The 55623-nt window shown below is 73.4% G+C and carries 54 protein-coding genes and 1 riboswitch (1 of these 55 only partly in view); of the genes, 24 read left to right on the top strand and 30 right to left on the bottom strand.

The window, feature by feature from the left end:
• The 6 genes from scpA to AB0J72_RS14255 all read right to left on the bottom strand — a co-directional run.
• Window positions 1–2023 carry the 5' portion of a methylmalonyl-CoA mutase gene (gene scpA / locus AB0J72_RS14280; protein ID WP_363398630.1) on the bottom strand. The gene continues 98 nt to the left of window position 1, outside the view, so only the first 2023 of its 2121 coding nucleotides appear in the window; the start codon lies at window positions 2021–2023; its stop codon lies beyond the left edge, outside the window.
• The gene (locus AB0J72_RS14275; RefSeq protein WP_363398628.1) at window positions 2020–3771 is read right to left on the bottom strand and encodes a methylmalonyl-CoA mutase subunit beta; all 1752 of its coding nucleotides are present in this window, start codon (window positions 3769–3771) and stop codon (window positions 2020–2022) included. Before AB0J72_RS14275 ends, scpA begins: the two co-directional genes overlap by 4 nt.
• 186 nt (window positions 3772–3957) lie before the next feature.
• On the bottom strand, window positions 3958–5244 hold the full coding sequence (locus AB0J72_RS14270) for an ArsB/NhaD family transporter (protein WP_363398626.1): 1287 nt from the start codon (window positions 5242–5244) through the stop codon (window positions 3958–3960).
• Between the two features lie 139 nt (window positions 5245–5383).
• Window positions 5384–5728, bottom strand: a complete 345-nt coding sequence (locus tag AB0J72_RS14265; RefSeq protein WP_344502527.1) for a hypothetical protein — start codon at window positions 5726–5728, stop codon at window positions 5384–5386.
• Between the two features lie 56 nt (window positions 5729–5784).
• Window positions 5785–6759, bottom strand: coding sequence for a DUF1152 domain-containing protein (locus AB0J72_RS14260; protein ID WP_363398624.1), 975 nt, complete (start codon window positions 6757–6759; stop codon window positions 5785–5787).
• Window positions 6756–7103 carry an MmcQ/YjbR family DNA-binding protein gene (locus AB0J72_RS14255; protein WP_344502525.1) on the bottom strand — a complete coding sequence of 116 codons (348 nt, stop codon included), beginning with the start codon at window positions 7101–7103 and terminating at the stop codon, window positions 6756–6758. The genes AB0J72_RS14260 and AB0J72_RS14255 overlap by 4 nt, the downstream gene beginning before the upstream one ends.
• Before the next feature lie 279 nt (window positions 7104–7382).
• On the opposite strand from AB0J72_RS14255, the gene AB0J72_RS14250 reads away from it, so the two are divergent.
• A complete protein-coding gene (locus AB0J72_RS14250; protein WP_363398621.1) occupies window positions 7383–9935 on the top strand; it encodes an EAL domain-containing protein in 2553 nt (850 codons plus the stop codon).
• Window positions 9936–9944: 9 nt separating this feature from the next.
• Here AB0J72_RS14250 and AB0J72_RS14245 read toward each other — a convergent pair whose 3' ends face one another.
• Entirely contained in the window at window positions 9945–10445 is a 501-nt protein-coding gene (locus tag AB0J72_RS14245) for a chemotaxis protein CheX (RefSeq protein WP_363398620.1), read from the bottom strand.
• 126 nt (window positions 10446–10571) lie between these two features.
• Between AB0J72_RS14245 and AB0J72_RS14240 the strand changes: the two genes are divergently transcribed.
• From AB0J72_RS14240 to AB0J72_RS14230, 3 genes are all read left to right on the top strand, one after another.
• Window positions 10572–11411: a tetratricopeptide repeat protein gene (locus AB0J72_RS14240; protein WP_363398618.1), complete on the top strand. Its 840-nt coding sequence runs from the start codon at window positions 10572–10574 to the stop codon at window positions 11409–11411.
• Between the two features lie 82 nt (window positions 11412–11493).
• Window positions 11494–12249, top strand: a complete 756-nt coding sequence (locus AB0J72_RS14235) for a hypothetical protein (RefSeq protein WP_363398616.1) — start codon at window positions 11494–11496, stop codon at window positions 12247–12249.
• A gap of 9 nt (window positions 12250–12258) precedes the next feature.
• Window positions 12259–12855, top strand: a complete 597-nt coding sequence (locus AB0J72_RS14230; RefSeq protein ID WP_344502520.1) for an ATP-dependent Clp protease proteolytic subunit — start codon at window positions 12259–12261, stop codon at window positions 12853–12855.
• A gap of 667 nt (window positions 12856–13522) precedes the next feature.
• On the opposite strand, the gene AB0J72_RS14225 is transcribed toward AB0J72_RS14230, so the two are convergent.
• The gene (locus tag AB0J72_RS14225) at window positions 13523–14179 is read right to left on the bottom strand and encodes a response regulator transcription factor (RefSeq protein ID WP_363398614.1); all 657 of its coding nucleotides are present in this window, start codon (window positions 14177–14179) and stop codon (window positions 13523–13525) included.
• Window positions 14169–16226, bottom strand: a complete 2058-nt coding sequence (locus AB0J72_RS14220; protein WP_363398612.1) for a sensor histidine kinase — start codon at window positions 16224–16226, stop codon at window positions 14169–14171. Before AB0J72_RS14220 ends, AB0J72_RS14225 begins: the two co-directional genes overlap by 11 nt.
• A gap of 176 nt (window positions 16227–16402) precedes the next feature.
• Between AB0J72_RS14220 and AB0J72_RS14215 the strand changes: the two genes are divergently transcribed.
• Window positions 16403–17038 carry a hypothetical protein gene (locus tag AB0J72_RS14215; RefSeq protein WP_363398610.1) on the top strand — a complete coding sequence of 212 codons (636 nt, stop codon included), beginning with the start codon at window positions 16403–16405 and terminating at the stop codon, window positions 17036–17038.
• 39 nt (window positions 17039–17077) lie between these two features.
• Here the strand turns inward: AB0J72_RS14215 and AB0J72_RS14210 are convergent, their stop codons facing one another.
• The gene (locus AB0J72_RS14210) at window positions 17078–17659 is read right to left on the bottom strand and encodes a TetR family transcriptional regulator (RefSeq protein ID WP_363398608.1); all 582 of its coding nucleotides are present in this window, start codon (window positions 17657–17659) and stop codon (window positions 17078–17080) included.
• A 93-nt stretch (window positions 17660–17752) separates the two neighbouring features.
• Here AB0J72_RS14210 and AB0J72_RS14205 point away from each other — a divergent pair, with 93 nt between their 5' ends.
• Window positions 17753–18172, top strand: coding sequence for a MarR family winged helix-turn-helix transcriptional regulator (locus AB0J72_RS14205; protein WP_360561799.1), 420 nt, complete (start codon window positions 17753–17755; stop codon window positions 18170–18172).
• Between the two features lie 14 nt (window positions 18173–18186).
• On the top strand, window positions 18187–19764 hold the full coding sequence (locus AB0J72_RS14200) for an MDR family MFS transporter (protein WP_363398605.1): 1578 nt from the start codon (window positions 18187–18189) through the stop codon (window positions 19762–19764).
• Between the two features lie 61 nt (window positions 19765–19825).
• Here AB0J72_RS14200 and AB0J72_RS14195 read toward each other — a convergent pair whose 3' ends face one another.
• A complete protein-coding gene (locus tag AB0J72_RS14195) occupies window positions 19826–20566 on the bottom strand; it encodes a glyoxalase (RefSeq protein WP_363398603.1) in 741 nt (246 codons plus the stop codon).
• A 90-nt stretch (window positions 20567–20656) separates the two neighbouring features.
• On the opposite strand from AB0J72_RS14195, the gene AB0J72_RS14190 reads away from it, so the two are divergent.
• Both AB0J72_RS14190 and AB0J72_RS14185 read left to right on the top strand, forming a co-directional pair.
• Window positions 20657–20983 carry a hypothetical protein gene (locus AB0J72_RS14190; RefSeq protein WP_363398601.1) on the top strand — a complete coding sequence of 109 codons (327 nt, stop codon included), beginning with the start codon at window positions 20657–20659 and terminating at the stop codon, window positions 20981–20983.
• Window positions 20984–21105: 122 nt separating this feature from the next.
• Window positions 21106–21516 (top strand): hypothetical protein, encoded by a 411-nt coding sequence (locus AB0J72_RS14185; RefSeq protein ID WP_363398599.1) that lies wholly within the window; start codon window positions 21106–21108, stop codon window positions 21514–21516.
• Between the two features lie 100 nt (window positions 21517–21616).
• Here AB0J72_RS14185 and AB0J72_RS14180 read toward each other — a convergent pair whose 3' ends face one another.
• Window positions 21617–22402: a hypothetical protein gene (locus AB0J72_RS14180; RefSeq protein ID WP_363398597.1), complete on the bottom strand. Its 786-nt coding sequence runs from the start codon at window positions 22400–22402 to the stop codon at window positions 21617–21619.
• 88 nt (window positions 22403–22490) lie between these two features.
• On the opposite strand from AB0J72_RS14180, the gene AB0J72_RS14175 reads away from it, so the two are divergent.
• Complete coding sequence (locus AB0J72_RS14175; RefSeq protein ID WP_363398595.1) at window positions 22491–23738, top strand: MFS transporter; 1248 nt, start codon at window positions 22491–22493, stop codon at window positions 23736–23738.
• Window positions 23739–23998: 260 nt separating this feature from the next.
• On the opposite strand, the gene AB0J72_RS14170 is transcribed toward AB0J72_RS14175, so the two are convergent.
• Window positions 23999–25246 carry a hypothetical protein gene (locus AB0J72_RS14170; RefSeq protein ID WP_363398593.1) on the bottom strand — a complete coding sequence of 416 codons (1248 nt, stop codon included), beginning with the start codon at window positions 25244–25246 and terminating at the stop codon, window positions 23999–24001.
• Window positions 25243–25692, bottom strand: coding sequence for a hypothetical protein (locus AB0J72_RS14165; RefSeq protein WP_363398591.1), 450 nt, complete (start codon window positions 25690–25692; stop codon window positions 25243–25245). The genes AB0J72_RS14170 and AB0J72_RS14165 overlap by 4 nt, the downstream gene beginning before the upstream one ends.
• An 87-nt stretch (window positions 25693–25779) precedes the next feature.
• Here AB0J72_RS14165 and AB0J72_RS14160 point away from each other — a divergent pair, with 87 nt between their 5' ends.
• Window positions 25780–26526, top strand: coding sequence for a copper resistance protein CopC (locus tag AB0J72_RS14160; protein ID WP_363398589.1), 747 nt, complete (start codon window positions 25780–25782; stop codon window positions 26524–26526).
• Window positions 26527–26550: 24 nt separating this feature from the next.
• Here the strand turns inward: AB0J72_RS14160 and AB0J72_RS14155 are convergent, their stop codons facing one another.
• The 3 genes from AB0J72_RS14155 to AB0J72_RS14145 all read right to left on the bottom strand — a co-directional run bounded on the left by AB0J72_RS14155 (window position 26551) and on the right by AB0J72_RS14145 (window position 28641).
• The gene (locus AB0J72_RS14155) at window positions 26551–26931 is read right to left on the bottom strand and encodes a hypothetical protein (RefSeq protein WP_363398587.1); all 381 of its coding nucleotides are present in this window, start codon (window positions 26929–26931) and stop codon (window positions 26551–26553) included.
• Between the two features lie 13 nt (window positions 26932–26944).
• Window positions 26945–27730, bottom strand: coding sequence for a hypothetical protein (locus AB0J72_RS14150; protein ID WP_363398585.1), 786 nt, complete (start codon window positions 27728–27730; stop codon window positions 26945–26947).
• Between the two features lie 74 nt (window positions 27731–27804).
• The gene (locus AB0J72_RS14145; RefSeq protein WP_363398583.1) at window positions 27805–28641 is read right to left on the bottom strand and encodes a hypothetical protein; all 837 of its coding nucleotides are present in this window, start codon (window positions 28639–28641) and stop codon (window positions 27805–27807) included.
• Window positions 28642–28703: 62 nt separating this feature from the next.
• Window positions 28704–28897: riboswitch (cobalamin riboswitch) on the top strand.
• A 38-nt stretch (window positions 28898–28935) separates the two neighbouring features.
• Here AB0J72_RS14145 and AB0J72_RS14140 point away from each other — a divergent pair.
• Genes AB0J72_RS14140 through AB0J72_RS14115 form a run of 6 tightly spaced genes read left to right on the top strand, consistent with a single transcriptional unit; the run spans window position 28936 to window position 35908 of the window.
• A complete protein-coding gene (locus tag AB0J72_RS14140; RefSeq protein WP_363398581.1) occupies window positions 28936–31005 on the top strand; it encodes a VWA domain-containing protein in 2070 nt (689 codons plus the stop codon).
• Between the two features lie 2 nt (window positions 31006–31007).
• Window positions 31008–31610, top strand: coding sequence for a cob(I)yrinic acid a,c-diamide adenosyltransferase (gene cobO / locus AB0J72_RS14135; protein ID WP_363398579.1), 603 nt, complete (start codon window positions 31008–31010; stop codon window positions 31608–31610).
• Window positions 31604–32944, top strand: a complete 1341-nt coding sequence (locus tag AB0J72_RS14130; protein ID WP_363398577.1) for a cobyrinate a,c-diamide synthase — start codon at window positions 31604–31606, stop codon at window positions 32942–32944. The genes cobO and AB0J72_RS14130 overlap by 7 nt, the downstream gene beginning before the upstream one ends.
• Window positions 32935–34593, top strand: a complete 1659-nt coding sequence (gene cbiE / locus AB0J72_RS14125; RefSeq protein WP_363398575.1) for a precorrin-6y C5,15-methyltransferase (decarboxylating) subunit CbiE — start codon at window positions 32935–32937, stop codon at window positions 34591–34593. Before AB0J72_RS14130 ends, cbiE begins: the two co-directional genes overlap by 10 nt.
• Complete coding sequence (cobM, locus tag AB0J72_RS14120; protein WP_363398573.1) at window positions 34590–35333, top strand: precorrin-4 C(11)-methyltransferase; 744 nt, start codon at window positions 34590–34592, stop codon at window positions 35331–35333. Before cbiE ends, cobM begins: the two co-directional genes overlap by 4 nt.
• Entirely contained in the window at window positions 35330–35908 is a 579-nt protein-coding gene (locus AB0J72_RS14115; protein ID WP_363398571.1) for a transglutaminase family protein, read from the top strand. Before cobM ends, AB0J72_RS14115 begins: the two co-directional genes overlap by 4 nt.
• 34 nt (window positions 35909–35942) lie before the next feature.
• On the opposite strand, the gene AB0J72_RS14110 is transcribed toward AB0J72_RS14115, so the two are convergent.
• Entirely contained in the window at window positions 35943–36104 is a 162-nt protein-coding gene (locus AB0J72_RS14110) for a hypothetical protein (protein WP_363398569.1), read from the bottom strand.
• 108 nt (window positions 36105–36212) lie between these two features.
• Window positions 36213–37427 (bottom strand): MFS transporter, encoded by a 1215-nt coding sequence (locus tag AB0J72_RS14105; protein WP_363398567.1) that lies wholly within the window; start codon window positions 37425–37427, stop codon window positions 36213–36215.
• A gap of 54 nt (window positions 37428–37481) precedes the next feature.
• Between AB0J72_RS14105 and AB0J72_RS14100 the strand changes: the two genes are divergently transcribed.
• Window positions 37482–38234 (top strand): helix-turn-helix transcriptional regulator, encoded by a 753-nt coding sequence (locus AB0J72_RS14100; RefSeq protein WP_363398566.1) that lies wholly within the window; start codon window positions 37482–37484, stop codon window positions 38232–38234.
• Between the two features lie 40 nt (window positions 38235–38274).
• Here AB0J72_RS14100 and AB0J72_RS14095 read toward each other — a convergent pair whose 3' ends face one another.
• Window positions 38275–38739, bottom strand: coding sequence for a hypothetical protein (locus AB0J72_RS14095; protein WP_363398564.1), 465 nt, complete (start codon window positions 38737–38739; stop codon window positions 38275–38277).
• Window positions 38740–38817: 78 nt separating this feature from the next.
• Window positions 38818–39603, bottom strand: coding sequence for a hypothetical protein (locus AB0J72_RS14090; protein ID WP_363398562.1), 786 nt, complete (start codon window positions 39601–39603; stop codon window positions 38818–38820).
• A gap of 307 nt (window positions 39604–39910) precedes the next feature.
• On the opposite strand from AB0J72_RS14090, the gene AB0J72_RS14085 reads away from it, so the two are divergent.
• On the top strand, window positions 39911–41533 hold the full coding sequence (locus AB0J72_RS14085; RefSeq protein ID WP_363398960.1) for an ankyrin repeat domain-containing protein: 1623 nt from the start codon (window positions 39911–39913) through the stop codon (window positions 41531–41533).
• Between the two features lie 12 nt (window positions 41534–41545).
• Here AB0J72_RS14085 and AB0J72_RS14080 read toward each other — a convergent pair whose 3' ends face one another.
• Window positions 41546–42106, bottom strand: a complete 561-nt coding sequence (locus tag AB0J72_RS14080; protein WP_363398560.1) for a helix-turn-helix domain-containing protein — start codon at window positions 42104–42106, stop codon at window positions 41546–41548.
• A gap of 111 nt (window positions 42107–42217) precedes the next feature.
• Here AB0J72_RS14080 and AB0J72_RS14075 point away from each other — a divergent pair, with 111 nt between their 5' ends.
• A complete protein-coding gene (locus tag AB0J72_RS14075; RefSeq protein WP_363398558.1) occupies window positions 42218–43645 on the top strand; it encodes an MFS transporter in 1428 nt (475 codons plus the stop codon).
• Between the two features lie 18 nt (window positions 43646–43663).
• Here AB0J72_RS14075 and AB0J72_RS14070 read toward each other — a convergent pair whose 3' ends face one another.
• Window positions 43664–44491 carry a LamG-like jellyroll fold domain-containing protein gene (locus AB0J72_RS14070; protein ID WP_363398556.1) on the bottom strand — a complete coding sequence of 276 codons (828 nt, stop codon included), beginning with the start codon at window positions 44489–44491 and terminating at the stop codon, window positions 43664–43666.
• A gap of 158 nt (window positions 44492–44649) precedes the next feature.
• Here AB0J72_RS14070 and AB0J72_RS14065 point away from each other — a divergent pair, with 158 nt between their 5' ends.
• The 3 genes from AB0J72_RS14065 to AB0J72_RS14055 all read left to right on the top strand — a co-directional run bounded on the left by AB0J72_RS14065 (window position 44650) and on the right by AB0J72_RS14055 (window position 47828).
• Complete coding sequence (locus AB0J72_RS14065) at window positions 44650–45702, top strand: hypothetical protein (protein WP_363398554.1); 1053 nt, start codon at window positions 44650–44652, stop codon at window positions 45700–45702.
• 31 nt (window positions 45703–45733) lie between these two features.
• Complete coding sequence (locus tag AB0J72_RS14060; protein ID WP_363398552.1) at window positions 45734–46978, top strand: ROK family protein; 1245 nt, start codon at window positions 45734–45736, stop codon at window positions 46976–46978.
• Window positions 46979–47078: 100 nt separating this feature from the next.
• Window positions 47079–47828, top strand: a complete 750-nt coding sequence (locus AB0J72_RS14055; protein ID WP_363398550.1) for a hypothetical protein — start codon at window positions 47079–47081, stop codon at window positions 47826–47828.
• Here the strand turns inward: AB0J72_RS14055 and AB0J72_RS14050 are convergent.
• The gene (locus AB0J72_RS14050) at window positions 47810–48571 is read right to left on the bottom strand and encodes a DUF5753 domain-containing protein (protein ID WP_363398548.1); all 762 of its coding nucleotides are present in this window, start codon (window positions 48569–48571) and stop codon (window positions 47810–47812) included. The genes AB0J72_RS14055 and AB0J72_RS14050 overlap by 19 nt on opposite strands.
• Before the next feature lie 26 nt (window positions 48572–48597).
• On the opposite strand from AB0J72_RS14050, the gene AB0J72_RS14045 reads away from it, so the two are divergent.
• Window positions 48598–48759, top strand: a complete 162-nt coding sequence (locus AB0J72_RS14045; protein WP_363398546.1) for a hypothetical protein — start codon at window positions 48598–48600, stop codon at window positions 48757–48759.
• Between the two features lie 61 nt (window positions 48760–48820).
• Here the strand turns inward: AB0J72_RS14045 and AB0J72_RS14040 are convergent, their stop codons facing one another.
• The 6 genes from AB0J72_RS14040 to AB0J72_RS14015 form a co-directional block, all read right to left on the bottom strand.
• A complete protein-coding gene (locus AB0J72_RS14040) occupies window positions 48821–49297 on the bottom strand; it encodes a hypothetical protein (RefSeq protein WP_363398544.1) in 477 nt (158 codons plus the stop codon).
• A 9-nt stretch (window positions 49298–49306) separates the two neighbouring features.
• A complete protein-coding gene (locus AB0J72_RS14035; RefSeq protein WP_363398542.1) occupies window positions 49307–50125 on the bottom strand; it encodes a PHP domain-containing protein in 819 nt (272 codons plus the stop codon).
• 13 nt (window positions 50126–50138) lie between these two features.
• On the bottom strand, window positions 50139–50870 hold the full coding sequence (locus AB0J72_RS14030) for a cobalt-precorrin-6A reductase (protein WP_363398540.1): 732 nt from the start codon (window positions 50868–50870) through the stop codon (window positions 50139–50141).
• Window positions 50871–50883: 13 nt separating this feature from the next.
• Window positions 50884–52083, bottom strand: coding sequence for a GGDEF domain-containing protein (locus AB0J72_RS14025; protein WP_363398538.1), 1200 nt, complete (start codon window positions 52081–52083; stop codon window positions 50884–50886).
• 21 nt (window positions 52084–52104) lie between these two features.
• A complete protein-coding gene (locus AB0J72_RS14020) occupies window positions 52105–54270 on the bottom strand; it encodes a ricin-type beta-trefoil lectin domain protein (RefSeq protein ID WP_363398957.1) in 2166 nt (721 codons plus the stop codon).
• 212 nt (window positions 54271–54482) lie between these two features.
• A complete protein-coding gene (locus AB0J72_RS14015; RefSeq protein WP_363398536.1) occupies window positions 54483–55070 on the bottom strand; it encodes a hypothetical protein in 588 nt (195 codons plus the stop codon).
• Between the last annotated feature and the right edge of the window lie 553 nt (window positions 55071–55623).

Here is a 55623-nt window from a genome sequence, read left to right as displayed (position 1 = left end):
AGTCCTGCTGGGGGATGACGCCGCCGACGATGACGAGGATGTCGTCGCGGCCGAGGGCGGCGAGGGCGTCGCGCAGCGCGGGGACGAGGGTGAGGTGCCCGGCGGCGAGGGAGTTGACGCCGACGATGTGCACGTCGGCCTCGACCGCCTGGCGGGCCACCTCGTCCGGCGTCTGGAAGAGCGGGCCGACGTCGACGTCGAAGCCGAGGTCGGCGAACGCGGTCGCGACGACCTTCTGCCCGCGGTCGTGGCCGTCCTGGCCCATCTTCGCGACGAGGATGCGGGGGCGGCGCCCCTCCTCCTCGGCGAACTCGGCGGTGGCGGCGCGGACCCGGTCGATGAGCTCGTCGTTGCCGGCTTCGTCGCGGTACACCCCGGAGATGGTACGGATCTGCGCCGTGTGCCGCCCGAACACCTTCTCCAGAGCGTCGGAGATCTCCCCGACGGTGGCGTGCGCGCGGGCCGCCGCGACCGACAGCTCCAGGAGGTTGCCGTCCGACGCGGCGCCGGCCGTCAACGCGTCCAGGGCGGCCTGCGTCGCGGCGGCGTCGCGGGAAGCGCGCAGCCGCGCGAGCTTCGCCAGCTGCTGGGCGCGGACGGAGGAGTTGTCGACCTTCAGGACCTCGATCGGCTCGTCGGCGTCGGGCCGGTACTTGTTGACCCCGATCACCGGCTGCCGGCCGGAGTCGATGCGGGCCTGGGTGCGGGCCGCCGCCTCCTCGATGCGCAGCTTCGGGATGCCCTCGTCGATGGCGCGGGCCATGCCGCCGGCCGCCTCGACCTCCTGGATGTGCTGCCAGGCGCGGGCGGCGAGGTCGTGGGTGAGGCGCTCCACGTACGCGCTGCCGCCCCACGGGTCGATGACCCTGGTCGTGCCGGACTCCTGCTGCAGCAGCAGCTGCGTGTTGCGGGCGATGCGGGCGGAGAAGTCGGTCGGCAGCGCCAGGGCCTCGTCGAGGGCGTTGGTGTGCAGCGACTGGGTGTGGCCCTGGGTGGCGGCCATCGCCTCGACGCAGGTGCGGACCACGTTGTTGAACACGTCCTGCGCGGTCAGCGACCAGCCGGACGTCTGGCAGTGCGTGCGCAGGCTCAGCGACTTGGGGTTCTTCGCGCCGAACTCGCGCACGAGCTTCGCCCACAGCAGCCGGCCGGCGCGCAGCTTCGCGACCTCCATGAAGAAGTTCATGCCGATGGCCCAGAAGAACGACAGCCGCGGCGCGAACACGTCGACGTCGAGGCCGGCGTCGCGGCCGGCGCGCAGGTATTCGACGCCGTCGGCCAGGGTGTAGGCGAGCTCCAGGTCGGCGGTCGCCCCGGCCTCCTGGATGTGGTAGCCGGAGATGGAGATCGAGTTGAACTTCGGCATCTTCTCCGAGGTGTACCGGAAGATGTCGCTGATGATCCGCATCGACGGGGCGGGCGGGTAGATGTAGGTGTTGCGGACCATGAACTCTTTGAGGATGTCGTTCTGGATCGTGCCGGACAGCTGCTCCGGCGCGACGCCCTGCTCCTCGGCGGCGACGATGTAGAGGGCGAGCACGGGGAGCACCGCCCCGTTCATCGTCATCGACACGCTCATCTTGTCCAGCGGGATGCCGTCGAAGAGCTGCCGCATGTCGAGGATGGAGTCGATCGCGACGCCGGCCATGCCGACGTCGCCGGCGACCCGCGGGTGGTCGGAGTCGTAGCCGCGGTGGGTGGCGAGGTCGAAGGCGACGGACAGGCCCTTCTGCCCGCCGGCGAGGTTGCGCCGGTAGAAGGCGTTGGACTCCTCGGCGGTGGAGAACCCGGCGTACTGGCGGACCGTCCACGGCTGCGTGGTGTACATCGTCGGGTAGGGCCCGCGCAGGAACGGGGCGATCCCCGGGTACGTGTCGAGGAAGTCGAGCCCGTCGAGGTCGGGTGCGCCGTGGACGCCGGCGACGTCGATGCCCTCCGGGGTCGGCCACGCCTCGGCGGGCTCCGGCGGGGTGGCGTCGACGCGGGGGGTGCCGAGGGCGACCTCGGTGAAGTCGGGGATCACGGCGCCACCAGTCCCAGGTCCAGATGTGTGCGGCGGAGCACGGCGAGTGCGTCGCAGCCGGTGTACAGGTAGTCGTCGACGTGCTCGTAGCCGGCGGGTTTCCCCGCCAGCCAGACGGTCTTCACGCCCTCGGCCTTCAACCGGCGGGCGGTGTCCTCGGCCTCCCCGGCGTAGGAACGGTCGGAGCCGCAGATGCACGCCACGGTCGGCGAGGGTCCATTGTGGACCGTGCGGATGCCGCCGGCGGCGAACAGGTTGGCCGCGAACGACGCCCGCGCGGTGTGCGCCGCGACCGGGCCGAGCGTGACCAGGCTGACGACCTGGTCCGAGCCGTCGGCGGCGTCGCGCAGGGATTCGAACGCCTCGGCGTACCGGTGCCGCGGCAGCCCACCCGACGGTGCCTGCGGCGCGGGGGAGCGGACCGGCCGCCGCTCCTCCAGGGACGCGAACTCGCTGACGCCGGTGATCGGGTCGAGGCGGTGCGCGATCCGGTCGGCGCGGCGCTGCCAGGTCGCGGCGACCCGGTCGGCGACGAGCCCGCTGCCGAGCGCGGCGCCCATCCCGCCGGCCCGCTCGACCTCGACGAACACGTCCCAGGCGGCGTGCGCGAGCGCGTCGGTCAGCGACTCCACGAACCACGAGCCGCCGGCCGGGTCGAGGACCCGGGCCACGTGCGCCTCGTCGACCAGCAGCGTCGAGGTGTTGCGCGCGATCCGCCGGGAGAAGCCGTCGGGCAGCCCGAGCCGCGCGTCGAACGGCAGCACCGTCACCGCGTCGGCGCCGCCGACCCCGGCGGCGAAGCAGGCGACGGTGGTGCGCAGCAGGTTCACCCACGGGTCGCGGGCCGTCATCATCGCCGCGCTCGTCACCGCGTGCTGCACCTGCGCGCCGAGGTGTGGCACGTCGCAGACCGTCGCGATCCTCGACCAGATCCGCCGGGCCGCCCGCAGCTTCGCGATCGTCGCGAACTGGTCCTGGCCGGCCGCGTAGCGGAACTCCAGCTGGCGCAGCGCCATGCCGGCGCTCATCCCCGCGTCGACGAACGCCCGCAGGTACGCGACCCCGGTCGCGGCGGCGAAGCCGAGCTCCTCGGCGTCGCTGCCGCCGGCCTCGTGGTAGGGCGTCGCGTCGACCGTCGCCACCGGCACGTGCCGCGGGGCCTGCTTCGCGAGCCGGCCGAGCAGGCCGAGGTCGGCGGGCTCCCCGGTCTTCGCCTGCCACCCGAGCGGGTCGGCGCCGAGGTTGCCGCGCTTGTCGTCACCCGGCAGGCCGAGGAACACGCGCGCGGCGTCCTCCGTCGCGGCGCCGCAGTCGAGCACGACGGGGGCGAGGTCGAGGTACACGCCGTCGAGGACGTCGGGGATGCTGCCGGGCGCGATCCCGTCGAGCCAGATCGAGGTCGCCCCGTTCTCCAGGTCGGCGAGGATCGCCTCGCGGGTCGCCTTCGCGTCGGGGTCGGTGTGCCGCTGCCGCACGTCCCACGCCCGCGGCTGCGCGCTGCCGCCGCGGATGAACGGCGCCTGACCCGGCCACCCGGCCGCCGGCAACCCGGCCGCGTCGGCGGCGGTGTACAGCGGCGCCACCGCGATCCCGTCAAACGTGGCGCTGCCCAGCAGCTCCGCGACCGCCTCCGGCGGCGTGCTGTCGTCGGCGGCGCCGGTCTTGCGCAGCACTGCCAGCGCCAGCCGCTGCCACTGCTCCAGGTCACCGTCGGCGAAGTCGGCGCCGAGGCGCACAGCCTCACTCATGACCGGATGTTAAGGGCCCGCGACCGCGGCCCCGCAGCTGTTGTGAAATGGTCCACCCGTCGAATATCTCATCGTTTCGTCCCCTTCGCCGCTCCGACAAACCCCAGAGATGTGAAGCGCCGGACCTGGTAGCGCCGCGGGTGACCGCCCCGGTGGCCGGGGCGGTCACCCTGTGTGGGGCGTGGGTCAGGAGAAGTAGCGCAACCAGACGTAGCCCCAGGCGATGACGGTGGTCATCACGGTGGTGACGATGCCGTAGCGGGTGAACTGCCAGAAGCTGATCGGCTCGCCGGAGCGGGCGGCGATGCCCAGCACGACGACGTTGGCGCTGGCGGCGACGGCGGTGCCGTTGCCGCCGAAGTCGGCGCCGAGGGCGAACGCCCACCACAGCGACTGGCCGGTGGCCGGGTCGGGGGTGGTCGCCACGATGTCCTCGACGATCGGGGCCATCGTCGCCACGTACGGGATGTTGTCGAAGAACGCGCCGAGCACGGCGGATCCGAACAGCAGCCCGGTCGCGGCGAGGAACCAGTCGTCGCCGACCTGGCCGGTCGCCCAGGTGCCGATGCGGTGGATGACGCCGGTCTCGACGAGGCCGCCGACCATCACGAACAGGCCCATGAAGAACACCAGCGTCGACCACTCCACCTCCTCCAGGTAGGCGGCGGTGGGGACCCGGGATACGAGCACCATCAGCCCGGCGCCGAGCAGCGCGATGATGGCCGGCTCGACGTGGATGACGGCGTGCAGCGCGAAGCCGGTGACGACCAGCCCGAGGACCGCCAGGCACCGGATCAGCAGCCGCCGGTCGGTGATCGACGCGCGCTCGTCCATGGCCATGACCTCGGCGACACGCTCCGGGTGGTACTCGAAGCGCTTGCGGAACATGACCCACGCCAGCAGCACGAACAGCACGAACAGGACGACGACGATCGGGGCCATGTGCACGACGAAGTCGTTGAACGTCAGGCCGGCGCGGCTGCCGATGATGATGTTCGGCGGGTCGCCGATGAGTGTGGCGGCGCCGCCGATGTTGGAGGCGAGGGCCTCCGCGATCAGGTACGGCGCGGCCGGGATGCCCAGCTTGCGGCACACCAGCACGGTCACCGGCGCGACCAGCATGATCGTGGTGACGTTGTCGAGGAACGGCGACGCGACCGCGGTGATGACCATGAGCATCACGAGGAGTTTGTACGGCCGGCCGCCGGAGCGCTTCGCCGCCCAGATGGCGAGGAACTCGAAGACGCCGGTCTGCTTGATGACCCCGACGATGATCATCATGCCGAGCAGCAGGAAGATGACGTTCCAGTCGATGCCGGCGTGCTCGGAGAAGAACACGTCCTTGCCGGGCACCAGGCCCAGCAGGGCCATCATGCCGGCGGCGAACAGGGCGACGGCGACCCGGTGGACCTTTTCGGTGGCGATGAGGGCGAACGCGACCGTGAAGATGACGATCGCGGCGACGGCGCTCACCGGCGGCCCGGCGGGCCGTGCGGAGTGACGAGCTGACGCGGGCGTGCCGGTATGCGGTACATGACGGAAACCTCCTGAAGGACAACGCGACGAAACCGTCGACCCCGGCGGGGTCACGGCTGCGGAAAGGCGTGGAACCTCAGGAAGTGGGCGGGCCCCGGCAGCCCGGGGTGGCCCCGCAGCGTCCACTGTGGACGTGGGACGGGCCGGCCGCCGCGGACCAGCGGGCCGCCGGCGGCGTGACGTCGACGGTGGCGGGCAGCACCACGAGCCAGTGCGCCCCGTCGGCGCCGGTGTCGCCGGTGCGGGGGAGCTTGCGCCCCTGGGGCGCCTCCGCTCCCGGCGCCGCCGACGCGACGCTCGCCGTCCGCGCGACCTGGAACGTGTCGCCGGGCAGCGTGTGGTGGGCCTGGGTCAGGCCGAGCAGCATGGCGCAGATGCTCAGCGCGAGACTGACCGCGGTCGTGCGCAGTGCGGTCCTCACGCCTCACCTCCACCCCGCTCGCCGAATCCGCAAGGCTACCAGCTGTCCGGCACCCGTCAGTGTGGAAAAGGCCGCGCGGGCCGCGGCGTGACGCCGGCGCGGAACCGCCCGATGCGGGCCACCACCTGCTCCATGCGGACCGTGTCCTCGAGCGTGTCCAGGTACAGCACCCGGCTCGCCAGGCCGTCGACGGTGAAGCTGAAGTAGATGGTCATCAGCGGGTTCACGAACAGGGTGCTGCCGCCCGTGCGGCTGGTGAACCGCACGTCGCCGGACTCGCCCCGGCTCGCCGCCGCGATCTGCCCGTTGACGATGCTCGGCCGCAGCGGCGTCGCGGCCTGCGCGTGCGCGACGGCGTCCCGGTAGAGGGCCGCCTCCCGGCTCGCCGACGGGATCGACAGCGCGCCGAGGTAGGCGCCGTCACGGTCGAGCGCGGCGATGTTCTCCAGCACCTGGGTGTGCCGGACGCCGTGGTACGCGTCGATCCCGAACCCCACGCACGTCACCAGCTTCACCGGCACGTCGAGGCCCGCGACCGCGGCGAGGCTCGTCATGTCCTCCGCCGGGGTGCCGAGCCCGGCCTCGTCGCCGCGCATGAGGATGTCGGTGCCGCCGTCGACGAGCACGACCGCGTCGAGGTCGAGCTGCCCGGCGAGCGTCGCGTAGGCCTCCCGCAGCGGTCGCACCCCGGTGCGCGGGAACGCGTACACGATGTCCGGCTCCCGCTGCCCCCGCAGCCACCGCGCGAGCGCCCGCTCCGGGAAGTAGTCCTCGAGCCCTTCCGTCCGCGCCGTCACCAGCGCGACGCCGGGCGCGAGCCACGCGTCGAGGTCGAGCAGCTCGAGCGCCGTGAACGACAGGTTCGCCAGGTGCACGACCTTCCCCTGGGCGCGCAGCGCGAGCGCCAGCGGCAGCCCGGCGTACACGTCGAAGCCGCCGCCCGCCCCGGCGACCAGGACGCTGCGCGCCCCGGCGAGCGCCGCGAACAACGGCGGCACGGCCAGGCTCACGACAGGCTCTGGTGCGCTCACGACAGGCTCTGGTGCCAGGCGGCGTAGACGCGCTTCGGGACCACCATCCGCCACGCGTCGACGATCAGGTCACGCAGCTCCTCGCCGCCGAGCTCGGCGAGGTGGCCGCAGACCCAGTTGAACCGCAGGTCCGACAGTGGCGGCAGGAAGAACCGGCCGGGGTCGGTCGCCACGAGGGCGTCGCGCTCCTCCTTCGGGAACGCGAACCCCAGCGTCGTCTCGTCCTGCGACAGCGCCAGGTAGACGATGCTGCCCACCCGGAACTTGACCCGGTCGCGGATCAGGTGCTCCGTCGTCCGCGGCAGGCTCAGCGCCACCGCGCGTACCTCGTCGACGCTCCCCATCGGCTCATCCTGGCATGCCGGACCCACCCCGCAGGGCCCCCGCGAGGGGCGGGCAAACCCGCCCTGCTACCCATCCCGGCGCGCCGCTCACATCGGCCCCGAGCCGTATATCCATAAACCGCCGCAAAACGGGCGGAGTTTCGTTCGATCGGGTGACCTTGACGTCACCCCTGGCCGCGCCCGTCGTTGCTGGGGGCAGCTAGGACCCCCTGCCGAGCGAGCGAACGGACCGACGCGATGAAACCGGGTATCGGTGGCGCGCACAGATCACGAGGCCGGATGCTCATGGCCTCGGCACCGCTCACGTTGACCGTCGCGGCGGCCGTCCTCGTCGGCGGGCCGCCGCTCGGGCTGCCGGCCGGGGTCGCCGTCCTCGTCGCCGCCGCGGCCGCGGTTACCCTGCACGCCGCCTGGCTGCTGCGCCTCGCGGTCGGCGCCGGCCGGCAGCACCCGCACGCGGACGAGGCCGTCGCCGCCGCGCCGAAGGCGCTGCCGCGCGGCACCGTGTTCAGTCTCGTGGCGCTCGCTTCGGGGGTCTTCGGCGCCGGGGTCTCCGCCGTGGCCACGCCCGTCGCCGGGTACGTCGCGCCGGTCGCGGGGGCGGCGCTCGTGGCCGGCCTGCTGAAGCTGCCCGGGGTCACCGTCGACACGCCCGGCGCGTTCCGGCGGGCGCTCGACGGGATCTGCGTCGCACTGTGGAAGTTCCTGACCCTGCTCGTCCTCGTCCTCGAACAGCACGGCGACCCCAGCCCCACCGTCTTCACCACCTGCCTGCTCGCGATCGTCGGCATCACGGTCGCGGTCGTCAGCGGCGTATGGGCGCCGTTCCCGCGCTGGGCCGCCGTCACCGCCGCCGGGGGCGTCGCGCTCCTGGTCCTCGGCCTGGCGGTGCTGCCGCTGCGGCCCGCCGGCGGCGGCACCTGGCTGCTCGTCGCGGGCGGCCTGCTCGTCCTCGGGTCGGTGCTGGTCTGGGCCGGGGCGTGCCGGTCGGTGTACGTCGACCGCCAGCCCGGCCGGCCCGCCACCGACGGCACGCTGATCGGCGACCCGCTGCTCGTCGCGCCCGTCCTCGCCGGCGCCGCCGCGGTGCTGTACGCGCTCGTCAGCCGCGGGCAGCTCGGCACGCCCGCGATGGTCATCGGCACGCTCGCCGTGCTGGCCGTCGCGGCACGCGAGCTGCTCGAGGCGGTCGCGCTGCGCCGGTACAGCGGCCAGCTCGACGCGCAGGAGGCGACCTTCCGCACGCTGGTCGCGGGATCCTCCGACGTCATCGTGGTGCTGGACCGGGACCTGTCGGTGCGGTGGCAGTCGGCGGCCGCGGCGCGGCAGTTCGGGCTGTCGGACCAGGACGTGGTCGGCCGGCCGTTCCTGCAGCTGGTGCGCCCCGGCGACGCCGACGAGCTGGCCCTGGACCGGACGTCGCCGCAGCCGGTGCGGGCCAGGATCCAGGACGGGTTCGGGGCGTGGCGGCCGGTCGAGGTCAGCGTCACCGACGAACGCGGCAACCCCGAGGTCGACGGCGTCGTCGTGCACCTGCGGGACGTCACCGCCGAACAGGACCTGGAGCGCAGCCTGCAGCGCACGCAGCGGACCGACCCGCTGACCGGCCTGGCCAACCGCGGGACGCTGCTGGCCCACCTCGAGGACAAGACCGGCCACCTGATGATGATCGGCCTGGACGGCTTCGCGGGCGTCAACGACCTGCACGGCTCCGACGTCGGCGACGCGATGCTGGTCGAGGCCGCCGCCCGCATCCGCGCCGCGATCGGCAAGGGCGACGTCGCGGCGCGGCTCAACGGCGACGAGTTCGCGGTGTACACCGGGGTCGACAAGGTCCACGCGTTCACGCTCGCGACGCGGCTGCTCGGCGACCTCGGCGAGCCGTACCCGCTGCCCGGCGCCGACCTGCAGCTGTCCGCCGGGATCGGGCTCGCCCCGGCCGCCGGAGGCGCCGAGGAGTCGCTGCGCCGCGCCGGGCTGGCGCTGCGCCGGGCGAAACGCGGCGGGCGCGGCAAGGTCGAGTGGCACGACGCCGCCGTCGAGGACGCCTACGTGCGGCGGGCCACGCTCGAGCAGCACCTGCCACAGGCGGCCGAGCGCGGCGAGCTCGACCTCGCGTACCACCCGGTCTACGACCTCGTCGAAGGGCACCCGATCGGGGTGGAGGCGCTGCTGCGCTGGCGGCACCCCACCCTCGGCACGGTCCCGCCGAGGGAGACCCTGGAGGTGGCGCGGGAGCTCGGGATCACCGGCGAGATCCACGACTGGGTGCTCAACCAGGCGTGCCGGCAGCTGTCGTCGTGGCAGCACGAGGGGTACCAGCTGTGGATGTCGGTCAACGTGGCGATCGACGACCTCGTCGCCGAAGGGTTCGCCGGCCGGCTCAGCCTCGCCCTCGACAGCCACCAGATCGACCCGCCGGACCTGGTCGTGGAGCTGTCGGAGCGGGAGCTCGGGGTGGACCTCGACCGGGCCGTCGAGCCCCTGGCCACGGTGCGGGCCATCGGGGTGCGGACCGCGCTGGACGGCTTCGGCACCGGCGCCACGTCACTGGCGCACCTGCGGCGGCTGCCGACGGACGTGCTGAAGGTCGACGGCGCCCTCTTCGCGGCGCACCCGGCGGGCGGCGGGGCCGCGGCGCCGATCATCGACGTCGTCGTGAACCTCGCGCAGCGGCTCAACGTGACGGTCGTCGCCCACGGTCTGGAGGCGGAGCGGCACCTGCAGGTCGTGCGGACCGCGGGCTGCCGCTACGGCCAGGGCCACTACTACGGCACGCCGGCACCGGCGGAACGCATCGAGGCCGCGCTGGTGCGGCAGCGAACCTGGTGACCGCCACGGTCACGCCATGCGGCTGGTGACCGGCCGGTCCCGGTGCACGTGCAGCACGCTGAACGTGATCGGCTCGTCCGGCTTGCCCTGCCAGCCGACGGCGAGCCGGTGCGTCTCGCGGGTCGACGGGAACAGCATCTTGCCGGTCGCGACGACGGGCAGGCCCAGCTTCGCCGGCTGGGTGCCGCGGTTCTTCAGGTTGCCGCCGACCACGTTGATCAGCTCACCCATGGCGTCGGTGACGTCCTGGTCCGTGACCTCGTCGGGCTCCATGGCGAGCATCAGGCCGGTGATGTCGTTCGCCGCCGCCGCCGGTACGAGCACCCGCACGTGACCCTCCCAGGCGCCGGTGATCGAGACGGCGGCGGTGATCGGACGCATGTCCAGCACCGGCTCGTGATCGGTCGCCTGGGCGTCCGGCTGCTGCAGGTACGCGTCCCAGACCTCGTTGACGATCTCGACGAGATCCGTGTCGGCGAGGCCGGACTCGTTGAGCGAGGCGTCCACCATGCGCACTCCAGAGGTCTTGGAAGCTGTACCCGTCACCCGCATGGTGACAGCCGAAAGTGGCAGCCCGACGGAAACGGGAAATTCACTCCAGGACGGTCGCGGGCCGGCGGCTGCTAGGTTGCGCGGGTGGAGTTCGACGAGTCACACTGCATCGACCTCGCGGGCCGTATCAACCGCGGCGACCTGATGATCGGCATCCTGCCGCTCACGGCGGCCGAGGAGGTCGTCGCGGGGCTCAGCGCCGCCGGCCGGTCGGGCAGCGCCCGCGCCTGGACCGAGCTCGGCCACTGCTACCTCGGCGTGAGCGGTGCCGTGCTCGCCCCTGCCTTCCCCGCCGGCGGGACCACGCTGGACCAGGCCCGACAGTGCTTCGCCGAGGCCGCCGCGCTCGGCGACCGCGACGGGGCGCTGCTCTTCGCCCGTGCGTGCGCCGACGGCCCGGCCGACGCGCAGCGGACGGCCCGCGAGCACCTGCGCCCGCACGCCGCCACCGACCCCGCCGCCCGCTACCGGCTGGGGCTGCTGGAGCAGTGGCTCGGCGACCCGGCCGCCGCCGTGCCGCACCACGAGTGGGCCGCCGCGCAGGGCGACGCCGACGCCGCCTTCGAGCTGTACGTGCTGCACGCGACCGGCGAAGGCGTCCCCCGCGACGAGGACCTCGGCCGCCGCTGGCTGCTGCGCGCCGCCGACCTCGGCCAGCCACGGGCGCTGTACAACCTCGGCGCCGCGCACGCCACCGGCGACGGCTTCCCCGCCGACCTGACCCTCGCCGCCGCCTACTACCGCCGCGCCGCCGACGCCGGCAACCCCCGCGCCGCCGCCATGCTCGGCTACATGCACCTCACCGGCGAGGGCGTCCCCGAGGACGCCGCCACCGCCGCCCACTGGTTCGACACCGCCGAGGACCTGGGCCACCCCGTGGACGACTGGCTCGACCACCTCGGCCTCGACCGCCCCCACTCGTGACATGACCGACCCGGCTCCGGCTCCGGCTCCGGCTCCGGCTCCGGCGTCGGCTTCCGCTTCGGTTTCGGTTTCGGTTGCGGCTTTGGGTTCGGCGCGGCGGCCGGCGGACGTCGTCGCCGCGGCGGGTCACCACCTGGGTGGCCTGCTGACCGGCACCGGTTTCGCCTGGTCGGCCCGTCGCCGCAACCTCACCCGTACCGTCGGCGGCGTCACGCACGAGGTCTGGTTCCAGTCGTCGCCGGCGAACCGCGCAACCGGCACCATCACGGTGCAGACGGGCCTGATCCTGCACGACGCGGTCCTGACCACCTGGCGGCGGGCCAACCCCGGCCGCTGCTTGCTCCCGGACCAGGGCAGCTGGGCGATCGGTCACCCGCTCGGGTACGCGGCCGGTCGCGCCAACGGCTACGTGTACGGCGACTACCCCGACGGCGAGATCGACCTGACCGACCCCGCCCGCCGCCCCGCGGCACTCGCCACCTTCGCGGCCGTGGTGCGCGACGCGGTGCTGCCGTGGTTCGACGAGGCGGGCGACCCGGACCGGGCCGTGGTCACGGTGCCCGGCGACCGCACCAACTCGCCGTCGTCGCTGGTCGAGTGGCTGGCCGCCCGCGACCGGCCCGACCTCGTCGAGCCGTACCTGGAGCGCTGGCTGCGGAGAAACCCCACCTGGGGCGACCGCCTCCGCCTGGGCCACGAGCTCGCCGCCGCGGGCCGGCACCCGTTCCCCACCTACGGCGGGGATCTCGCGGTCTGCCTGGGCTGGTCGGCGAGCCCGGCTTCCGCCCGCAGCGGAATGGGGACACGGGGTGCGGCGGGTGGGGGCGAGGTCGCCTAGGGTCGGCGTATGGAGCACAGTTTGCGGTTCCGGCCCGAGTGGCGGCCCGACGAAGACCCGCAGCCGCCGCAGGCGCAGCACGCGCCGTGGCTCGACGAGCAGCTGTTCGGGCGGCGCATGGTGTTTCTGCGCGGGGTGATCGAGCCCGAGATGGCGGGCCGGGCGGCGGCGACGCTCCTCGCCCTCGACGCGATCGGCGCCGATCCGATCACGCTGCACCTGTCGGCGGAGGAGGGGCAGCTGGCAGCGGTGTTCACGCTCGTCGACGCGCTCGACGCCGTGCACGCCCCGGTCCACGCGACCGCCGTCGGCCAGGTCGGCGGCGCCGCCCTCGGGGTGTTCTGCGCCGCGGCGACCCGCACGGCGTTCGCGCACGCCAGGTTCCGCCTGTCGGAGCCGAAGGTCACCAGCCCGGGCGGCACCGCCGACCAGGTCGTCGCCGAGGCCGGGCGCTACCTGCGCGACCTGGAGGACCTGGTCCTGCGCATCGCCGCCGCGACCGGCCAGCCCCGCTCCCGCATCGAGGACGACCTGTCCACCGGCCGCGTCCTGTCCGCCGAGGACGCCGTCGAGTACGGCCTGATCTCCTCCATCACCTCCCGCTGACCCACCCGCCCACCCGAGGCGTGCTCGCCTCAGACACTCCATTGCGAAGTACTCTCGGGTGACGCCATCCCCGGCGTCTTCCGCCGCTGCTCCCGCGCGGCCGTTCCCGCGCTGCCCACGGCAGACGTTGGTCAATGCCCGGATTTGCGGCTTTGGCGCATCGACGCTGCGCGATCCACCCTCGTTTTAGAGATCGAAATGTAGGTGGATTGCGCAACGTCGATCCCGCCGACGGCATTGATCAACATCTGTGTGTGAAGGCTGCTCCTCGCTGCGCGGGGCGCGGGCTGGGGTTTCGGGTGTGGAGACGGGCCGTCGCTGGAACGGGGCGTTCGCTCGGTCGATGGTTGCGTGCTGCCCGCGCGGCTGGTCCCGCGTCACAAGTCCGGGTGGCTGGTCCCGCGCGGCTGGTCCCGCGTCGCAAGTCCGCGCGGCTGGTCCGTGTGCGAAGCGCGTGCGGCTGGTCCCGCGTCGCAAGTCCGCGCGGCTGGTCCCGCGCGGCTGGTCCCGCGTCGCAAGTCCGGGTGGCTGGTCCCGCGCGGCTGGTCCCGCGTCGCAAGTCCGCGCGGCTGGTCCGTGTGCGAAGCGCGTGTGGCTGGTCCCGCGCTGTCCGTTACAGACGTTGGTCAATGCCCGGCTTTGCGGCATTCGTGCTGATGGAGTGCGGCTACTGGGGGCGGCCGAGGCCGGCCTCGCGGGCGCGGACGATGGCCTCGGAACGGTCGGCGACCTGGAGCTTGGCGAAGACGTTGGAGACGTTGTTGCGGACCGTCTTCTGGGACAGGTAGAGGGTCTGGGCGATCTGGGCGTTGGAGCGGCCCGCGGCGAGGAGCTCGAGGATCTCGCGCTCGCGGGCGGTGAGCTCGGGGAAGGCCGTCGTCGCGGTCGGGGGGCCGGCGGCGAAGAACTCGGCGATGCGGCGGGCGAGGGTGGCGCCGAAGACCGCGCCGCCGGAGGCGACCGTGTCGATGGCGCGGACGATCTCCTCCTGTTCGGCGCCCTTCACGAGGTACCCGCGGGCGCCGGCCCGGACGGCGCTGAAGACCGTGCCGTCGTCCTCGGACATGGTGAGCACGACGACGCCGACGGACGGGGCCTCGGCGGAGAGGCGGCGGGTGGCCTCGATGCCGTTCAGGTCGGGCATCTGCACGTCCATGACGACGACGTCGGGGAGCAGGTCGACGGCGATGGCGACGGCCTCCGCGCCGGTGGCGGCGGTGCCGACGACGTCGATGCCGTCGACGGAGCCGAGGAGGACGGCGAGGCCGTCGCGGAAGATCGGGTGGTCGTCGGCGACCAGGACCCGGACCGGTTCATCGGCCATCGGCCACCTCCTGACGGGAAGATCCTAGAGGCAGTGTGGCGCGCACGGTCGTGCCGCCGTCCGGCGGGCACTCGATCTCGCAGTTGCCGCCGAGCTCCGAGGCGCGTTCCCGCAGCGAGATGAGCCCGACCCCGGACGGCGTGCCGGCGGCGATCCCGGCGCCGTCGTCGGTCACCGTCACCACCAACCTGTCCGAGACAACGGAAAAATCAGCGGCAACCGACGACGCCCGCGCGTGCTTCGACACGTTCGTCAAGGCCTCCGAGGCGATCCGGTAGGCGGCCACCTCCACCGCCGCGGGCAGCCCCGAGGGCAGGGCGCCCGCGACGCGGATCGCGAGGGCGGGCGTGCGGAGGCGGTCGGCGATCTGGTCGACGGCGCCGATCAGGCCCACGTCGTCGAGGGCCGGTGGGCGCAGGTCGTGCACGAGGCGGCGTACGTCGGCGAGCGCGGTCGACACGTCCTCCCGGGCCTGCCGCAGGATGCCGTCGGCCCTGGACGGCGAGGACTTCAGCAGGTTGCGGGCGGTGTCGATGCGCAGCGCCACCCCGCCGAGCGCCGGGCCGAGCCCGTCGTGCAGGTCGCGGCGCACCCGGCGGCGCTCCTCCTCGCGGGCCCCGACCAGGCGTTCCCGGCTCAGCTGCAGCTCGGCGGCCAGGTGACTGGAGCGTGCCGCGGCCGCCGCCTGCCGGACCACGTCGGCGAGGAGCCGCTCGTCGCGCGGGGAGAGGTCGGTGCGGGGTCCGCCGGCGGGCAGGATCAGTCTGCCGACGGTTTCGCCACGGTACGTGATGGGCAGCGTAGAACAGTCCGGGACCGGCTGTCCGTGCTCGGCGAGCAGGGTCGAGTCGCCGCCGCGGTGGACCTCGACGGCGACGTAGGGGGCGTTGAACGCCTCGGCGACGCTGCGCGCGACGGCGAGCAGCTGGTCCTCGGGGCTGTCGGTGCGTTCGAGCTGCTCCGCGAGGCCGGAGACGACACGGTACGGGTCGTGCCGCCGCCCGAGCACCACGCGCTGGACCAGCTGCCAGAGGCGGTGCCGCAGCGGGCCGTACACGAGCATCACGACGAGCAGCCCGGCGAGGGCCGCACCCTGCTCGCCGAGGAGGGTCGTCGCCGCGGCGAGCAGGATCGCGTCGACGGCGACGACGAGAGTGGCCAGGGCGCCGTAGAGCACGGTGCCGCCGAGGAGCCGGTCGATGTCCACGAGGCGCGGGCGCAGGATGCCGACCGCGATCGCGCCGCCGGTGACGACGATCGCCACGAACAGGCCGAGCGACAGCGCCGACTGGGGCAGCAGCAGCGCGGAGAGCATGACCAGCACGTCGACGACGCCGGCCCAGACCAGCCAGCGCATGCGGGTCTTGGCGAGGCCCTTCGCCTGCCGGTACCGGCGGAACACCACCGCGAAGGGCACCAGCAGGCTCAACGGCAGCGCCGCATAGCCGAGGCGGAGCAGGACGACCCAGACGCCGTCGGGCAGGGGGAGCGTGAGCAGGTCGATCGAGAGCTTCAGGTCCGAGGAGGGGTCGTCGCCGCCGACCTGCGCCTCGGCGATGCGGGTCGGGACGAACAGCAGCGTGACCGGCAGGACCGCGGTGAACCCGAGGCTGATGAACGAGGCCCAGCGCCAGCGTCCCTCCGGCGGACGGCCGTCCGGGTAGAAGATCAGCAGCAGCGGCAGCGAGAACAGCAGCGCCGCGCCGAGCCGTTGGTAGATCCACCAGGAGATGGTGACGCCGGGCAGCCAGGGGTCGTGGGCGGTGGCGTACGCGACCCACGACGCGAACGTGCCGTCGCTGGACCAGTGCAGGCCGGTGACGCACAGGATCCAGGCGACCGGGTTGCGCGGGACCTTGCGGGCCAGCAGCGCGCCCGGCACGGCGAGGGCCAGGCCGGCGAGGCCGGAGATCCAGCCCGCCTCGATGCCGTCGGAGGCGCGGCGCTCGGCGCCGATCGCGGCGTCCAGGACGATCGAGATGACCGTCGAGGCGAGTGCCAGCAGGACGAAGAGCCCGCCGGCGATGGTGGGGAGCCGCGTGCGCATGCGGCCATCGTGTCAGCCAGGCAGTCCCGCGGTCCCGGGGACCGGAGTCCCGTCCGGGCCGGGACACGGGAAGGGACGCCATCGGGGGCGCGCGGCCCTGCCGCCCGGGTCGCGGTGGGACGCAGGATTCTCGGCATACCCGGCGAGCCCCGCCGCCTCACATAAAGGAACCTGCCATGACGATCCGCACCGAGCCCGTCCCCGCCCGCACCGACGTCCTCACCGGCCAGCAGCCCCCCGCCGCCATCACCGTGGGTGGCGTCCGCAAGCTGGGCCTGGCCCTGACCGCCGGCACGGCGGCGTGGGCGGCCAGCATGTTCACGGTCGGCAACAACCCGACCGACTCCCTCGGCCTCACCATCACCGACGCCACCGGCGGGCTCTTCCAGCTGGGGCTGTTCGCGCTGCTCGCCGTCCAGGTCCGGACCCGCGCGACGGGCCTCACGAAGGTGGCCCGCGGCATGCTCGTGGTCGAGCACGTGCTGCTGGCGATCGCCACGCTGTGGAGCGTCCTGCACGCCGTCCCGGCGCTGCGCGACGCGGCGTGGCTCGTCCCGATGGACATCTTCTGGCCGCTGTCGATGCTCGGCATGGCCGTCATCGGCGTGAAGCTGGCGATCACCGGCCGGTGGAAGGGCGTCGTGCGGATCTGGCCGGTGGTCGCGGAGAGCTGGGCCGTCGTCACCGTCCCGGTCTTCGCCATCTTCGGCTCGCCGCTCGCGGACTACGTCGGCGGCGGCCACCTGCTCATCGGCTACATGACGCTCGGTGTCCTGCTGATGCTGCGCCCGCAGCTGACCGGCGCCCGCTGACCCCTGCCGCCGCGCCGGAGCGGCTGACCCCGATTTCCCCTACCCGCGGAAGCCCTCGCCCGTCACGGCGAGGGCTTCTCGCATGACGTCGATCAGAGCGGCGCCCTCGGTGCGGTCCGGGTATGCCTGGATCGCGACCCGCACCGACGCCATGAACGCCGCGGCCATCAGACGGGCCCGGATCGGCCCTTCGACCCCGCGGGCGACCAGCTCGGCGGTGAGGCCGTCCTCCATCGAGGTGTACGTGGTGACCTGCTGCGCCGCGAGCGCCGGGTGCCGGCGGACGAGCCGCACCTGGGCGATCCAGCGCGGGTCGCGGGCGCCGAGCACCTGGAACACCTCGACGGCGGCGGCGGTCAGCACCTGCCACGGCGCCTCGCCGGCGGGCCGGGCCCGCACCGCGTCGATGAGCACGCACATGCGGGCGTGGTCGCCGTAGAGGAACGCCTCCTCCTTGCTGGCGAAGTAGTTGGAGAACGTCCGCCTGGACACGTCGGCCGCGTCGGCGATCGCCTCGACGGTGACCCGGTCGAGGCCGTGCTCGATCGCCAGCCGGACGGCGGCCTCGTGCAGGGCCTGCCGGGTGGCGGTTTTCTTGCGTTCCCGCAGCCCGGTGCTCACGTTCCGAATGTTACCCACTTCTCACTGAGAAAACTTGCGCACTGGGCAACTTTTTCTGATGCTTGTAGAAGGCAAGTAATTGGGGAGGTGTCCATGCTGCGCGACGATCTGTACGAGCTGATGAAGGTCCTTCGCGTGCTCAAGCACCGCCGCCGGCATCCGGTCCTGCCGTCGGGCACGGTCGGGCTGCTGCAGGCGATCGACCGCTCGGACGGCGGCCGGCACCTGAAGGAGGTCGCCGCGCGGTGCGCCCTCGACCAGTCGACGACCAGCCGGGCGGTCAGCGCCGTCTCGCAGGCCGGCCTGGTCCGGCGCGTCCCCGACCCGCACGACGGGCGGGCCACCCTCCTCGAGCTCACGCCCGCCGGCCGGCAGACCCTCGCCGACGCGGTCGCCTGGTACGACGACCTGCTCGCCGGCGCGCTGCGCGACTGGAGCCCCGAAGACCTCGAGCACTTCAGCGGCTACCTGCGCCGCTTCGCGAACGACCTGCACCTGGAGGCAACACGATGAGTCACGCCAAGCCGATGTCGCATCGGCAGATTCTCGAAGCGTTGAGCGGGCTGCTGCTCGTGCTGTTCGTGGCGCTGGTGAGCTCCACCATCGTCTCCACCGCCCTGCCGAAGATCATCGGGGCGCTCAACGGCACCCAGGGCCAGTACACGTGGGTCGTCACCGCCACCCTGCTCACCGCGACCGCCTCCACCCCCATCTGGGGAAAGCTGTCCGACCTGTACAGCAAGAAGCTGCTCGTCCAGATCTCCATCGTCATCTTCGTCGTGGGCTCGATCCTGTCCGGCCTGTCGCAGAACGCCGGTGAGCTGATCGCCGCGCGCGCCTTCCAGGGCATCGGCGTGGGCGGCCTGCAGGCGCTCGTCCAGGTCGTCATCGCGGCGATGATCCCGCCGCGGGAGCGCGGCCGGTACAACGGCTACCTCGGCGGCGTGATGGCCGTCGCGACCGTCGGCGGCCCCCTGCTCGGCGGCGTCATCGTGGACACGTCGTGGCTCGGCTGGCGCTGGTGCTTCTTCGTCGGCGTGCCGATCGCCGTGATCGCGCTGTTCGTGCTGCAGAAGACCCTGCACCTGGTCACGGTCAAGCGCCCCGTCAAGATCGACTACCTGGGCGCCACGCTCATCGCCGCGGGCGTCAGCATCCTGCTCATCTGGGTCTCGTTCGTCGACGGCTCGTTCGCGTGGCTGTCGTGGCAGACCTTCGCGATGGTCGGCGCCGGACTGGTCCTTCTTGCCGCCGCGGTACTGGTGGAGGCCCGCGCGGCCGAGCCGGTCGTCCCGCTGCAGATCGTCCGGCAGCGCACCACCGCCCTGTCGATCGTCGCGAGCCTCGCCGTCGGCATGGCCATGTTCGGCGGCGCCGTCTTCCTCGGCCAGTACTTCCAGATCGGCCGCGGCTACACCCCGACCGAGGCCGGCCTGCTCACCATCCCGATGATGGCCGGCGTCCTGGGCGCCTCGATCATCGTCGGCCGGCTGATCACCCGCTCGGGCAACATCAAGCCGTACATCGTGGCCGGCACCGTCATCCTCGTGCTCGGGTTCGCCGCCCTGGCCACCATCGACCACGAGACGTCGCTCGTCTTCGTCGGCGCGGCCATGCTGCTGGTCGGCGTCGGCGTCGGTTCTTCCATGCAGAACCTCGTCCTCGCCGTGCAGAACACCGTGCCCCTGAAGGACATCGGCGCGGCGAGCTCGACGATCGCCTTCTTTCGCTCGCTCGGCGGCACCATCGGCGTCTCGGTCCTCGGCGCCGTCCTCGCCCGCCGCGTCACCGACAACATCACGCACTCCCTGGCCGCGGCGGGTGTCCCCGCCGGCTCCGGCGGCGGCGCCAGCAACCTCAACCTCGGCGCCCTCCCGCCCGCCGTGCAGCACATCGTCCGGGCCGCTTACGGCGACGCGACCGGCCACATCTTCCTCATCTCGGCCGGCATCGCGCTCATCGGCGTGGCCGCCGCGGCCCTGATGCGCCCGACCGCCCTGCGCACCACCCTGGACCTGGCCACCCCCGACCCCGCGACCACGGCTCCGGCCTCGGGTTCGGCTTCGGCTTCGGCTTCGGAGAAGGTGGCCACCCCGACGCACTGACCTGATCGCTCAGCAACCCGGTGGATCCGACGGATCCACCGGGTTGTTCGCACTTCACGCGTCAGGTCGCGGGCAGCCAGGGTTCGAGCACGGCGGGGTCGGCGACGGCGGACTGGACCGTGGTGCGTTCCTCGGCGGTGAGGGGGAGGCTTCGCAGCTGGGCGCCCCACTCCGGGATGCGGCCGGGGTCGTCGAGGGCAGTCGCCAGCTCGATGAGTGAGGCCAGGGCCACCGCGCGTTCTAGGGTGGTGGCGCCGTCGGCGTGGCGGCGGAGGCCGGAGTTCAGGGCGCGGAACGCGGCCAGGTCGTCGTGCTTGAACTCGCGCAGGATGCGGGCGTTGTCGAGGACCTTGGCCAGGCCCTGCAGGTGCTTGGCGCCGCCGTACTCCACCTCGGCCGGCTCGTCGCGCTGGATGAAGATGATCGAGTTGCCGGACGGGTCCACGACCGTGAAGCGCGACGCGCCGGGGCGGAAGCGGGTGATCCGGGGCAGACCCTTCGCGAGGACCTTGCCGTACGTGCGCCGCATCGCCTCCGTGAACGCCGCGTGGTACGGCGCGACCAGGTCGACCATCACCAGGCAGCCGCCGATGTCCTCCCGTGCCGCGTCGATGCCGCCCGGCGGCTGCTTGTAGTGCAGGCCGACCCCGCGCCACTGGAAGGCCAGGTACAGGTAGGGCCGGCGCTGCTCGTACGTCACCGCGAACCCCAGCGAACGCCAGAACGCCACGGTCTCCTCGGGGGCCACGCACGGCAGCAGCGGCACGGTGGTCTCGTTCGGCTGCACCAGTTCCTCCAGCATGGTGCGGCAGTGTGCCAGAACCCGGACGGACTCGCACATGCAAGAAATAATTGGTGAAATGCAAGAAAGTGACACCGGTAGGTTGGTGCCATGGAGCCGGTCGACATCGACACGCCCCGCGGCGCCCCCGAGGTGTTCGCGAAGCTGACCCTGGAGCGGCCCGACCTGGAGCACCGGTTCGGCCTGCGGTTCACGCCCGTGCTCAACGACATCTCGCCCACCGTCATGGCCCTCGCCAGGCTGTCGACCGGCACGGTCGTCGGCTTCGCGAAGGTCCAGCTCGACCCCTCACCAGGCATCGAGCTGGTGCAGTTCGACCGCCGCGAACCCCGCGACACGCTCACCGAGGTCCTCGATGACACCGGCCTGACCCCCGCCCAGGTCTCCTGGCTGCTACCCCCACGCGACGTCAGCTGAAGAACGGGCCGATCCGGGGATGTGCGGGTGGCACGTTTCCGGGATTTTGGGTCTGGCGGACGCCCGTACCGTTAGGTCCAACAGCGCAACACCGAGAGAACGCATCCGAGAGGACCACCCCCATGAGCGAGTACGGCGAGATCGAGACCAGCGAGGGCCACAGCGGCCTCGCGGAGGCGCACGAGGCGAGTGTCGGCGAGCAGGACTACAACTCGCAGTACGGCATCCTCGAGACCGACCACCAGAGCATCGAGCACACCGAGTACGAGAACGTCAAGCACATCGAGTACACGGACGCCGCGGGCAACCACTACGAGGTGACCGAGTACACGCGGTACGAGCACACCGAGATCGAGCAGGAGCACACCTTCGCCGCGTACGGCCAGGAGGGCTCCGCCGGGTTCGGTGCGGCCGAGATCGAGGGCGCCGAGGCTTCGGACTCGCACGTCATGTCGCTCACGGAGCGCTTCGAGAGCTTCCTCGGGAACGTCATGGACGGCCCGAACTACGAGATCTCCGACAGCAGCGCCTGACCACCCGCCGGGTGCGTCTCGACTGCGCTAGGAACGCCGGTCGGCCTTCGGGCCGGCCGGCGTTCCGCGGTTCCGGGAGACGACACCGCGGAACCGGGCGTCAGGAGTACGTGGCGATGGCCGGCAGCATCTCCGCCATCCGGTCCCACGCCACCGGCGCCGGCACCCGCACGAACACGAACTCGACCACCACACCGTCGGACGCCCACGCGCACCAGGCCTCGGGCGTGGGGAGCCCGACGGAGTCCCGGCACAGCGCGACGCCGCCGATCGTGAGCGGGCCGCGCCACACCATCTCCTCGGCCCACAGCGTGGTCTGCGCGCGGGCCGGGTCCTGCGCGGCGAGCCACGCGTCGACCGCCGCCTGCGGGCCGTCCTGCGTGAAGCGCGCGCCGACCTGCCCGGTCAGCATCACCATGTACTGAGGGTCGAGCGGATCCTCGTAGGTCGCCGAGTACGGGTCCGGGACCGGCGGGGGATCGTCCGACCGCCGCATCGTGCCCGCCCTCGCCGGTGCCTTGAGCGCCCACACCCGCGGCGGACCCGCCGGAGCGCTGCTGGGCGGCCGCGACGACAGGGACGGTGCGGCCGGCGCGGCGGGCCGGGAATAGGTGGGCGCGGTGGACCGGGGCAGCTCCGGCTTGTCGTTCAGGTAGGCGGACACACAGACGCACGCGACCAGGCTGACCAGGCCGGCAAGGACGAGGGCGATGACGGCGGGCCGCCGGGCCCCCTGGGCGGAGGACGGTGCGGGTGCCGGCTGCGGCGGTGGCCAGTACACCGGCGGCGTCGGGAACTCGTCGGCCGGCGCGCCCCGCTCGTCCGGGTCGCCCGGCGGCGGCCCGTCGGGCAGGTGCCAGCCGTGCCCGGACTCCGGTACCACCACAGCGACCCCCCGTCACCACCCTTGAACCCGCGAAGGATACGGGATCAGGGGCCCTGCGGTCGGATGCGGCGGCGGTACGGTGGCGGACATGGCGACCATGAGGACCGTCGATGCGGGGCGCGGGCGTGCTGACCTCGGGATCCTCACGGCCGGGCTCGCCGTGTCGGTCGCCGGCGACGCCGCCGCGTTCATCGCGCTGCTGCTGCGCCTCCAGCCGCAGGGCAGCGGGTGGGTCGCCGCGCTCCTCGCCGCGGAGCTGGTGCCGGTCGTGGTGCTGGCCCCGGTGGTGGGCCGGGCCGTCGACCGGCTCGAGACGCGTGCCGTGCTGATCGTCGCCCTGCTCGGCCAGGCGCTGGTCGCGGTGCCGCTCGCGCTGCTGGACGGCCCGCTGCCGACGGTGCTGCTGTTCGCGGCGCTCTCGGCGCTGGCGGCGTTCGTCCGGCCGGCGACGAGCTCGCTGGTGCCGGCCATCACCGGGCCCAGCGGGCGGGAGCGCGGGTACGCCCGGCTGTCGCTGGGCTTCGGCCTCGGCTGGATCTTCGGCCCCGCCGTCGGCGGGCTGTTCACCGGCTGGTTCGGCGTGCGGGCCGCGGTGCTCGCCGACGCGGCCACGTTCGCGCTGCTCGCCGGCGCGTGCGCGCTGCTCACCGTCCGCCGCCGCCCCGACCCCTCGGCCGCGGCCGACGACCGGTCCGGCGGGCTGCGGCTGCTGCTCGCCGACCGGGTCCTGACCGTCGCGGTCCTCGGCGTCGCGATCAGCGTCGGCGCCGCCATCGTCGACAACGTCGCGGCGCCGTTCCGGTTCGTCGACCAGCTCGGCGCCTCCTCCGCGCAGTACGGCCTCTACCTCACCGTCTGGGGCGTCGGCGTCCTCGTCGGCTCGCAGCTGCTGCCCCTGCTGCACCTCAGCCACCGGGTCGCGGTCGCCGTCGCGTGCCTCGCCATGGGCGCCGGCATCGCGGGCATCGGCCTCGCCCCCGGCCTGCTGCTCGCCTACGCCGCCGCGGCCCTCGGCGGCATCGGCAACGGCATCCTCAACGTCGCCCAGAACGCCCTGATCACCGCCCGCACCCCACCCGAACGCCACGGCCGCCTCTTCGCCACCGTCAGCGCCGTCAACCAGACCGCGATCGGCGGCGGCACCGCGGCCGCGGCCCCGCTGGTCACCTGGCTCGGCGGCGGCGGCGCCCTCATCACCGCCGGCCTGACCACGATGGCCGCCGCCGCGGCCCTCCTCCTCGTCACCACCGGCGCCACCGAGCCCACCGAGCCCGACAAGCCCGGCGAGCCCGCCGCCGGCGCCAAGGAGCCCAGCAGCGAGCAGGCGCCCGCCTGAACACCTCCGCGGAGGGGTGGATCAAGGTGGGTGATACCGGGCAGGGGTGTCGGGTGGGTGACAGGTCAGCGCAAGTGTTCGCCAAGTCCGCGCCAAGTGGCGGACTGCATGCTCTTCTCAGCGGCAACCGAAAGGGTCCCAACCCCCCGGGACCCTCGCACGGACTAGCTCGAAGGCCCCCCTTCGATACACATATATCGCTGGACCGGTAGAGCGGCGCTCCTCCCTCGCGCCGCTCTACCAAGCATTCCGGCGGGGGTTCAGCCGGTGAAGAGCAGCAGCAGGCCCGCGACGGTGTAGGTGACCATCAACCCCAGCAGCGGCACCTGGCCGGTCATGGCCTGGGCGCGGGGGAAGACCTTCAGGGCCCGGTCGTGGGCGAGGACGGTGCCGACGAGGTGGCCGAGGATGATCGCGGTGATCTGGACGTTGGCGACGCCCGTCGGGGTGATCACGCCGGTCCACGGGTCGAAGTCCGGCCGGTCGAACAGGAGCGCGACGGTGCGCTGGCCCTCCAGGACGAACAGCGAGTAGTAGTGCGCCACGACGTAGCCGACGACGATCGGCACGATCGAGTGGGCCAGCTCGCCCGGCATGCGCTCCGCCGACGTGTGGCCGCGCCGGCCCGAGGTGCGGGTCGCCACGGTGTACGCGAGCGCCACCGCACCGATGACCGCCAGCAGGCCGAGGGTGCCGGTGACGGGGGCGGGCAGCCCGTTCTCCTGGGTGAACCGCAGCCAGAAGAGCGCGCCGGACATCGCGTCGTAGAAGGTGGCGCCGAGCAGCACGACCGCGACGGCGACGAGCCCGGGCGCGGGGCGCAGGCCGGCGATGCCGTCGAGGGGGTTGCGCCAGGCGAGCGTGCCGTCGGGGCGGCGGCCGATGACGGCGAGCCGGCCGGCGAGGTCGCTGAGCACCTCGAACGCGTCGCCGCGGGTGTGCCAGTCGGGGCCGTAGACGAAGGCGCCGGCGAGCATGGCCACGGCGTACACGGCCAGCCAGGTGCCGATGACGGGCAGGGTCGCCCGGTCGGGGGCGACGAGCTCCAGCCACGCGAACGCGAAGAGCCCCGCGGCCGCGGGCCAGTAGCCGACGCCCTCGGGCAGCGGGCGGCGGGGCTTGAAGCCCAGCGACAGCGTGCGCAGCGGGTTCAGGGCCCGCCAGACGGGGCCGAGCAGGAGCGACAGCGGCACCAGCCCGACCCAGAACAGCACGTACACGATGCCGGCCGCCGGGTTGTCGGCCGTGTCGGGCAGCGTGAACGTCCACGCCAGGACGGCCAGCAGCAGGATGCCCACGAGCCGGGGGATGACGGCGGGCACCGGGACGGTCCGGACGGGGCGGCCGGCGGCGGGGTCGAGCCGCGGGGCGCGCCACGCGACGCCGAGCACCACGAACGACACGATCAGCGCGGCGGCGGCACCGACGAGCAGCTGGCCCAGCGTGAGCGGCAGGTCCTGGCGGCCGCCGACACCGTGGGCCAGGGCCGGCGCGAGGTCCGTGTTCAACGGACCACGAGCTGGAAGAGCACCAGGTGCGACGCGTGCGTCTCCACCTCGAACAGCCCGGTCCGGTCGACCCGCAGCTCGAGCGACGCGGGCGCCCCGGCCGGCAGCGTCAGGCTCTTGTCGTAGCCGTGGACGTGCAGCTCGTCGGCGACGTCGGAGGTGACGGTGATCCGCACCAGGTTGCCCTTGGTGACCTCGACCCGGCCGGTCGGCGGCGTCACCTTCTTCTTCGCGACGGTGACGACGATCTCCTTGTCGAAGGTCGCGATTGGCGACGGCGGTGCCGAGGAGGTTCCCGCGGTCGGTGACGGCGCGTCGGTACCGGCGGCGGCGGCCGTCGCGGTCGTGGTGGACGGCGCCGGCGCAGGTGTTGCAGGGTCGGCGGAGCACCCCGTGAGGGCCAGGACGAGTGCGGCGGCGAGGACGGTGGCACGAGCTGCAGGCACGAAAAGGCTCCCGAGGTGACGGGGGGTTTGTCAGGGCTGTGAATTTAGCGTCTTGTCGCTCATGGGGGAACCCGGCATCATGTGCCGATGCGATCGGTCCGTGTCGGTGCGTCGAAGATCGCGGTGCTGGCGCTCGTCGCCGTGCTCGGCGTCGTGCTGCCCGCACATCCTGCCTCAGCCCACGGCCAGCTGGCCATGTCCGACCCGGTGCAGGACAGCACCGTCGACAAGCCGCGCGCCGAGGTGGCGCTGTACTTCACCGAGCAGCCGGCCTCGTTCGCCTGGTTCACGGTCACCGCGCCGTCCGGGCTGCGGGTCGAGGGCGGCTGGCGGACCGGGGAGCCGAAGCGCCTGGACAAGCCCGTCCAGGAGTACTTCATGGTCGACGGGAAGTTCGAGCCCAGGTCGTACAACACCGGCTTCCCGGCACTCGTCCCGGTGTCGCACTGGCCTGAGCAGGGCCTCTACACGGCCGCCTACCAGACGGTCGCCTCCGACGGGGAGGCCGTGAAGGGGCAGCTGCGGTTCACCTACAGCGGCCCGGTGACGCCGGCGCCGGCGGGCTGGACCGCGCCGACCGCCGGCCCGTCCGAGGCGCTGACCCGGGCGCTCAACAAGGAGGGCGCCCCACCGGCGACGGTCGGGCCGACCCAGGGCCCGCAGCAGGCACAGCCGCCGGTGTCGGCGCCGGCGCCGGTGAAGACGCCGTTCGTGCTCACCGACTGGCTGATCCCGGCGCTGCTCATCGTGGGCGTCGGCCTCATGATCGGGCTCGCCGCCCGGCGCGCGCCGGTGCAGCCGGAGAAGAAACGCCGCAAGGCCGCCCTCCGCTGAGGAGGACGGCCGCGACGGCACCGGTCAGCCGGTGGTGGTCCCGCAGGTCGCCTGGATCTGCGCGGTGAGCCGCTCGGCGAAGGCCGGGTCGGCGACGACCCGCTGCTGGTACTGCTCGACCTGCGCGTCGGCCAGCCCCGTGTACAGGGGTTTGCTGGCGTACGCGGCGGCCATCGCCGCCGGGTCCGTGTAGACCCGCGACTGGACCGAGCACAGGTGCGCCGCGGTCGTGTCCAGGAAGATCGTCTCCATCCGTTCGGGTGTCAACGACGCGCTGGCGGACGGTCCGGCCGCCGACGGTGCGGAGATCTTCGCCGGGGTCTTCGAGCCCTCGTCGCCGCAGCCCGCCAGGCCGGCGGTGACCGCGAGGGCGGCGATGGTGAGCAGCACACGCGAGCGGATCATGTCAGCGTCCTCCTCAGACGACGACCAGCGTGAGGTCGTTGGTGTCGGTGATGCCGCCGTACGTCTGCTTGACCGTCAGCTTGTAGGTGCCCACCGCCACGTTCGTGGCGTCGAACTTCACGGCGGCGAAGTCGTCGGTGCCGACGGCCAGCGCCGCGGCCTGGTTGGGCTGGGTGTACGCGCGCTCCTGCGGGTAGCTCACGACCAGGCCGGTCGGGCCGCCGGAGACGGTGATGCGCAGGTCGTCGACGCCGCCCTTGCGCGCCTGGAACACCAGCTGCGACCAGACCGGGGTCTTCTTCGGCACCGTCACCGTCGACGTCTTCTGGGTGACGGCGTCCCCGGTGACCGACACGACCGGCAGGGTCGCGACCTGCGATCCGGTGCGCTTCGTGCCGGTGCAGGTGGTCGCGCCGTCGGCCTTCTCGGTGTACGAGTAGTTCAGCGTCACCGGGTTCAGCGACACGAGCTTGTTCGTGGCGACGCTGATGTTGAACGCGATGTAGTCCACGCGCCCGGCCGCGAGCGAGTCACCCTTCGACAGTGACGAGTAGCTCTGCGTGTTCGACGGGTACGTGATGGTGAGACCCGGCCCCGATGCGGTGACCCGCACGTCGCAGACGTCGCCGGCGGCGCCCCACAGGGTGCCCACCCAGCCCGACTGCCCCGGCAGCATCGGCGCGAGCAGCGGCACCACCAGGCCCAGGTCCGGGGTCGCGGCGCTGGCCGGCGCCGCGGCGGGAAGGATGGCGGCCGCGCCGGCGGCGCAAGCTAGGGCGATCGAGGCTGAACGGCGCATCGGAGAGGTCCTTCTCTGTTGATGATGGCTGCCTGTGACGAATTCCAGATCGGCCGGGCCGGCGGCCGGTTGAGCTAGCCGGTGAGCGCTATCCAGGTGTCGTACTGGTGCACCGCGATTCCCTCGAACGCGGCGTAGCGCTGCGCGGCCCGGTCGACGTCGCTGAGCGTGGCCCGCATGGCGCTGTCCGTGCCGCCGTGGAACGTGCAGTACGCGCAGTCACCGAGCGCCTGCGTCTCCGCGCCCAGCCGGGCCGGTTTCGCCGCCTTCCCGGCCCGCCGCAGCAGGTCGTCGGCGACGCCGAGCATCGAGTTGCCGCCGGTCGCGGTGTTGCGGTAGCTCATCACCGTGACGCCGTCGACCCGGGCGAGCACGGCGTCGGCCAGGTTCTCCCCGCCGGCCTGGACCGTCGGCAGCCAGAAGGGCACGTCGAGCTCGACCGGCGGGCCGATCAGCGCCAGCTGGTCCAGCAGCCGCAGCAGCTGCGGTACGAGCGCCGCCTGCCGCTCCTCCCAGGCCGGCAGCAGGTAGGGCTCGACGTCGACGTGCAGCCCCCGGAACAGGCCGGACGCCGCGGCGGCCCGCGCCCAGGCGAGCGCGGTCGCGTGGTCGGTCGTCCAGGCCGGCTCGCCGCCGAGCGCGTCGAGGACGATCCCGGCGTCGTCGCACAGCGCACGCAACCGGGTCAGCTCCGTCACGTCGGCGCGCGGGTCGTAGTACGCGAAGATGGTCGTCACCGAGCGTGCCTTCGCCCAGTCGACGACGGCCTCCGGCTTCTCCCGCTCCCACAGCCACATGGCCCGGGTGCCCGGCGGCGCCACGCTCGTCTCCGGCGCCAGGGGTGGCAGGCGCGGCCGTACCGACGCGATGAGCAGACCCATGGTCAGCACGACGCACAGGACGGCGTGCACGACGCTCCTCCACATGTCATCTGTTCGGCCGGTCGTGCCCGGCCCGAAGGATTTGGGTCACGTTGACGTCACTGGGAGCCGTGGGACACGATGAACCCCGAGCGGTCATAGGGAGGAACCCAGTGCGAATCTGGGACGGTCCCGCCACTGTGACCGGGGAGCCACCCTCCAGCGCAAGGGCCACGGCCGCAAGCCGGAAGGTCGGGGGATGGCGGCGATCCGGGAGTCAGGAGACTCCAGCCGCTCGTGCTCCATGACCCAGCGGGCGCGGACCCGCTCGAGGAGGATGTGCCCGTGACGTCGCCGTATCCGTTCTCGGCCGTGGTCGGCCTGCCCGACCTGCGCCTGGCCCTGCTGCTCACCGCCGTGTCCCCGGCGATCGGCGGGGTGCTCGTCCGGGGTGAGAAGGGCACCGCCAAGTCGACCGTCGTGCGTGGCGTCGCCGCGCTGCTGCCGGAGGTCGACGTCGTCGCCGGCTGCCGCTTCGCCTGCGACCCCTTGGCCGCCGACCCTTCGTGCCCCGACGGCCCGCACACCGCCGGCACGCCCGCCGCCCGGCGCCGCTCCGCGCTGGTCGAGCTGCCCGTCGGCGCCACCGAGGACCGGGTCGTCGGCACCCTCGACCTGCAGCGGGCCCTCGGCGAGGGCGTGAAGGCCTACGAGCCCGGCCTGCTCGCCGCCGCACACCGGGGCGTTCTCTACGTCGACGAGGTCAACCTGCTGCCCGACCACCTCGTCGACCTGCTCCTCGACGCCGCCGCGATGGGCCGCGCCCACGTCGAGCGCGACGGGGTCTCCGTCAAGCACGCCGCCCGCTTCCTGCTCGTCGGCACCATGAACCCGGAGGAGGGCGAGCCGCGGCCGCAGCTCGTCGACCGGTTCGGCCTGGTCGTCGGCGTGGCCGCGCCCGCCACGGTCGAGCCGCGGGCCGAGGTGGTGCGGCGGCGGCTGCAGTACGAGAACGACCCCGCCGGGTTCGCCGCCCGCTACGTCGAGCAGGACGCGGCCCTGGCGGGCAGGATCGCCGCCGCCAGGCAGATCCTGCCCCGGGTCACGCTGCCGGACGCGCAGCTGGACCGGATCGCGCGGATCTGCATCGCGTACCGGGTCGACGGCCTGCGCGCCGACATCGTCGTGGCCCGCACGGCGGTCGCCGTCGCCGCCTGGCACGGCCGGACCGTCGTGACGAAGGACGACCTGCGGGACGCGGCCCGGCTCGCGCTGCCGCACCGGCGCCGCCGCGACCCCCTGGACCCGCCGGGCGCGGACCAGGAGCGCCTGGAGGAGATCCTCGACCAGGAGCTCGGCGGCCCGGACGACGCTTCCGACGACGGCGGCTCCGACACCGACGGCCCTGACGGCGGCCCTGACAGCGGCGGCCCCGATGGTGGCGGCCCGGACGGCGGCGGACCTGACGACGGCGGCGCTGACGGCAGTGGCCCGCCCCCGCCGAGCGCTTCTACCGACTCATCCGACATTTCCGGTTCGCCGGGTCCGGCCGGCGAGCCGGGTGGCCGCCCGACCCCCGAACAAACGTCGGTCGATACGTCGGGCGTCGACGGGGATGCCGGCCCCGCCACGGGCCCGGCCGGGGACCTCGCGTTCGCGCAGGCCCCGTACAAGACGCGGCTCTTGAAGATCGGTGGGAGGGCCAACCGGCAGCAGGGCTCCCACGCCGGCCGGCGCTCACCCGCGCACGGCCGGCACGGCCGCGTCGTGCGGTCCCGGCAGCCCAGCGGCAAGCTCGTCAGCCTGCACCTGCCCGACACCGTGCGCGCCGCCGCGCTGCGCGGGTCCCGCCGCGTCCACGCCCGCGACCTGCGCGAGGCGGTCAAGGTGGGCCGGGAGGCCAACCTTGTGCTGTTCGTCGTCGACGCGTCCGGGTCGATGGCGGCCCGGCAGCGGATGACCGTCGTGAAGACGGCCGTGCTGTCGCTGCTGCGCGACGCGTACCAGCGCCGGGACAAGGTCGGCATGATCACCTTCCGCGGCGCGGAGGCCACCACGGTCCTCGAGCCGACCGCCAGCCACGAGGTCGGCGTGCTGCGCCTCGCCGAGCTGCGCACCGGCGGCCGGACCCCCCTCGCGGCGGGACTGCGCCAGGCCGCCCGCACGCTGCACGGCGAGAAGCGCCGCGACGCCCGCCGCCGCCCGCTGCTCGTCGTCGTCACCGACGGCCGCGCGACCAGCGGCCCCGACCCGATGACCGTCGCGCCCGCGCTCGCCGGCATCCCCGCGGTCGTCGTCGACTGCGAGTCCGGCCCCGTGCGGCTCGGCCTCGCCGGCCGCCTCGCCCGGGCCCTGTCCGCCGACTGCCTGCCGCTGTCGGCACTGTCCACCGCCACGATCCGCACGGGGAGCTGAACATGCCGCAGGGCAAGGTCGAGAGCGTGCCGGACGACGGGCTCACCACCCGCCAGCGCCGCCGGCAGCACATCCTGGCCGTCCACACCGGACAGGGCAAGGGCAAGTCGACGGCCGCGTTCGGGATGGCGCTGCGCGCCTGGAGCGCCGGCTGGCCGATCGCCGTCTACCAGTTCGTGAAGAGCCCCAAGTGGCGCGTCGGCGAGGAGACCGCCCTCAAGGCCCTCGGTGAGACCGGCAAGGGCGGCCCCGTCGTGTGGCAGAAGATGGGCGAGGGCTGGTCCTGGATCCAGCGCCCCGGCACCGAACGCGACCACGCCGCCGAGGCCGCCGAAGGCTGGGAGCAGATCAAGCGCGACCTGGCCGCGGAGGCGCACCGGTTCTACGTGCTCGACGAGTTCACGTACCCGATGAAGTGGGGCTGGGTCGACGTCGCCGACGTCGTCGACACCCTGCGGGACCGGCCCGGCAACCAGCACGTCGTCATCACCGGCCGGGACGCGCACCCCGACCTCGTCGCGATCGCCGACCTCGTCACCGACATGACGAAGGTCAAGCACCCCATGGACGCGGGGCGTAAAGGCCAGCAGGGCATCGAGTGGTAGCCCGCATCGTCGTCGCGGCGCCGGCCTCCGGCCACGGCAAGACGACCGTGGCGACCGGGCTCCTCGCCGCGTTCGCGGCCCGTGGCCTGCGCGTGGCGCCGTTCAAGGTCGGCCCGGACTACATCGACCCCGGCTACCACGCGCTCGCCGCCGGCCGCCCCGGCCGCAACCTCGACCCGGTCCTCGTCGGCGAGGAGCGGATCGGCCCGCTGTTCGCGCACGGCTCCGCCGGCGCCGACGTCGCGGTCGTCGAGGGGGTCATGGGCCTGTTCGACGGGCGCACCGGCGCGGGCGAGCTCGGCTCCACCGCGCACGTCGCGAAGCTGCTCGACGCGCCCGTCGTCCTCGTGGTCGACGCGACCGCACAGGCCCGGTCGATCGCCGCCGTCGTGCACGGCTTCCGGTCGTTCGGGTCCGGCGTGCGCATCGCCGGGGTGGTGCTCAACCGGGTCGGCTCCGACCGGCACGAGCAGATCCTCCGCGACGCGTGCGCCGAGGTCGGCACGCCCGTCCTCGGGGTGCTGCGCCGCCACGACGCGGTCGCCGCCCCGTCCCGGCACCTCGGCCTCGTCCCCGTCGTCGAACGCCACGCCGAGGCCCTCGAGTCCGTGCGGGCCCTCGCCGCCGTGGTCGCCTCCGGTGTGGACCTGGACGCGGTCCTCGCCGTCGCCCGCTCGGCGCCCCCGTTCGCCGCTGCGCCCTGGACGCCGTCGGTGGGTGAGCCCGTCGCCGGACGGCCCGTGGTCGCGGTCGCCGGCGGGCCCGCGTTCTCCTTCAGCTACGCCGAGACGGTCGAGCTGCTCACCGCCGCCGGCGCCGAGGTGTCCATCGTGGACCCGTTGCGGGACGAGGCGCTGCCGCCCGGCACGCGCGGGCTGGTCGTCGGTGGCGGCTTCCCCGAGGTGTACGCGCAGCAGCTGTCCGACAACGCGCCGCTCCGCGAGGCGGTCGCCGCACTTGCCGCCCGCGGCGCTCCGATCGCGGCCGAGTGCGCCGGGCTGCTGTGGCTGGCGCGGACCCTGGACGGCCGGCCGATGTGCGGGGTGCTGCCCGTCGACGCCGCCATGACCCCGAAGCTGACCCTCGGCTACCGCGACGCCGTCGCCGTCGCCGACAGCGCGCTCGCCGCCGCCGGCACCCGGGTCAGCGGCCACGAGTTCCACCGCACCGCCGTCACCCCGTCCTCCGGCGCCACGCCCGCGTGGGCCTGGCACGGCGAGAACGGGACGGTCCGGGAGGGGTTCGCGGAGGGGTCGGTGCACGCGTCGTACCTGCACCTGCACTGGGCCGGCGCCCCGCACCTCGCGCACAGGCTGGTCTCGGCATGCGCGTAGTGCTCGGGTTCGGCGCCCGCTCCACCGCCACCGCCGCCGACGTCGAGGCCCTCCTGCCCACCTTCACCGGCGACGTGGTGCTCGCCGTGTCCACTGTGGACGCCAGGGTGGACCTGGCGGCGGAGCTGGCGTCCCGGCACGGCTGGGAGGTCGTCACCCACCCGGCGTCCGCGCTCGCCGCCGTCGAGGTGCCGAACCCGTCCCCGCGGGTGGCCGCCCACACCGGCACCCCGAGCGTCGCCGAGGCCGCCGCACTGCTCACCGCCCGCGCCGCCGCGTCCACCTCGCCGCCGTCGGCTGGGCCTGCCGCGCCGTCCTCGGCGGGGTCGGGCGCGACCGTCCCCGGTCGGTCTGACGTGCCACTCCCCGCAAAGACGTTGGTCACTACGACCGCGCTCTACGGCCCGGCGGTGCTCGTCGTCGCCAGGCAGTCGTCCGCGGTCGCGACCCTCGCCGTCGCGGCGGTCGCGCCCGAGGTGACCGTCGTCGGGATCGGCGCCGACGGCCTGGAGTCCGTGTCGCCGGCGGGGCGTGCCGCGATCGCCGGGGCCACCGTCGTGTTCGGCAGCGGGCGGCAGCTCGACCTCGCCGCCGTCACCGCGAAACGGGTCGAGTGGCCGTCACCGCTCGTGCCCGCGCTGCCGCGACTGCTCGCCGAGCACCACGCCGACCGGGTCGTGGTCCTCGCCAGCGGCGACCCCACGTACTACGGCATCGGCAGCACCCTCGTCAGGCTGCTCGGCGCGGCGCACGTGCACGTGGTGCCGCACCCGTCGTCGGTGTCCCTCGCGTGCGCCCGGCTCGGCTGGGCCCAGGACGACGTCGAGGTCGTCAGCGCCGTCGGCCGGTCCGTCGACGCGCTGCGCAGAGTCCTCCACAATGGACGCCGGGTGCTCGTCCTCAGCTCCGGCGCCGCCACCCCGCCGTCGGTGGCCGCGATCCTCGCCGAGACCGGGTTCGGCGACAGCACCGTCACCGTCCTGGAGTCGCTCGGCGGCCCGGACGAGCGGATCCACCACGACGTCACGGCCGCCCGCCCGCTGAACGTCGTCGCCGTCGACTGCCGCGGCAGCGGTGCGGCCCTGACTCCAGGACTCGCCGACGACTCGTACAGCAGCGACGGCCAGCTCACCAAGCGCGAGATCCGCGCCGTCACCCTCGCCGCGCTCGGCCCCCGCCCCGGCGAGCTGCTGTGGGACGTCGGCGCCGGCTCGGGCAGCATCGCGATCGAGTGGCTGCGCGCGCACCGCTCGTGCCGCGCCGTCGCCGTCGAACGCGACCCCGTCCGGGCCGAGCGGGTCACCGCCAACGCCCGTACCCTCGGCGTCCCGCACCTGTCCACAGTGGTCGGTGCCGCGCCCGGCGCGCTCGACGGCCTCGCCCCGTCCGAAGCGATACCGGACGCCGTCTTCATCGGCGGCGGCTTCACCGCGGCAGGGGTGTTCGAGCGCTGCTGGTCGGCGCTGCGCCCCGGCGGCCGGCTCGTCGTCAACGCGGTCACCGTCGCCTCGGAGCGGCTCGTCGCCGAGCTCCACGAGACGCACGGCGGCTCCCTGACCCGGATCGCGGTCCAGCGTGCCGCACCCGTCGGCGGGTTCCTCGCCTGGCGGCCGATGATGCCGGTGACGCAATGGGTGGTGTGGAAATGACGGTGTACTTCATCGGTGCCGGACCGGGCGCCGCGGACCTCATCACGGTCCGCGGCCGCGACGTACTCGCCCGGACCCCGGTCTGCCTGTACGCGGGCAGCCTCGTGCCGGTCGAGCTCCTCGACGTGTGCCCGCCCGGCGCCCGGCTCGTCGACACCGCGAACCTCGACCTCGACCAGATCCTCGCCGAGCTGACCACCGCGCACGCCGCCGGCCTCGACGTCGCCCGCCTGCACTCCGGCGACCCTTCGGTCTTCAGTGCGATGGCCGAGCAGCTGCGCCGCCTCGACGCCGCGGGCGTGCCGTACGAGATCGTGCCGGGCGTCCCCGCGTTCGCCGCCGCGGCCGCCTCCCTGGGGCGCGAGCTGACCGTGCCGGGCGTCGCGCAGACCCTCATCCTCACCCGCACCGCCGCCCGTGCCACCCCGATGCCCCCGGGCGAGGAACTGTCCACACTGGCCGCCAGCCGCGCCACGATCGTGCTCCACCTGGCCGTGCAGCGCATCGCCGTCCTCGTCGAGGAGCTGATCCCCTGGTACGGCGCGGACTGCCCCGCCGCCGTCGTCGCCCGCGCCAGCCGCCCCGACGAGGTCATCCTCCGCGGTACCCTCGCCGACATCGCCCACCAGGTCCAGGAGGCGGGCATCCTGCGCACCGCCGTCATCGTCGTCGGGCGCGTCCTCACCGCCGAGGAGTTCCCCGACAGCCACCTGTACTCCACCACCCGCCACCGCTCGTGAGCCTCGACCTGTACCTCGCCGGCGGCGAGGTCGTGCAGGCGGACCACCCCGCCGTCCGTGCGACCGCGGCGGCGCTGCGGGGAGGGCGTGACGACACCGGCTTCGCGCGGGTGGCGTTCGAGTTCGTACGGGACGAGGTGCGGCACTCGGTCGACGCCGGCGATCCGCGGGTGACGGTCACCGCGGCGGAGGTGCTCGATCAGCGCGTCGGGCTGTGCTACGCCAAGTCACACCTGCTCGCCGCCCTGCTGCGGGCCGAGGGCGTGCCGGCCGGCCTCTGCTACCAGCGTCTCGCGACCGGCGACGGCGGCTTCGTGCTGCACGGCCTCGTCGCCGTGCACCTCGGCGGCCGGTGGCACCGGCAGGACCCGCGCGGCAACAAGCCGGGCGTCGACGCGCAGTTCTCGCTCGCCGGCCCGCGGCTGGCCTTCACCGTCGACCCGGCGGCGGGCGAGTGCGACTACGAGCCCGTGTCCGCGACCCCCGACCGGGGCGTCCTGGCCGCCCTGCGCTCCACCACCGACGTCCTCGCCCTGTGCGCCACGGGCCTGCCCGACTCTCTGAGCGACCGCTGACCCGACGCCGTCGAGGACCTCGCCGCGGGTGTGCTCACCCCTGGGGCCGGTCGACCGGCCAGAGCACGGGATCGATACGGGTCAGGGTGTCGCGCAGCCTGGCGGCGCCCCGGTGGACCCGCGGGTCGGCGTCCTCGACCATCGCGTCGCACCGGCGCACCGCGGCGTCGCGCTCTTCGGCGTAGATGTTGAACACATGGCCGACGGCGGTGCCGAGCCAGTTGGCGTGGTTGTCGCCGGCGCCCGCCGGCGCTGCCGCCGATGAGGTGTCGCACCGTCATCGGCGGCGTCGCCTGGCGGGCCGTCAGGCGCGTGGCTCTTGCAGGGCGGCCGGCTGGGGCGCGGGTGCGGTTTCGGGGGTAGGTGGCAGGGGCGCGGGTTCCCGGAGGGCGGCGGACAGGGCGACCGCCAGCACGGGCACGACGGCGAGGGCGATGAAGGTGCCGCGGGGCCCGTGGTGGTCGGCGATGAGGCCGAGCAGCGGCATCGCCAGGCCGCCGGCGCTGACGGCCAGGCCGAGGGTGACGCCGGCGGCGGTGCCGGGGCGGGTCGGCAGGTAGTCCTGGCCCAGCTTGACCAGCACGGCGAACGGGATGTTCGTGACCAGGCCGACCAGCAGCACCAGCGGCAGCGCCAGGTAGGGCGACGGGCACAGGAGCATGACCGCGATCGCCGGGCCGAGCAGCAGGTTCCCCAGGCGTACGGTGCGCACGAGGCCGATCCGGTCGGCGATCCGGCCGCCGGCGAGGGTGCCCAGGACGCCGCCGCCGAGCTGCAGGGCGAGGGCGGCGCCGCCGAGGGTGGGGGAGGCGCCGAGGGTGTCGATCCAGTAGAGGGCGACGAACGTGTTGACGCCGAACGACACCGCCGAGCGGACGATCTCCACCGACGCCAGGACGGCGAACTGCGCGGGCCGGTCCCGGCCCTCGGCGGCGGCCCGGGCGGAGGCGACGCCCGTGGTGCGGCGCTGGTGGCGGAGCAGGACGAAGCCCATGAGCACGGCCGGCGGGATGAACAGGGCGGTGGCGCCGACGCCCCACGCGTCCAGCGCCGGGGTCGCCAGGGCTGGGGCGACGAAGAAGCCGACGCTGCCGCCCGCGGCGAAGTAGCTCATCGCGGTCGCGCTCGACCCCGCCGCGAGCCGCGCGTCGCGCCCCGCCGCCGGGTGGAACATCGCCACGCCGAGGCCGGACAGCAGCAGGAGGGTCCAGACCACGGGGTACGACGGCGCCACCCCGGCCAGGCCCGCGCCGGTGCCGGCCAGGGCCACCCCCACCGGCGACATCCACGGCAGGCGGCGCCGGTCGGCGAGCACGCCGAAGACGAGCTGCGGCAGGGAGCTGCCGAGCGCGGCGGCCATGGCGAGCCCCGCGGCGGCGACGTAGCCGTAGTGGCGGTCGAGGACGAAGTACGGCACCGCGGCGGGCACGAGCCCCTGGTAGAAGTCGTCGACGGCGTGCGCCGCCGCCCACACCCGCATGCGCCGCCACGGGGAGGCGATCGCAGTTGCAACAGTCACCCGTTCAAGATCGCAGCGGGTGTACGGTGCGGGCTTCCGGTATTCTGCCGATCGATGTCGAACATCCGCCACATGCCGGTCGCTCCGACGAAAGCCACCGAGCACGGCTCCGGCTTCCACATCGACCGGCACCGCCACGACCAGCATCAGCTGGTGTACGTGAGCCGCGGGGTCATCGCCGTGCAGACGGAGGCCGGCGGGTGGGTCGCGGCGGCGGACCGGGCGGTGTGGATCCCCGCCGGCTGCTGGCACGAGCACCGGTTCCACGGCGCGAGCGCGTTCCACACCGTCGGGTTCGCCGCCGACGACCCGCCGCTGCCGGCCGGCGCGCCGACCGTCGTCACGGTCGGCCCGCTGCTGCGAGAGCTGCTCGTCGCCTGTACCGACGCGGACCTGCCGGCCGATGAGGAGACGCGGCTGAGGGCGGTGATCCGGGACCGGCTGCACCGCGCGCCGCAGGAGCCGGTCGCGCTGCCCACCGCCCGCGACGGGAGGCTCGCCGCCGCGTGCGCGGCCGCCGCGGACCGCCTCGACGAGCCGCGGACCCTGGCCTCGCTGGCCCGGGAGGCCGGCGCGAGCGAGCGGACCCTGGCCCGGCTGTTCCGCGCCGAGTTCGGGATGACGTATCCGCAGTGGCGCACCAACGTCCGCGTGTACCGCGCGATGATCCTCCTCGCGGGCGGCCTGCCGGTCACGGCGGTCGCGCACCGGTGCGGGTTCGCGACGCCGAGCAGCTTCGTCGACACGTTCCGCCGCGCGACCGGCCAGACCCCGGGCGTCTACGCGGCCCGCGAACGGGCCGGCTGAGGCGCGGCCGGCCCGTCGCTCCGCGCGTCCCGGAACGGACTCAGGTGCAGTGCTTGAGCTTCGGCCGGATCGACGCCGGCACCGTGTCCTGGCAGACGTTGTCGGTGCCGCCGATGAGCGCCTTCCAGACCTTGTTCGTGCCGTCGTACTTGAACACGACGACGGCGGTGTCCATCGCCTCCGGCTGCGTCAGGGCCGTCGCGTACCCCTGGTAGCAGCTGATGTCCTTGAAGCCCTTGCCGAGGATGATCGCCCCGGCGACCTCGGCGTTGGCCTGGAACGCCTTCTGCAGCGTGGCCGCGTCGACGGGGCAGCTCCCGCCGGTCGCCGCCGAGCCGGATGCGGCCGGTGCCGCGCTGGACGGTGCCGCCGCGCTGGACGTGCCGGCGGCCGGAGCGGTGCTGTTGGTGGCGGCGGGTGCCGCGGTGGTGTCGGCCGGGTCCTCCGAGGAGCAGCCGGCGAGGGCGATCGCCGCGACGGCGATCGGGAGCAACGCTCGTGTCATCACACGCGGAATCCTGTCGTCTCCGAGGGCCGCGTGGTTGTCGGCTAGCGGACATCTACATTGGACAGTCGGCGGATGTCAGGCGTCGATGCGCATGAGCTTCCGGAAGTCGTACTGGTAGCCGTACCTGAGGCCGGTGAGCTGCTCGTCGACGGCGCCGACGCGGTCGGCGGGCACCGCCCGGCGCAGCTCGGCGCGCAGCACGACGCGGGCCAGGCAGTCGCCGGTCAGGTCGAGGAAGTCAGGGCCGCCCACGGGCTCCTCGGCGGCCGGGAACCACGACTCGTCGCGCAGTGTCTCCCACCATCGTTCGGGGACGAACTCCTGCAGCATGTCCACCGCCGGGGCGAGCCAGCCGTCCGGCGCGTAGCCGGTGCTGTCGACCCAGACCGTGCCCGCGAACGGGCCGTTGAGGACCAGCCACGCGTACAGCTGGCTGCGGGTGCCGCCGAGGTGCAGCATCCCGTCGCGGGTGTCGCCGTCGATGTCGTAGAAGTCGTCCGGGTCCAGATGGTCCGCGTCCTCGCCCATCTCCTCCTGGTACTCCTCCAGCTGATCCGGCGTGCCGGCCCAGGCGCGGTCCAGCGGGAACGGCTCCGTGTTGCACCGGAAGTAGTCCTCGGCCTCGTCCTGCTTGGACAGTGGCGTGCCGTACGCGGCCAGGGCCAGCAGCCCCGTGTCGGCGTCGCCGAACTCGAGCAGGTAGCGGCGGTAGTTCTCCGGCAGGCGGATCCCGTGCCGGGACTCGAATCCCTCCACTGTGGACGCGTCCAGCGGGGCGGGTGCGGCCTCGGTCCAGGCGAGGTCGTGCAGGCGGGCGAACAGCCGCCGGATCCTGGCGAGGCGCGCCTCGATGTCGGTCACGGGTCGACCCTAGCGGCCGCGTCTCCACCCGCGGGCTGAGCCCCGAGGTCCATCTCCGCGCCGACGCGCCCGGCCACCGCCGCTGCGCTCGGCCGGCTGCACTCGGTGGCGGCCGCCGGATTCTTCGCGGCGGGGACAGCCTTTGCCGGGGTCATGGGGGTCCTGCGGTTCCGCACGCTGCGGGTCTGGCACGCCGCGGACGGTCCGTGGTGTGAGGGCGACTGGCGCACCGGCGCGCTGTGGGTCGCGACGATCGCGGCGCGGTGGGACTGTTCGTCCCCGCGGCCCGGCTGGGTGTGCGGCGGTGATGCTCACGATGTCGGAGCTGCGCGGTTGGCGCACGGCCCGCCGCTACGCGGTGCCGGCCGCGATGATCCGCCACGCCACCGACCTGCGCCTCGCCGGGGACTGGCGGGGCGCCTGCGCCGCCGCGGACGTCGAGGTCGACGTGGACCTCATCGCGCTCGCGCGCCGGCACGGCACGGACGTCGCGGACCGGGTCGAGGCCGACGTGCGGCACCTCGCGCCGGACCTGCTGCGCTGGCACCTGCCCCGCCGGCCGGGCACCGGCAAGACTGCCCTGTCGCCGCGCCGGCTGTCCGTGCTGGCGCGCTACGGCGAAGGTGGCCCCGTCCTGTACGCCGGCAGCCCCCGCAGCGGCTACGGCCGGCAGCGACTGCGGCTGATCGCGACCGCCGACGCACCGGAGCGCGTCGACCGCTGCGCCGTCTACGGCGACGAGCGGGACGGCAGCAGGGCCTGGTACGACGGCGACGACCTGACCGGGCAGCGGCACCTGTGGGACGCCCGCCGCGCCGGCGAGCTGCTCGCCCACTACGGCCTGAGCGAGGTGCCCGGCCTGGGCCCGCCGGACGTGACCGCGACCGCGACCCTGATCCAGGATCTCCAGGACACCGGCTTCCTCGACGAGGCGCTGGACCTGCTCGGCGTCGAGGTCGTGGCGCCCAAGCCCCGCCACTGGGACTGGCGCCCCCGGCTGAGGGCGGGGTTCCGCTGCAGGCTGCCCGAGATGGTGCGCGAGATCCGCCGCGCCGGCGCCCGGTCCGGCGCCACCCGGGTGACGGCCGGGTTCGGCGGCACGCCGCTGCTGGCGTTCGAGGACGTCACGGCCGACCGCATCCGGATGACCGACGAGCGGCGGTACGTGCCGCCGGACGACCAGCCGTACGTGGCGCTGGACCGGCTGGGCGTGCCGATCGACGCGCTCCTGCTCAGGCTCGGCCTGCTCGCCCCGGACGAGCTGCACCCCCTCGTGCACGCCGCGTTCCTCCCCGGACGGGACGGGCCGCCGGAGGGTCCGCCGGGTCCGGTGCGGCCGTCGCCGGTACGGGTGCGCTGCCGCGGCGAGTGGCACGAGGTCCTCCGCATGGAGGGCGGCGCCGTCCGCGGCCCGCACAGCGAGGAGGAGCGGCAGCGGGGAGCGGCGCCGCACACGCTCGGCGGGAGCGTCGACGGCTGCTTCGCGGTTGCGGCGCAGTGGCGCACCGGCACGGGCCGGCTCCCGCGGCGGCTGCGGGAGCTGCGCCGCGAGTTGATGCAGCGGGCGCTGCACGGCGACGCGGAAGGGGTGACCGCGCTGCTGGACGAGGGCGTCGACCCGCACGTCCGCGACGACCGGGGCCGCACGCTGCTGCACCTGGCGGCCCACCTGGACGACCTGGCGCTCCTGGACCGCCTGCTCACCGCCGGGCTCGACGTGAACGCCCGCGACCTCCGCGGCGTCACGCCGCTGCACGCCGCCGTCCACGGCATGGGTGACGTCGGGGTGATCCGGGCGCTGGTCGCCGCCGGAGCGGACCGCGCCGTCGAGATCGCCTGCGACGAGGAGCTCGGCGAGCCGATCGCGGACTGGGCCGAGCGGGTGAGGAAGGCCGACCGGGACGTCCTCGGCCCGCTGCTGCGCCGCTGAGGCCGCGCCGGGTCAGCGGGGGCGCAGGCCGTCCAGGGCGATCTGCAGCACCCGGTCGCGCTGGGCGTCGTCGCGGAAGCCGGCCGAGGTGAGGCCGCTCAGCATGCGGACGGTGTCGTCGAACGTGACGTCGGGCCGGACGGCGCCGGCGGACTGGGCGCGGGCCATCAGGGGTTCGCCGACCCGGTAGATCTCCTCGCGGCAGCTGCGGAACATCGCCGAGTCGCGGTTGAGCGCCTCGTAGATGGCGCGCTTCGTCGCCGCGTACGACACGAACCTGCGCAACCAGGACTCCAGGGCCTCCCACGGCGGGAGGCCGGCGACGTCCTCGGCGGTCTGGCACAGCTGCTCGATCTCGCCGAGGTAGACGGTCTCGAAGAGGTCCTGGCGGGTGGGGAAGTTGCGGTACAGCGTCCCGATCCCGACGCCGGCGCGCCGGGCGATGTCCTCCAGGGACGCGTCGGTGCCGTGCTCGGCGAACGCGTCACGGGCCGCGGTGAGGAGCGCGTCGAAGTTGCGCCGGGCGTCGGCGCGCTGCGGGCGCCGGACGGCGACAGGGGACTCGGCCGACATGGGTGATCTCCAGCACACAACGAAAGGTGGAACCAGGTGGAAGCGGAGGCACCCCTCCGCTAATGTGGAGGCGTACCTCCACTACTGTACCGCGTCCGGGGGAAAGATCCGATGACACGCGCACTCACCCTCAGCCCGCCGTCGCTCGCCACCGTCCAGCCGCCGGCGAGCCGGTTCCTCTTCGTCGCGCTCGCCACCGCGGCCGCGTCGTTCTCCCTGCTGCAGTCGCTGGTCACGCCGGTGCTGCCGAAGATCCAGCACGACCTGCACACCAGCCAGGGCACGGTCACCTGGGTGCTCACGGCGTGGCTGCTGTCCGCCGCCGTGGCGACGCCGATCATGGGGCGCATCGGCGACATGTACGGCAAGCGCCGCACCCTCCTCGTCGCGCTCGCCGCCATCGCGGCCGGGTGCCTGATCGCCGCCGCGGCGCCCAACGCCGGCGTCCTGATCATCGGGCGGGTCGTGCAGGGCCTCGGCGGGGCGGTGTTCCCGATCTCGTTCGGCATCCTCCGCGACGAGCTGCCGCCGGCCCGGGTCCCGTCCGCGATCGGCGGGCTGTCCGCGGTGATCGCCGTCGGCGGTGGCCTCGGCGTGGTCCTCGCCGGCCCGGTCGTCGGCGCGCTGGACTGGCGGGCGCTGTTCTGGATCCCCGCCGTCGTCGTGGCGGGCACCGCGCTGCTGACGCTGCGGTTCGTCCGCGAGTCGCCGGTCGGCGACCCGGGTCAGGGCCGGGGCCGGATCAACTGGCCGGCCGGGGTGCTGCTGTCCGCGTGGCTGGTCGCCCTGATCCTGCCGCTGAGCAAGGCCCCGGTGTGGGGGTGGACGTCCGCGCGGGTCGTCGGGCCGCTGCTGCTCGCTCTCGTCCTCGCCGCCGCATGGGTACTGGTGGAGCTGCGTTCGGCGGAGCCGCTGATCGACATGCAGATGATGCGGCTGCCCGCGGTGTGGACGACGAACCTGGTGTCGCTGCTGTTCGGCGCCGGGATGTTCGCGACCTACGCGTTCCTGCCCCAGTTCCTGCAGACGCCGCGGTCGACCGGCTACGGGTTCGGCACCACGGTCACCGGTGCCGGTCTCGCCATGCTGCCGATGCTGGTCACGATGGCGGTGGCCGGGTCCGCGAGCGGCCCGCTGACCGCGTACGTGCCGACGAAGGTCCAGCTGCTGATCGGCACCGCGACCGCGGCGGTGTCGTGCGCGGGGCTGACGCTGTTCCACGACGCGTACTGGCAGGTCGCCGTCGCGACGGGCGCGTTCGGGGTGGGGCTCGGGCTGACGTTCACGGCGATGGTCAACCTCATCGTGGCGACCGTCCCCGCCGGGCAGACGGCCGTGGCCAGCGGCATGAACGCCAACATCCGCACCATCGGCGGCTCGCTCGGCGCGGCCGTGGCCAGCGCCGTGATCACGGCCCACGCGACGCCCGCGGGCCTGCCGCTGGAGTCGGGCTACACATACGCCTTCGCCGTGCTGACCGCGATGCTGGCCACCGCCGCGGTGATCGCGATCCTGGTCCCCCGGGCCCGGAAGGCCTGAGGGACCAGGGTCGACGGCTCAGCCGCGGGCGATCCAGACGTCGTCGAGCATGCCGTGGAACTGGTCGTTGTCCTTGCCGTTGCCCTTGCCGCCGATGCTGAGCGGCACGGTGTTGACGACCGACAGCGTCGCCGGCAGGGTCGCCGTGCCGTGGACCACGTCGTCGACGAGCAGGGTCAGGGAGGTGCCGTCGCGGCGGCACTCCAGGCGGTGCCAGGCGCCGTCGGACACCGACACGTCCGACAGGGCCACGTGGATCGCGGGCCCGGCCGCGTCGGCGAACACGCAGCTCGGCCGGCCCGCCGCGCCGTCGATCTGCAGCTTGTACTGGGTGCCGGAGGCCGAGTAGCCCTTCTGCACGATGTTCTGCCCGGAGCCGGTCTCCTTCTTCGGCAGGCGCACGGTCGCGCCGTAGCGGATCGGGCCGGTGCCGGGGTTCAGCTCCGGCGAGTCGGGCGTCTGCAACACCGCGTGCGGGCACTTCTTGCCGGCGCACCGGGTCGGGAAGTCCACCGCCAGGCCGGTGGTGATCCTCCCGGGCAGCTCGGCGAGCCGGACCTTGCCACCGTGCCCGGCCGACGAGGTGAGCGTGTGCCCGTGCCCGGAGTCGTCGGCGACGACGGCGCCCCCGGCTCCCTTGCTGGCGGTGTCGAAGGTGTACCGGGCGACGACGACCGGCGCGGCCGCCTCGGCCGTGGTGGTGGCGGCGGTCGGCTCGGGTGCGGGCCGGCCCGGGGCGGCGGACGCGGGGCCGGCGCCGCCGAGCGCGCAGAGTGCCGCGGCCGCCAGCACCGCCGGCCGGATGACGCTCATCCGTCCGCCATACGTGTTCCCCCATGTGTTCATGCCCGAAATGTGTCATATTGACGCCGTAACCTCCGAGCATTTCCCCCAACGTGTCGGCTGCATTCCGTAACCGAACGGTTGACGCACGGTCACCCAAACCGGATGTCCGAACATGATCGTCAAGGTTCTGGGAAACTTGAACCATGCGGTGGGCGGCGGTGGTTGCTGTGCTGATCGTGCTGGTGCCCTCCGCCGGTCACGCTGCCGTGCCGGCGAGGGCGCCGGCGGCACCCGCCGAGATGTGCCGGATCACCGACCCCGGCGTGACCGAGGTGTCCGGGCTCGCCGTCACCCCCACCGGCTACCTCGTGGAGAACGACAGCAACCCCGACCCCGCCAGGACCCGCGTCTTCATGCTCGACAAGGCGTGCAGGGTGAGCGGCACCGTCCAGTACCCCACGACCGCCCGGGACCCCGAAGACCTCGCCGTCGACCGGAAGGGCACGCTGTGGATCGCCGACATCGGCGACAACGGCCCCATGACCGGCGGCTCCGGCAACCGCCGCAGCACGATCGCGCTGTGGACCATGGCCGCCGGCTCGAAGCAGCTGAAGATCCACCGCCTGGTGTATCCGGACGGGGTGCCCCGCGACGCCGAGGCGCTGCTCATCGACGGGCGGGGCCGGCCGGTGATCGTCACCAAGGACCCCAACGGCGAGGTGTTCCGCCTCGACACGCCGCTGCCGACCGACAACACCGAGGGCGCGCGGCTCACCAAGGTCGGCGCGTTCGAGCCGCGGCGCACCGGCACGTCCAACCCGTTCGGGTTCCTCGGCATCGCCTGGGTCACCGGCGCCGCCGTGTCCGCCGACGGCACCAAGGCGGTGGTGCGCACCTACGCCGACGCCTACGAGTTCGAGGTCAAGGGCGGCGACGTCGCCGCGGCGATCACCTCCGGCAAGGCCACCGTGACCGCGCTGCCCGACGAGCCGCAGGGGGAGGCGATCGCCTACACCGCCGACGGCGCGAGCCTGCTGACCGTCTCCGACCAGGACGGTCCGGCCGTGATCCTGCGGTACCCCAGCGGCCTGAAACCGGCCCCGCCGAGCAGTGCCGCGCCGCCCCCGCCGGCCCAGGCTCAAGCCCAGGCGCAGGCCCGGACGGCGCCCGAGTCGAAGCGGTCCACCCGCGCCCCGCTGCTGCTGGGCGCCTTCACGGTGGTCGCGTTGATGCTGGTCGCGGCCGTAGCACGACGCGCCAGGCGACGATGAGCACCCACGGTGTCGACGCGGGAGCGCTCACATGACACGATTCACCGACAAACAGCAGTCGGGGGAGGGACAGGCGGCGGTGGTGCGCATCGAGGTCGAGCGGGCCACGACCCGTGACATGCGCCGGCGCAACCGGTCAACGCTGCTGTCGGAGCTGTTCTTCCGGGGGCCGCTGAGCCGCCACGACCTGAGCCGCATCACCGGCCTGAGCGCCGCGACCGCCAGCAGCGTCACCGGCGAGCTGCTCCAGGAGCACCTCATCGTCGAGGCCGGCCAGATCGAGTCCGACGGCGGCCGCCCGCGCGTGCTGCTGCGCGTCAACCCCGACTTCGGCCGGCTCGTCGGCGCCGACGTCGGCGAGACCGGCGTCAAGGTCGAGCTGTTCGACCTGTCCATGACCCGCCTCGCGGCCGTCGACGAGCCGCTGCCGTCGTCACGGCCCGCCCCGGAGGCCGTCGCCGGGCAGTTGCTCGCCGGCATCCGCGAGGTCCTCGGCGACACCGACCCGGCCGACGTCATCGGCGTCGGCATCGGCGTGCCCGGCACCGTCGAGCAGTCCGACCCCGTGCGGGTGCACGCCCCGACCATCGGCTGGCGCGGCACGTCCCTCGACGGGCTGCTGCGCGACGGCGGCGTCACCGCCCCGCTCTTCATCGAGAACGGCGCGAAGTCCCTCGGCCAGGCCGAGATGTGGTTCGGCGCGGGCCGCGGCGCCGCCAACGCCGTCATCGTCCTCGTCGGCTCCGGCGTCGGCGCCGCCGTCATCACCAACGGCACCCTCTACCGCGGCGCGAGCAGCAGCGCCGGCGAATGGGGCCACACCACGGTCGTCTACGGCGGCCGGCAGTGCCGGTGCGGCGCCCGCGGCTGCCTGGAGGCCTATGTCGGCGCCGAGGGCATCCTCGACCGGTACCAGCAGGTCAACCCCGGCCTGGTCCGCAGCGCCGACGAGGTCGCCGACGTCGCCGCCCTCATCGCGGCCGGCACGCCCGACGCCGAGGGCATCCTCGCCGAGACCGCCGGCATGCTCGGCGCCGGCATCGGCAACCTGGTCAACCTGTTCAACCCCGAGCGCGTCGTCCTCGGCGGCTGGGCCGGCCTCGCCCTCGGCGCCCGCTTCCTGCCGCAGATCCGCGCGGCGGCGGGGGAGCAGGCCCTGGAGCACCCGTTCGGCCAGGTGTCGATCGAGCTGTGCGAGCTCGGCCCCGACGCCGTCGCGTTCGGCGCGGCCACCCTGCCGATGGCCGAGCTGCTGCGCCGCGCGTCCCGCCCCTGACCCCCGTGTCGCACTTCTGACCGCCGTTTGCCGAAAGTCGTGTCGCGACCTGCGAAGATCGCAACAGTTCGCCTCGCGCCCCCTTGCCATCATGTCCCGCATGAAGGCACTGGCAGGCGGATGGGCGCTCACCGGCACGGGCGCCCTGCTCGGACTCGGCACCACGCTCGCGCTCTGGGCCATCGGCCCGTCCAAGTTCGACCCGGCCCGCTCGTGCCACTACCGCTTCGACGAGAGCCGCCCGTTCACGGCCGTCGAGCGCTCCTTCCCACCCCGCGTCACGTGCGTCCGCGACGACGGCCAGACCTTCGAGTACCTCTCCTCGACCACGACCCTCACCACCACGGTCCTCCTCGCCGTCTCGGCGGCGCTGGTCCTGGCGGGCGCCGCCCTCCTCGCCACGACCTGGCTGCGCCGCGACGCCCTCCTCGCCCCACCCCCGACCGGCAGCCGCGCCGCGCACCTGTGGCTCGCCCTGCTGCTCGGCCTCGCCCTCACGTTCGTCGTGACCGGCCTGGGCCTGGCGCTGTACCTCTTCCTCGGCCCCTTCGCCGCCCTCTTCCTCGCCACCCCGGCCCTCCTCGGCGCCGCCACCCTCGCCGCCGCTGTGGACCGCCACGCCGGCCCACCCCGCCCCGGCCCCCGCCGCCGCGGCACGACCGTCACCCTCGGCGGCGCCCTCCTCGGCACGGCCCTGGTCCTCGCCACCTCCACCATCGACGCCCTCGACGGCTGGACCCCGCTGACCTTCCTGCTCGCCGTCCTCCTGTACCCCACGATCGCCGCCACCCAGCACTTCCTGCCCAACCCCGACCCGACCCCCCAGCCCGCTCAACCAGCCCGCCCCTGAACCACCACCCTTTTCAGGCGCCGGCCAGGAATGGTCAGCGGCACACCGCGCGCGATCTCCTGCAGCGCGCGCATCGTCTCCTCCTCCGGGAACAGTGCCGCGACCACGAGCTCCGAGAGATGCTCCTTGTACGGGTCGCAGCGATCCGTGTCGGCGAGATACTCGGCGTTGTCCAGGTGCTCCATGTACACGACGTCCGCGAGGTGCCTGGAGCGCAACCGGAAAATCGTGAACGAGTTCCCCGCACCGGTCCGCAGGCCGTCCTGGATCGGCAAGATCTGCACGGTGGCGCGCCGGCGCTGCACCACTTCCGCCAGGAACGCCAGCTGCTCCTGCATCACGGCCTGGTCGCCGATCTGCTGCCGCAGCGCGGCCTCGTCGATGACCGCCCACAGCCGCGGCGTGTCCCGCGCGAACAGCATCTGCTGCCGGTGCATCCGCAGCGCCAGCCGCCGCTCGGCCTCCCTCGGCTCCTGGTAGCGCAGCCGGATCACTTCCTTCGCGTATGCCGACGTCTGCAGCAGCCCTGGCACGAACCGCAGCTCGTAGGTCCGGATGAGATCCGCGGCCGACTCCAGCCCCAGATAGCCGCTGAACCAGTCGGCGACGACGTCACCGTATTGGTGCCACCACTGCCGCGTGCTCGCCACCGATGCGATGTGCAGGATCGCGGCCCTTTCCCGCGGATCCGTCACGCCGTAGAGGTCGAGCAGCCGCTCCAGATCGCGGTCCTTGATGCCCACGTCGCCAACTGCGCTTCGACGGCGGGGTGCGCACCGCCGCGCACGACCGCTCCGCCGAGCTGGCCGAGGTCCGCCGGCGGCTGAGCGAGGCGGGCAGCCGTCCGGGGCCGGCGCCGGGGGAGACGAGCGGCGACTGGATCGACCGGACGTTCTCGCTGTCGTTCGACTACAGCTGGCCGGCGGACTGAAGAGCGGATTGAAAGAGCGGACTGAAAGAGCGGACTGAAAGAGCGGACTGAAAGAAGGGCCTCAGCCGTGCCGGTACGGCTGGAACTCCAGCGACGCCGGGTAGCCGGTGCCGGTCACGGCCTCGATGACGGCCCACAGGAAGTCCTCGTCGGGTCCCCAGGACGGGATCTCCACGGTCGCCTCCACGGGCAGCGGCGTGCCCACGTCGACGACCACCTCCCCGTCGGCGTGGACGACCTGCCGCACGACCTCGCCGCCGCTGGAGAGCGTGAACGCGTAGGTGCTGGCGACGCTGGAGAAGATGACGCTCAGCACGTCGCCGGGCGGGTCGCAGGCCGGGGCGAGCGCCATCGACGGGTCCCACACCTGCGCCCAGCCGCCCGTCTCCGCGGCGAACAGCACCCCGTCGGCGAGCCCGCTCGTGGCCTCGTCGACGGGGACCGGGGCACCCTCCGCGACCACGGGGGACGCGAGCAGCGCGGCGGCCTCCGCCGCCGAGGCGCCCCGCACGAACAGCGCCGACGTGTTCCAACCCATCCCGAAACCCTAGAGCAGCCAGTGGTCGTGCGGGTGGCGGCCCGGCCGGAAGCCGGCGGCCTCCACCATCGCGGCCGCCTCGGCGAAGCCGGTCGCGACCAGGTCGGGCCGGTGCGCGTCGCTGCCGAAGCACACGGCGCGCCCGCCGCAGTCGCGCCACCAGGCGACGAACTCGGGCTCCGGGCCGCGGCGGGTGTTGACCTCCAGGGCTCGGCCGGTGCCGGCGAGGGCGCGCAGCACCGCCCGGATCTCCTCCTCGAAGTCCGCGATCGTGAACGTGGTGCCGTCCGGCAGGTAGCGGACCGGGTAGTCGAGGTGGGTCAGGGCCGAGAACGGCGGACCCGACTCGATCATGAGGATCGCCTCGGTGAAGTAGTCGCGCAGCACGTCCGCGACGCCCCGCAGCGGGTACTCGTCCTCGACGAGGCGGAACCGGCCGTCCACCCGCAGCGAGTGCAGCGACCCGATGACCCGCTCGAACGGCGCCGACGCCAGCAGCGAGGACGCCTGCGCCGGGAACCAGTGCGGCTCGCCCAGCTCGACCCCGGTGATGATCTTCAACGTCGGGAACTTCGACCGACACCGGTCGATCGCCGCCAGGTAGCCGGGCACGTCCAGCGGCGGCGGGGCGAGGTTCCTGTCGTCGGCCATGTGCGAGAACCGGCGGCCCGGGACGGCGTCGACGTCCCAGACGACGAAGTCGGTGTGCTCGGTGAACGCGATCGCCGGCAGCCCGAGCTCCACGGCCCGCGCGCAGGAGCCCTCCATGTCGCCGGTCGCGGTGTCCCAGGAGAACTCGGTGTGCGTGTGCAGGTCCGCGGGGAGCATGCCGGTGATCGTGTCAGGAGATGCCGAGGCCCCGCAGGTGTGTGAGGGCGTCGGTGACGCTCGCCACCACGGGCACGCCGGGCGTGACGGGCGGCCGGTCGACCATGAGCACCGGCAGCCGCAGCGACCGGGCCGCGTCCAGCTTCGCGGCCGTCATCGGGCCGCCGCTGTCCTTCGTCACGAGGAGTTGGATGTCGTACGAGGTGAGCAGCGCCGTCTCCCCGTCGACGGTGAACGGCCCCCGGTCGAGGATCGACGCCAGCCGCGGCGGGTGCGGCGGCGCCACCGGGTCGACGCTGCGCACGAGGAACCAGCGGTCCGTCAGGGCGGCGAACGCGCCGAGGCCCTGCCTGCCGGTGGTGAGGAACACCCGCTCGTAAGGGGATGCCGCGATGAACGCCGCCGCGGCATCGAGGTCCTGTACCCGGTGCCACTCGTCGCCCTCGCCGGCGATCCAACCCGGGCGTCGCAGCACCACCAGCGGTACACCTGCCGCCGCCGCCGACGCGCTCATCCCGGCCGCGAACGGATGGGTCGCGTCGACGACCACGTCGACCGCCTCGGCCCGCGCATAGGCGGCCAGCCCCGCGGGGCCGCCGAACCCGCCGACGCGGACCTCGCCGGGCGGCAGGGCAGGGTCGGCGACCCGCCCGGCGAGGGAGCTGATCACCCGGCAGCCGCCGGTCAGCGCCTCCGCGAGCCGCCTCGCCTCACCGGTCCCGCCGAGGATGAGCACAGTGCGCACGCCGGCAAGGATGTCACGCGGCGACGTGCAGCTCGACGCGTCCCTTCCCGGCCGCCTTCGAGCGGTACAGCGCGGCGTCGGCGAGGCGGAACATCGTCTCGTCGTCCAGTCCCGGCGTGCGGACCACGACTCCGGCGCTCGCGCCGACCCGCACCGGGCAGCCCGACGACGCCACCCGCGCCACGATCCCGGCGATGATCCGGTCGGCGACCGCGACCGCCTCCCGCTCGTCTCGCACGTCGGCGAGCAGGACCGCGAACTCGTCGCCGCCGAGCCGGGCGGGCAGGTCGCCGGCCCGGACCGCGGCCCGCAGCGCACCGGCCGCCTCGACGAGCACCCGGTCGCCGGCCGGGTGCCCGAGCGTGTCGTTGACCTGCTTGAACCCGTCGAGGTCGAGCAGCACCAGCCCGCCCTGCAGCGACGGCAGCGTCGCGTAGAGCAGCGCCCGGTTCGGCAGGCCGGTGAGGTCGTCGTGGGTCGCCTGGTGCGCCAGCTCGGCCCGCTGCCGGTTGACCTCGGCGAGCAGTTGCGCGTTGGTACGGAGGACCAGGTACTGCCGCACGAGCACCAGACCGGCGACGAGCAGCAGCGCCGACAGCATGACGCCGTCGACGGCACCGGTCCGGTAGGCGGCTGCGGCGACCGCGAACGCGCCGGCGACCGGCACGTACGGCAGCGCGCCCCGCCAGCCGAGCGCGACCGCGGGCTCCTCGCCGACGGCCGGCATGTGGAACCGGCCGGCGAAGTGCAGCAGCCCGCTCGCCGTGCCGTACCCGGCCGGGAGGCTGTGCACGTACCACGACCAGCCGTGCCGGCCGAGCCAAAGGTAGGCGAGAGTGGCGCCGGCGAACACGGCGAACCCGCCGGTCAGGACGGTGACGGCGGTCGTGCCGCCGAGCCGGCTGCGGGACAGCAGGACGATCGCGATCGCGATGCAGGCGATGTGCACGCTCGGCACGCCGGTCGCGACGACGTCCAGCACGTACAGCAGGCAGGCCAGGGTCCAGCCGCTGGACGCGAGCCCGGCGAAGAACCAGGCGACCCTGGCCCTGCCGGTACCGGCGGCGAAACGGCGGAAGAGCCGCACGTTCGTGGCGAGGGCGAGGAGCGTCGTGGCGGCGCCCACGGTCGCGATCGTGCCGGCCGTGGGCGCCAGGATGACCGCGACCTGGGCCGCGGCGCAGACCGCGAGCAGACCGGCGACGAACAGCATCGCCGGTCTGATCGGCAGTGGTTACGGGTAGTTGACCCAGTTCGCGACGTTCGTCGAGGAGTTCGACGGCCCGCCGGTGTTGTTGATGATGTGCGCGATCGTGCCGGTGCCGCCGAGGGAGACGGTGACCATGTTGTGGAACTTCACGTTCGGCGTCTGCGGGACCTCGAACGAGTGGCCCAGCACGACGCTCGGGTTGGTGCTGAAGAAGCAGTAGCTGCCCAGCCCCCACGCCTCGTGACTGGTGACGTTCGCGCCGACCTTGTACGCGGCCCAGCCCTGCGCCCCGCCGCCGCTGGACCAGCTGGCCTGGTTCGGCACGTCGTACGGGATCTCGTTCTGGTAGAAGTACGTCCGGCCGCCGTTGCCGTTCCAGATCGTCTGGTACTGCTGGTAGTGCTCGACGAAGAGGCCGTACATGGTGACGTTGTTGCCGTTGACGACGAGGCCGTTCGCGCCGGTGTTGATGTTCCAGCCGACGGTGCCGCCGTTGCCGTGGTCGGCGCGCCAGATCCACATGTGGTCGCCGATCACGTTGTTGCTGTTGACCCGCAGGCTGACGGTCGCCTTGCCGGCGATCGAGCCGCCGACGCGGAAGAACACGTCGTGCAGCGACGTCGGGTTCGCCGAGTGGTCCGCGGTCGAGCCGTTCGGGCCGACCTCCATGAGGACCTGCGAGTTGGTGGTGCCGGCGTCGAAGAGGACCCCGGCGACCTTCACGCCGTCGACGTCGGCGACGGTCATCGCGGTCACGCCGTTGTCGGGCACGATCGTGGCCAGGCCCAGGCCGAGCACGACCGTGTTGGCGCGGGTGATCCGGATGGTGTCGTTCACGTGGTACACGCCGGGGGTGAACAGCAGGTTCTGCCCGGCGGCGAGGGCCGCGTTGATGCTGGCCGCGGTCGCGTCGGCCTTCACGATGTAGAACTGGCTGATCGGCAGGCTCGACCCGGCGGTGCTGCCGCTGGACCAGCTGTTGCCGCTGGCGTTGGTCCGCAGCGACGGCACGAACACCTGGTAGGCGCCGGCGCTGTCGACGTACAGGAACGGCTTCTCCCGCACGACCGGCGCGGCGCCGACCGTGGTGTACGGCGGGTTGGGGAAGCTGTTGCCGGGCGCGCCGGCGGTACCGACGAAGACCTGGTTCCAGTTCGAGCCGGACCAGCTGCCGATCTGCGAGTTACGGGTGATCCACTGCTGCTGGCTGCCGGACTGGATCTGGCCGTCGATCTTGCTGTCGGAGATCCAGCCACCGCTGGACCAGCCGCCGTCGGACAGCGCCAGGTTCCCGCGCACGTGCATCCGCCGGTACGGCGCGGCCTGCGACACCGCCCACCGGTCGAGCCCGCCGGTCGGGGTGACGGACAGGTTCTCCGCGGAGCGCCAGAAGTTCTGCGTCGCGTTCTGCGAGCCGTCCGGCCACCAGTCGGCCTCGGCGTGCACGGCGCCGTTGATGACCACCGAGTCCGGGCTCAGCCCGAGGCCGGCGACCTGGGTGAAGAACCCGACGTTGGCGTTGACGTTGTACGTGCCGGGCTTGAACAGCAGCGCGAACCGGGCGTTGCCGAACTGGTTCGTCACCTGCTGGTTGAACACGGTGTTGAGCCGGTTCTGGATCGTCGCCTGCGACATCGAAGAGTCGAACACCGACACGTTCGGGCCGAGGTCGGGGTTGTTCGGGTTGTTCGGGGGCGTGCTGGTCGGCGGGTTCGTGGTGCCTCCCGGGAGCGTCCACTGCTGGTTGGCGCTCGCGAAGCAGTCCCACAGCTGGAGCTTGGTCCCGTCGGCGGAGCTGGGGCCGGTCGCGTCCAGGCACTTGCCGAGCGACCGCAGCGTGCCGTCGCTCTGCTTGGACCACTGCTGCGCGGTGGTCCCGTTGCAGTCCCAGATCTGGATCTTCGTGCCGTTGGCGTTGCTGGCGGCGTTGACGTCGAGGCACTTGCCGAGGGCGCGGATCGTGCCGTCGTCGCCGACCGTCCACTGCTGGGCGCCGGTGCCGTTGCAGGTGTACAGCTGGACCTGGGTGCCGTTGGCGCTGCTGGCGGCGGCGACGTCGACGCACTTGCCGCCGTAGCCGGTGATCTGGCCGGTGGCGGCGGCCGAGGCGGTGGTCATGGCGACCACGGTGGTGCCGGTGACGGCAAGAACGGTCGCGCCGATGGCGAGACCGATCCTGCGTCGTGAGATGCGGGTCACGGGGGTCCCTTCTGGGCGGTTCGCCCGCCCTCGGGACCAATGTCGGGGGTAGGTCCGGGGCGGGCGGGGAGCCGCCCTCCGACGCCGGTGGGTGACGACGGAGGCCGAGATCTGTGAAGTTGCCTTACAGATCCATCGGAGGCTATTCCCGCCCCGGTACCTTAGTCAATACGCGACCTGAATTAAGGGGCTGGCCTGCGGATTTAAGCCTTCGCCAGGATCTCGCCCGCGCCGCCGACCGTCTCGTTCACGGCCTCCAGGTAGGCCTTCATGTCCGTGTTCTCCAGCCCCGTGCCCGCCACGACGACCGTGTTGCCGACGATGAGCGTCGGGTACATCTTCGCCTCGTCCTGCGCGTACGCCTTGGCCGCGTTGGCCGCCTTGAACTCCACGAAGATCGCCTGCTGCCCCCGCGACGGCATGAAGTCGCCCTTCTTCTTGTAGCAGTCGAACTGCTTGAAGTTCGCGACCGCGGACCGGTACTTCGACGGCACCCCCGTCGAGTTCGTGTCCCACTGGCCGACCGGGCACAGCGGGTCCTTGGTGAACAGGTCACCGGTCAGCTTCGCCACCGTCTGGTACTGCAGCCCCTTCCCGGCCGCACCGCTCGCCTTCGCGCTGGCACTCCCGGACGGCTGCCCACTCCCGGCGGGCGCGGCGCTGGCAACGGTCGAGGCCGCGGCGGCCGGCGCGGCCTTCGTGTCGTCGGCCTTCTTGTCATCACCCCCGCAAGCGGCGGTCATCAGCAGGGTGGCACCGGCAACAACGGACGCGATCAGCAGACGCTTCATGGGGATTCGTTTCCTTATGTATGTGGTGGTGCGCGGAAGGTGTTCAGGGGGTTGTTTTCCTTGCGACGCCCATGAACCTACGCACCCCACCCGGCCGTTGAATCCCGGATGTATGCCACCCGACAACCACCGTGTCCCACCTCACTGTGCTTCCGCCCCACCGCTTCGCGGCGGGTCCCGGCGGGGATTCTCACCCGCGCCCCAATGCGCCGCTTCGCGGCGCACTGCCTGCGCTCGCGCGCGGCAGGACGCCGCTCACGCGGGCATCCGCGGCCCGTCCAACTCCGGTTGGAACGCCCGCTTGTCCGCCGCCGCGCAAGATCGAAGGACGAATCCAGCCACCCTGACGACCACTGCGATCCTTCGATCAAGCCCTGACGTTCCCCGCACTACCGCCCACGACCGCACTACTCACGGCAAGGTGCTCGATCCGGGTCCCGCGGCGTGATGCGACCGCTGCGCGCCCTGACGCGGAGAAGGCCGCGCCCTCCCCCGAACCGCATGATCCAAGGACGGAGCTGGTCGTCGGGGTGACCGTTCCCGTCCTTCGATC

Source organism: Dactylosporangium sp. NPDC049742 (genome assembly GCF_040674675.1).
In the GTDB taxonomy this organism is placed as follows: Bacteria; Actinomycetota; Actinomycetes; order Mycobacteriales; family Micromonosporaceae; genus Dactylosporangium; species Dactylosporangium maewongense.
This window is presented reverse-complemented; position numbering and strand designations above follow the sequence as displayed.

Bases quoted from the DNA above. Each gene is read 5' to 3' on its own strand.
- AB0J72_RS14275 (WP_363398628.1), bottom strand. From the start codon at position 3,771: ATGAGTGAGGCTGTGCGCCTCGGCGCCGACTTCGCCGACGGTGACCTG.
- AB0J72_RS14190 (WP_363398601.1), top strand. From the start codon at position 20,657: ATGGAGCCGGTCGACATCGACACGCCCCGCGGCGCCCCCGAGGTGTTC.
- AB0J72_RS14230 (WP_344502520.1), top strand. From the start codon at position 12,259: ATGGAGCACAGTTTGCGGTTCCGGCCCGAGTGGCGGCCCGACGAAGAC.
- AB0J72_RS14085 (WP_363398960.1), top strand. From the start codon at position 39,911: ATGCTCACGATGTCGGAGCTGCGCGGTTGGCGCACGGCCCGCCGCTAC.
- cbiE (WP_363398575.1), top strand. From the start codon at position 32,935: ATGCGCGTAGTGCTCGGGTTCGGCGCCCGCTCCACCGCCACCGCCGCC.
- AB0J72_RS14175 (WP_363398595.1), top strand. From the start codon at position 22,491: ATGGCGACCATGAGGACCGTCGATGCGGGGCGCGGGCGTGCTGACCTC.
- AB0J72_RS14095 (WP_363398564.1), bottom strand. From the start codon at position 38,739: ATGACACGAGCGTTGCTCCCGATCGCCGTCGCGGCGATCGCCCTCGCC.
- AB0J72_RS14025 (WP_363398538.1), bottom strand. From the start codon at position 52,083: ATGCTGTTCGTCGCCGGTCTGCTCGCGGTCTGCGCCGCGGCCCAGGTC.
- AB0J72_RS14060 (WP_363398552.1), top strand. From the start codon at position 45,734: ATGACACGATTCACCGACAAACAGCAGTCGGGGGAGGGACAGGCGGCG.
- AB0J72_RS14200 (WP_363398605.1), top strand. From the start codon at position 18,187: ATGTCGCATCGGCAGATTCTCGAAGCGTTGAGCGGGCTGCTGCTCGTG.
- AB0J72_RS14215 (WP_363398610.1), top strand. From the start codon at position 16,403: ATGACGATCCGCACCGAGCCCGTCCCCGCCCGCACCGACGTCCTCACC.
- AB0J72_RS14225 (WP_363398614.1), bottom strand. From the start codon at position 14,179: ATGGCCGATGAACCGGTCCGGGTCCTGGTCGCCGACGACCACCCGATC.
- AB0J72_RS14150 (WP_363398585.1), bottom strand. From the start codon at position 27,730: ATGCGCCGTTCAGCCTCGATCGCCCTAGCTTGCGCCGCCGGCGCGGCC.
- AB0J72_RS14035 (WP_363398542.1), bottom strand. From the start codon at position 50,125: ATGCTCCCCGCGGACCTGCACACGCACACCGAGTTCTCCTGGGACACC.
- AB0J72_RS14160 (WP_363398589.1), top strand. From the start codon at position 25,780: ATGCGATCGGTCCGTGTCGGTGCGTCGAAGATCGCGGTGCTGGCGCTC.
- AB0J72_RS14015 (WP_363398536.1), bottom strand. From the start codon at position 55,070: ATGAAGCGTCTGCTGATCGCGTCCGTTGTTGCCGGTGCCACCCTGCTG.
- AB0J72_RS14255 (WP_344502525.1), bottom strand. From the start codon at position 7,103: ATGGGGAGCGTCGACGAGGTACGCGCGGTGGCGCTGAGCCTGCCGCGG.
- AB0J72_RS14055 (WP_363398550.1), top strand. From the start codon at position 47,079: ATGAAGGCACTGGCAGGCGGATGGGCGCTCACCGGCACGGGCGCCCTG.
- AB0J72_RS14250 (WP_363398621.1), top strand. From the start codon at position 7,383: ATGCTCATGGCCTCGGCACCGCTCACGTTGACCGTCGCGGCGGCCGTC.
- AB0J72_RS14070 (WP_363398556.1), bottom strand. From the start codon at position 44,491: ATGAACACATGGGGGAACACGTATGGCGGACGGATGAGCGTCATCCGG.
- AB0J72_RS14040 (WP_363398544.1), bottom strand. From the start codon at position 49,297: ATGGGTTGGAACACGTCGGCGCTGTTCGTGCGGGGCGCCTCGGCGGCG.
- AB0J72_RS14205 (WP_360561799.1), top strand. From the start codon at position 17,753: ATGCTGCGCGACGATCTGTACGAGCTGATGAAGGTCCTTCGCGTGCTC.
- AB0J72_RS14080 (WP_363398560.1), bottom strand. From the start codon at position 42,106: ATGTCGGCCGAGTCCCCTGTCGCCGTCCGGCGCCCGCAGCGCGCCGAC.
- AB0J72_RS14075 (WP_363398558.1), top strand. From the start codon at position 42,218: ATGACACGCGCACTCACCCTCAGCCCGCCGTCGCTCGCCACCGTCCAG.
- cobO (WP_363398579.1), top strand. From the start codon at position 31,008: ATGCCGCAGGGCAAGGTCGAGAGCGTGCCGGACGACGGGCTCACCACC.
- AB0J72_RS14100 (WP_363398566.1), top strand. From the start codon at position 37,482: ATGTCGAACATCCGCCACATGCCGGTCGCTCCGACGAAAGCCACCGAG.
- AB0J72_RS14155 (WP_363398587.1), bottom strand. From the start codon at position 26,931: ATGATCCGCTCGCGTGTGCTGCTCACCATCGCCGCCCTCGCGGTCACC.
- AB0J72_RS14185 (WP_363398599.1), top strand. From the start codon at position 21,106: ATGAGCGAGTACGGCGAGATCGAGACCAGCGAGGGCCACAGCGGCCTC.
- AB0J72_RS14245 (WP_363398620.1), bottom strand. From the start codon at position 10,445: ATGGTGGACGCCTCGCTCAACGAGTCCGGCCTCGCCGACACGGATCTC.
- AB0J72_RS14220 (WP_363398612.1), bottom strand. From the start codon at position 16,226: ATGCGCACGCGGCTCCCCACCATCGCCGGCGGGCTCTTCGTCCTGCTG.
- AB0J72_RS14195 (WP_363398603.1), bottom strand. From the start codon at position 20,566: ATGCTGGAGGAACTGGTGCAGCCGAACGAGACCACCGTGCCGCTGCTG.
- cobM (WP_363398573.1), top strand. From the start codon at position 34,590: ATGACGGTGTACTTCATCGGTGCCGGACCGGGCGCCGCGGACCTCATC.